59 protein-coding genes, 2 tRNA genes and 1 pseudogene (2 of these 62 running past the window's edge) are annotated in these 53,857 nt (G+C 63.4%); 37 read left to right on the plus strand and 25 right to left on the minus strand.

Annotated elements, in window-relative coordinates:
* Both V0R59_RS01550 and V0R59_RS01555 read right to left on the minus strand, forming a co-directional pair.
* A protein-coding gene (locus tag V0R59_RS01550; protein WP_330075362.1) for an endonuclease I family protein crosses the window boundary here: on the minus strand, positions 1–670 show its 5' portion. The gene continues 20 nt to the left of window position 1, outside the view; 670 of the gene's 690 nt are visible here — the first part of the coding sequence; it begins with the start codon at positions 668–670; its stop codon lies beyond the left edge, outside the window.
* A gap of 5 nt (positions 671–675) precedes the next feature.
* The gene (locus V0R59_RS01555; protein ID WP_330075363.1) at positions 676–954 is read right to left on the minus strand and encodes a DUF1654 domain-containing protein; all 279 of its coding nucleotides are present in this window, start codon (positions 952–954) and stop codon (positions 676–678) included.
* A gap of 361 nt (positions 955–1,315) precedes the next feature.
* On the opposite strand from V0R59_RS01555, the gene V0R59_RS01560 reads away from it, so the two are divergent.
* From V0R59_RS01560 to rbsK, 5 genes are read left to right on the plus strand one after another with little or no spacing between them, the layout of a single operon-like run.
* Positions 1,316–2,269 (plus strand): sugar ABC transporter substrate-binding protein, encoded by a 954-nt coding sequence (locus V0R59_RS01560; RefSeq protein ID WP_330075364.1) that lies wholly within the window; start codon positions 1,316–1,318, stop codon positions 2,267–2,269.
* Positions 2,266–3,810 carry a sugar ABC transporter ATP-binding protein gene (locus V0R59_RS01565; RefSeq protein WP_330075365.1) on the plus strand — a complete coding sequence of 515 codons (1,545 nt, stop codon included), beginning with the start codon at positions 2,266–2,268 and terminating at the stop codon, positions 3,808–3,810. The genes V0R59_RS01560 and V0R59_RS01565 overlap by 4 nt, the downstream gene beginning before the upstream one ends.
* Positions 3,807–4,796 (plus strand): ABC transporter permease, encoded by a 990-nt coding sequence (locus tag V0R59_RS01570; RefSeq protein WP_330075366.1) that lies wholly within the window; start codon positions 3,807–3,809, stop codon positions 4,794–4,796. The genes V0R59_RS01565 and V0R59_RS01570 overlap by 4 nt, the downstream gene beginning before the upstream one ends.
* A gap of 4 nt (positions 4,797–4,800) precedes the next feature.
* Positions 4,801–5,823 (plus strand): LacI family DNA-binding transcriptional regulator, encoded by a 1,023-nt coding sequence (locus V0R59_RS01575; RefSeq protein ID WP_330075367.1) that lies wholly within the window; start codon positions 4,801–4,803, stop codon positions 5,821–5,823.
* A 9-nt stretch (positions 5,824–5,832) separates the two neighbouring features.
* A complete protein-coding gene (gene rbsK, locus V0R59_RS01580; protein ID WP_330075368.1) occupies positions 5,833–6,741 on the plus strand; it encodes a ribokinase in 909 nt (302 codons plus the stop codon).
* Here rbsK and V0R59_RS01585 read toward each other — a convergent pair.
* Entirely contained in the window at positions 6,686–6,946 is a 261-nt protein-coding gene (locus tag V0R59_RS01585) for a hypothetical protein (RefSeq protein WP_330075369.1), read from the minus strand. The genes rbsK and V0R59_RS01585 overlap by 56 nt on opposite strands.
* Positions 6,947–7,133: 187 nt before the next feature.
* Here V0R59_RS01585 and V0R59_RS01590 point away from each other — a divergent pair, with 187 nt between their 5' ends.
* Together V0R59_RS01590 and V0R59_RS01595 are read left to right on the plus strand one after the other, a co-directional pair.
* A complete protein-coding gene (locus tag V0R59_RS01590; RefSeq protein WP_330075370.1) occupies positions 7,134–7,436 on the plus strand; it encodes a hypothetical protein in 303 nt (100 codons plus the stop codon).
* Between the two features lie 138 nt (positions 7,437–7,574).
* Positions 7,575–7,895, plus strand: coding sequence for an I78 family peptidase inhibitor (locus V0R59_RS01595; RefSeq protein WP_330075371.1), 321 nt, complete (start codon positions 7,575–7,577; stop codon positions 7,893–7,895).
* 60 nt (positions 7,896–7,955) lie between these two features.
* Here the strand turns inward: V0R59_RS01595 and V0R59_RS01600 are convergent, their stop codons facing one another.
* Both V0R59_RS01600 and V0R59_RS01605 read right to left on the minus strand, forming a co-directional pair.
* A complete protein-coding gene (locus V0R59_RS01600) occupies positions 7,956–8,168 on the minus strand; it encodes a cold-shock protein (protein WP_330075372.1) in 213 nt (70 codons plus the stop codon).
* Between the two features lie 152 nt (positions 8,169–8,320).
* A complete protein-coding gene (locus tag V0R59_RS01605; RefSeq protein WP_330075373.1) occupies positions 8,321–8,626 on the minus strand; it encodes a hypothetical protein in 306 nt (101 codons plus the stop codon).
* Between the two features lie 365 nt (positions 8,627–8,991).
* On the opposite strand from V0R59_RS01605, the gene thrS reads away from it, so the two are divergent.
* The 10 genes from thrS to V0R59_RS01655 all read left to right on the plus strand — a co-directional run bounded on the left by thrS (position 8,992) and on the right by V0R59_RS01655 (position 16,634).
* The gene (thrS, locus tag V0R59_RS01610) at positions 8,992–10,914 is read left to right on the plus strand and encodes a threonine--tRNA ligase (RefSeq protein ID WP_330075374.1); all 1,923 of its coding nucleotides are present in this window, start codon (positions 8,992–8,994) and stop codon (positions 10,912–10,914) included.
* Positions 10,914–11,465 carry a translation initiation factor IF-3 gene (gene infC / locus V0R59_RS01615; protein WP_330075444.1) on the plus strand — a complete coding sequence of 184 codons (552 nt, stop codon included), beginning with the start codon at positions 10,914–10,916 and terminating at the stop codon, positions 11,463–11,465. The genes thrS and infC overlap by 1 nt, the downstream gene beginning before the upstream one ends.
* A gap of 60 nt (positions 11,466–11,525) precedes the next feature.
* Positions 11,526–11,720, plus strand: coding sequence for a 50S ribosomal protein L35 (rpmI, locus tag V0R59_RS01620; protein WP_009394045.1), 195 nt, complete (start codon positions 11,526–11,528; stop codon positions 11,718–11,720).
* 28 nt (positions 11,721–11,748) lie between these two features.
* Positions 11,749–12,105, plus strand: coding sequence for a 50S ribosomal protein L20 (gene rplT / locus V0R59_RS01625; RefSeq protein ID WP_009394046.1), 357 nt, complete (start codon positions 11,749–11,751; stop codon positions 12,103–12,105).
* Between the two features lie 107 nt (positions 12,106–12,212).
* Positions 12,213–13,229, plus strand: coding sequence for a phenylalanine--tRNA ligase subunit alpha (pheS, locus tag V0R59_RS01630; protein ID WP_330075375.1), 1,017 nt, complete (start codon positions 12,213–12,215; stop codon positions 13,227–13,229).
* Between the two features lie 36 nt (positions 13,230–13,265).
* Positions 13,266–15,641, plus strand: a complete 2,376-nt coding sequence (gene pheT, locus V0R59_RS01635) for a phenylalanine--tRNA ligase subunit beta (RefSeq protein ID WP_330075376.1) — start codon at positions 13,266–13,268, stop codon at positions 15,639–15,641.
* Positions 15,642–15,644: 3 nt separating this feature from the next.
* Complete coding sequence (gene ihfA / locus V0R59_RS01640; RefSeq protein ID WP_009394049.1) at positions 15,645–15,947, plus strand: integration host factor subunit alpha; 303 nt, start codon at positions 15,645–15,647, stop codon at positions 15,945–15,947.
* Positions 15,928–16,284, plus strand: coding sequence for a MerR family transcriptional regulator (locus V0R59_RS01645; protein WP_009394050.1), 357 nt, complete (start codon positions 15,928–15,930; stop codon positions 16,282–16,284). The genes ihfA and V0R59_RS01645 overlap by 20 nt, the downstream gene beginning before the upstream one ends.
* Positions 16,285–16,383: 99 nt before the next feature.
* Positions 16,384–16,460, plus strand: a tRNA-Pro gene (locus V0R59_RS01650).
* Positions 16,461–16,558: 98 nt separating this feature from the next.
* A tRNA-Gly gene (locus V0R59_RS01655) sits at positions 16,559–16,634 on the plus strand.
* Between the two features lie 150 nt (positions 16,635–16,784).
* On the opposite strand, the pseudogene V0R59_RS01660 reads toward V0R59_RS01655, so the two are convergent.
* Positions 16,785–17,168: pseudogene (locus V0R59_RS01660) on the minus strand (LysR substrate-binding domain-containing protein); the annotation flags it as partial.
* A 295-nt stretch (positions 17,169–17,463) separates the two neighbouring features.
* Between V0R59_RS01660 and feaR the strand changes: the two are divergent.
* The 6 genes from feaR (at position 17,464) to V0R59_RS01690 (ending at position 25,352) form a co-directional block, all read left to right on the plus strand.
* On the plus strand, positions 17,464–18,396 hold the full coding sequence (feaR, locus tag V0R59_RS01665) for a transcriptional regulator FeaR (protein ID WP_330075378.1): 933 nt from the start codon (positions 17,464–17,466) through the stop codon (positions 18,394–18,396).
* A 159-nt stretch (positions 18,397–18,555) separates the two neighbouring features.
* On the plus strand, positions 18,556–20,667 hold the full coding sequence (locus V0R59_RS01670) for a PQQ-dependent dehydrogenase, methanol/ethanol family (protein WP_330075379.1): 2,112 nt from the start codon (positions 18,556–18,558) through the stop codon (positions 20,665–20,667).
* A gap of 91 nt (positions 20,668–20,758) precedes the next feature.
* Positions 20,759–21,619: a transporter gene (locus V0R59_RS01675; protein ID WP_330075380.1), complete on the plus strand. Its 861-nt coding sequence runs from the start codon at positions 20,759–20,761 to the stop codon at positions 21,617–21,619.
* Positions 21,620–21,783: 164 nt separating this feature from the next.
* Positions 21,784–23,841, plus strand: a complete 2,058-nt coding sequence (locus tag V0R59_RS01680) for a TonB-dependent receptor family protein (RefSeq protein ID WP_330075381.1) — start codon at positions 21,784–21,786, stop codon at positions 23,839–23,841.
* Between the two features lie 86 nt (positions 23,842–23,927).
* A complete protein-coding gene (locus V0R59_RS01685; RefSeq protein ID WP_330075382.1) occupies positions 23,928–24,368 on the plus strand; it encodes a lysozyme in 441 nt (146 codons plus the stop codon).
* A 108-nt stretch (positions 24,369–24,476) separates the two neighbouring features.
* Entirely contained in the window at positions 24,477–25,352 is an 876-nt protein-coding gene (locus V0R59_RS01690) for a LysR substrate-binding domain-containing protein (RefSeq protein WP_330075383.1), read from the plus strand.
* A 70-nt stretch (positions 25,353–25,422) separates the two neighbouring features.
* On the opposite strand, the gene V0R59_RS01695 is transcribed toward V0R59_RS01690, so the two are convergent.
* The 6 genes from V0R59_RS01695 to V0R59_RS01720 all read right to left on the minus strand — a co-directional run bounded on the left by V0R59_RS01695 (position 25,423) and on the right by V0R59_RS01720 (position 36,157).
* Positions 25,423–26,256, minus strand: coding sequence for a bifunctional allantoicase/(S)-ureidoglycine aminohydrolase (locus V0R59_RS01695; RefSeq protein WP_330075384.1), 834 nt, complete (start codon positions 26,254–26,256; stop codon positions 25,423–25,425).
* A gap of 134 nt (positions 26,257–26,390) precedes the next feature.
* Complete coding sequence (locus V0R59_RS01700) at positions 26,391–27,014, minus strand: START domain-containing protein (RefSeq protein WP_330075385.1); 624 nt, start codon at positions 27,012–27,014, stop codon at positions 26,391–26,393.
* 158 nt (positions 27,015–27,172) lie between these two features.
* Positions 27,173–29,116 carry an autotransporter outer membrane beta-barrel domain-containing protein gene (locus V0R59_RS01705; RefSeq protein WP_330075386.1) on the minus strand — a complete coding sequence of 648 codons (1,944 nt, stop codon included), beginning with the start codon at positions 29,114–29,116 and terminating at the stop codon, positions 27,173–27,175.
* Between the two features lie 217 nt (positions 29,117–29,333).
* Positions 29,334–33,686, minus strand: a complete 4,353-nt coding sequence (locus V0R59_RS01710; protein ID WP_330075387.1) for an AAA family ATPase — start codon at positions 33,684–33,686, stop codon at positions 29,334–29,336.
* Between the two features lie 6 nt (positions 33,687–33,692).
* A complete protein-coding gene (locus V0R59_RS01715) occupies positions 33,693–35,270 on the minus strand; it encodes a hypothetical protein (protein ID WP_330075388.1) in 1,578 nt (525 codons plus the stop codon).
* Positions 35,267–36,157 (minus strand): helix-turn-helix transcriptional regulator, encoded by an 891-nt coding sequence (locus V0R59_RS01720; RefSeq protein WP_330075389.1) that lies wholly within the window; start codon positions 36,155–36,157, stop codon positions 35,267–35,269. The genes V0R59_RS01715 and V0R59_RS01720 overlap by 4 nt, the downstream gene beginning before the upstream one ends.
* Positions 36,158–36,485: 328 nt before the next feature.
* On the opposite strand from V0R59_RS01720, the gene V0R59_RS01725 reads away from it, so the two are divergent.
* The 6 genes from V0R59_RS01725 to ku all read left to right on the plus strand — a co-directional run bounded on the left by V0R59_RS01725 (position 36,486) and on the right by ku (position 39,318).
* Positions 36,486–37,091, plus strand: a complete 606-nt coding sequence (locus V0R59_RS01725; protein ID WP_330075390.1) for an SCO family protein — start codon at positions 36,486–36,488, stop codon at positions 37,089–37,091.
* Positions 37,085–37,564, plus strand: coding sequence for a copper chaperone PCu(A)C (locus tag V0R59_RS01730; protein ID WP_330075445.1), 480 nt, complete (start codon positions 37,085–37,087; stop codon positions 37,562–37,564). The genes V0R59_RS01725 and V0R59_RS01730 overlap by 7 nt, the downstream gene beginning before the upstream one ends.
* A gap of 187 nt (positions 37,565–37,751) precedes the next feature.
* The gene (locus V0R59_RS01735; RefSeq protein WP_330075391.1) at positions 37,752–37,925 is read left to right on the plus strand and encodes a con-10 family general stress protein; all 174 of its coding nucleotides are present in this window, start codon (positions 37,752–37,754) and stop codon (positions 37,923–37,925) included.
* A gap of 104 nt (positions 37,926–38,029) precedes the next feature.
* Positions 38,030–38,209 carry a hypothetical protein gene (locus tag V0R59_RS01740; protein ID WP_330075392.1) on the plus strand — a complete coding sequence of 60 codons (180 nt, stop codon included), beginning with the start codon at positions 38,030–38,032 and terminating at the stop codon, positions 38,207–38,209.
* Between the two features lie 90 nt (positions 38,210–38,299).
* Complete coding sequence (locus tag V0R59_RS01745; protein ID WP_330075393.1) at positions 38,300–38,419, plus strand: PSPA7_2676 family Cys-rich small protein; 120 nt, start codon at positions 38,300–38,302, stop codon at positions 38,417–38,419.
* A gap of 29 nt (positions 38,420–38,448) precedes the next feature.
* Positions 38,449–39,318 carry a non-homologous end joining protein Ku gene (gene ku, locus V0R59_RS01750; RefSeq protein ID WP_330075394.1) on the plus strand — a complete coding sequence of 290 codons (870 nt, stop codon included), beginning with the start codon at positions 38,449–38,451 and terminating at the stop codon, positions 39,316–39,318.
* An 11-nt stretch (positions 39,319–39,329) separates the two neighbouring features.
* Here ku and V0R59_RS01755 read toward each other — a convergent pair whose 3' ends face one another.
* From V0R59_RS01755 to ligD, 6 genes are read right to left on the minus strand one after another with little or no spacing between them, the layout of a single operon-like run.
* Entirely contained in the window at positions 39,330–39,992 is a 663-nt protein-coding gene (locus V0R59_RS01755; protein ID WP_330075395.1) for a glycosyltransferase, read from the minus strand.
* On the minus strand, positions 39,989–40,588 hold the full coding sequence (locus V0R59_RS01760) for a class I SAM-dependent methyltransferase (protein ID WP_330075396.1): 600 nt from the start codon (positions 40,586–40,588) through the stop codon (positions 39,989–39,991). Before V0R59_RS01760 ends, V0R59_RS01755 begins: the two co-directional genes overlap by 4 nt.
* Entirely contained in the window at positions 40,585–41,337 is a 753-nt protein-coding gene (locus tag V0R59_RS01765; RefSeq protein ID WP_330075397.1) for a PIG-L deacetylase family protein, read from the minus strand. The genes V0R59_RS01760 and V0R59_RS01765 overlap by 4 nt, the downstream gene beginning before the upstream one ends.
* Complete coding sequence (locus V0R59_RS01770) at positions 41,334–42,377, minus strand: acyl-CoA dehydrogenase family protein (protein WP_330075398.1); 1,044 nt, start codon at positions 42,375–42,377, stop codon at positions 41,334–41,336. The genes V0R59_RS01765 and V0R59_RS01770 overlap by 4 nt, the downstream gene beginning before the upstream one ends.
* Positions 42,374–42,634, minus strand: a complete 261-nt coding sequence (locus V0R59_RS01775; RefSeq protein ID WP_330075399.1) for a hypothetical protein — start codon at positions 42,632–42,634, stop codon at positions 42,374–42,376. Before V0R59_RS01775 ends, V0R59_RS01770 begins: the two co-directional genes overlap by 4 nt.
* Positions 42,634–45,057, minus strand: coding sequence for a DNA ligase D (gene ligD, locus V0R59_RS01780; protein WP_330075400.1), 2,424 nt, complete (start codon positions 45,055–45,057; stop codon positions 42,634–42,636). Before ligD ends, V0R59_RS01775 begins: the two co-directional genes overlap by 1 nt.
* A gap of 163 nt (positions 45,058–45,220) precedes the next feature.
* Here ligD and V0R59_RS01785 point away from each other — a divergent pair, with 163 nt between their 5' ends.
* The 3 genes from V0R59_RS01785 to V0R59_RS01795 all read left to right on the plus strand — a co-directional run bounded on the left by V0R59_RS01785 (position 45,221) and on the right by V0R59_RS01795 (position 46,935).
* Positions 45,221–45,697, plus strand: coding sequence for a phosphotransferase system, HPr-related protein (locus tag V0R59_RS01785; RefSeq protein WP_330075401.1), 477 nt, complete (start codon positions 45,221–45,223; stop codon positions 45,695–45,697).
* A gap of 18 nt (positions 45,698–45,715) precedes the next feature.
* Positions 45,716–45,949 carry a metallothionein gene (locus V0R59_RS01790; protein WP_330075402.1) on the plus strand — a complete coding sequence of 78 codons (234 nt, stop codon included), beginning with the start codon at positions 45,716–45,718 and terminating at the stop codon, positions 45,947–45,949.
* A 188-nt stretch (positions 45,950–46,137) separates the two neighbouring features.
* Positions 46,138–46,935 (plus strand): glycine-rich domain-containing protein, encoded by a 798-nt coding sequence (locus V0R59_RS01795; protein WP_330075403.1) that lies wholly within the window; start codon positions 46,138–46,140, stop codon positions 46,933–46,935.
* A gap of 4 nt (positions 46,936–46,939) precedes the next feature.
* On the opposite strand, the gene V0R59_RS01800 is transcribed toward V0R59_RS01795, so the two are convergent.
* The 4 genes from V0R59_RS01800 to V0R59_RS01815 form a co-directional block, all read right to left on the minus strand.
* Complete coding sequence (locus V0R59_RS01800) at positions 46,940–47,311, minus strand: termination factor Rho (RefSeq protein ID WP_330075404.1); 372 nt, start codon at positions 47,309–47,311, stop codon at positions 46,940–46,942.
* 35 nt (positions 47,312–47,346) lie between these two features.
* Positions 47,347–47,775: a hypothetical protein gene (locus V0R59_RS01805; RefSeq protein ID WP_330075405.1), complete on the minus strand. Its 429-nt coding sequence runs from the start codon at positions 47,773–47,775 to the stop codon at positions 47,347–47,349.
* Positions 47,776–47,795: 20 nt separating this feature from the next.
* Positions 47,796–48,713: a DUF72 domain-containing protein gene (locus V0R59_RS01810; RefSeq protein WP_330075406.1), complete on the minus strand. Its 918-nt coding sequence runs from the start codon at positions 48,711–48,713 to the stop codon at positions 47,796–47,798.
* Between the two features lie 80 nt (positions 48,714–48,793).
* Complete coding sequence (locus V0R59_RS01815; protein ID WP_330075407.1) at positions 48,794–49,099, minus strand: HigA family addiction module antitoxin; 306 nt, start codon at positions 49,097–49,099, stop codon at positions 48,794–48,796.
* 164 nt (positions 49,100–49,263) lie between these two features.
* Here V0R59_RS01815 and V0R59_RS01820 point away from each other — a divergent pair, with 164 nt between their 5' ends.
* From V0R59_RS01820 to V0R59_RS01840, 5 genes are all read left to right on the plus strand, one after another.
* The gene (locus tag V0R59_RS01820) at positions 49,264–49,659 is read left to right on the plus strand and encodes a low affinity iron permease family protein (protein ID WP_330075408.1); all 396 of its coding nucleotides are present in this window, start codon (positions 49,264–49,266) and stop codon (positions 49,657–49,659) included.
* A 63-nt stretch (positions 49,660–49,722) separates the two neighbouring features.
* A complete protein-coding gene (locus V0R59_RS01825) occupies positions 49,723–50,274 on the plus strand; it encodes an ATP-dependent Clp protease proteolytic subunit (RefSeq protein WP_330075409.1) in 552 nt (183 codons plus the stop codon).
* A 165-nt stretch (positions 50,275–50,439) separates the two neighbouring features.
* Positions 50,440–51,324, plus strand: coding sequence for an EamA family transporter (locus V0R59_RS01830; RefSeq protein WP_330075410.1), 885 nt, complete (start codon positions 50,440–50,442; stop codon positions 51,322–51,324).
* 141 nt (positions 51,325–51,465) lie between these two features.
* Positions 51,466–51,657, plus strand: coding sequence for a hypothetical protein (locus V0R59_RS01835; protein ID WP_330075411.1), 192 nt, complete (start codon positions 51,466–51,468; stop codon positions 51,655–51,657).
* Between the two features lie 182 nt (positions 51,658–51,839).
* The gene (locus V0R59_RS01840; RefSeq protein ID WP_330075412.1) at positions 51,840–52,136 is read left to right on the plus strand and encodes a hypothetical protein; all 297 of its coding nucleotides are present in this window, start codon (positions 51,840–51,842) and stop codon (positions 52,134–52,136) included.
* 66 nt (positions 52,137–52,202) lie between these two features.
* Here the strand turns inward: V0R59_RS01840 and V0R59_RS01845 are convergent, their stop codons facing one another.
* The 3 genes from V0R59_RS01845 to V0R59_RS01855 all read right to left on the minus strand — a co-directional run.
* Entirely contained in the window at positions 52,203–52,622 is a 420-nt protein-coding gene (locus V0R59_RS01845) for a group II truncated hemoglobin (RefSeq protein WP_330075413.1), read from the minus strand.
* Between the two features lie 111 nt (positions 52,623–52,733).
* Positions 52,734–53,066: a hypothetical protein gene (locus tag V0R59_RS01850; RefSeq protein ID WP_330075414.1), complete on the minus strand. Its 333-nt coding sequence runs from the start codon at positions 53,064–53,066 to the stop codon at positions 52,734–52,736.
* Positions 53,067–53,486: 420 nt separating this feature from the next.
* On the minus strand, positions 53,487–53,857 hold the 3' portion of the coding sequence (locus V0R59_RS01855; protein ID WP_009408871.1) for a cupin domain-containing protein. Its footprint extends 178 nt past the window's final position; 371 of the gene's 549 nt are visible here — the last part of the coding sequence; its start codon lies off the right edge, out of view — the gene reads right to left on this strand; the stop codon is at positions 53,487–53,489.

Consider the following 53,857-nt stretch of genomic DNA (forward strand, 5'->3'; position numbering starts at 1 on the left):
CCACCGGGCCGACGAACTCGTTGCCGTGGCCCATCACGCAGGCCACGCGCTGGTTGCGCTGGCGCTCCCAGGCTTCGGCCGGATAGGTCTTGTTCCACGCTTCGTACAGCTGCCGGTCCTGCCTGGACAGGTTCAGCTTGTACTGCTTGCTCATGTAGAAATAGGTGCGTGCGATCATGCCGCGAATGGACGGCCGCGGCATCACTTTCTTCGCCTTGAAATCGACCTGGGTCAGGCACGAACCGTATTGCCCGTGCTGCTCGGGTAGCCAGCCATAGCTGAAGTTGCTGCGATCGCCGTTGACCTCGCCGATGCTCGGCACCAGGTTGTGCAGGTCGGCCTCTGCGCGTGCGTAGGCTGCGTCGTTGCGCGAGCAATTCTTGCGTCCACCGTTTTGCCAGCACTGGCGCTGATGACCGATCTGCCAGGCCGGGACGATATGTTCCCACTCGATCCGCGCGGCGCGGTTGGCATTCTTGCGCGGGACATACCCGCAACCGGCCAGGTCGACACGATTGCCGTTGTACTTGCAGCCGCAATAGAACTCCGTCGACTGCGGCGCGTAGAGGCGCCAGGCAATCTTCTTGGCTTCGGTGAAGGTACGGGGAGCGTCGGCGTGGGCGGTGAAACTGAACAACAGGCAGGTGGCTGCCAATACCTTGAATCTCATCCGCGTCAGTCTTCCTTCGGCACCGTCCAGAAAATCTGCACGCCACCATCGTCGCGATGGGCGAGGGTGACGTTGTCGTTCTCGGCAATTTCCTCAAGCAGGGTTTCCCAGTCATCCGGGGATTCGTGTTCGAGACGGAAGATCAGTGCCGCCCGGGAACGCTGGGCGGTCGGGGCGTTGATGATTTTCTGGATACGGATGCCCAGTTGCTCATAGCTGCTGGCGGGCGCGGATGCGGAGGAGGTGGCCACGAAAGTGTTCCCTTGTTTTTGCTGTATGCGCATACAGTATTTAACTGTAGGAATTTTCGCAACAGCTGGTCAGTTCTAAGAGCGAATGTGACCACTCGGCTGCGCTTTTGCTGCAAGCCGTCAAAAATAAATCCGCAAGGTTTTGGCAGGCGACCGTGACGCGGAACATAACGCTGGCCCATTGCCTAAACTCTGGAAGGCAACTTCATCGTCGGAAATTCGAATGATTTCCAACGAAAAGTTCGGTTTTCCGAGCGTTTGAGCGACAATCCCCCCGCTCCGGCGCCTGACCGGTCCGCTCGCGGACATTTGACAAAGCTCGGTTCCGTTCCCATAGTGGGGTTACGCAAACGTTTGCGATCCGATAAAAAGCATAAAATGCGGAGTAAACTTCATGCACTTGCCTTCCACCGGACGGGCTCTGGCTGCCTCCTTGCTCATCCTCTGCGTTGCTTTTCCCCTGTCAGCCATTCACGCCGAAGAGCGTCCCAAGGTCGCGCTGGTCATGAAATCCCTCGCCAACGAGTTCTTCCTCACCATGGAAGATGGCGCCAAGGCCTACCAGAAAGAACACGCCAGCGAATTCGACCTGGTGTCCAACGGCATCAAGGATGAATCCGATACCGGCAACCAGATTCGTATCGTCGAGCAGATGATCGTCTCCGGTGTCAACGCCCTGGTGATCGCCCCGGCAGATTCCAAAGCCCTGGTTCCGGTGATCAAGCGCGCCATGGACGCTGGCATCACGGTGGTCAACATCGACAATCGCCTCGACCCCGAGGTGCTGAAAAGCAAGCAGATGAGCGTGCCGTTCGTGGGCCCCGACAACCGCAAGGGCGCGCGCCTGGTGGGGGACTACCTGGCCGCGCGGCTGAAGGTGGGCGACGAGGTCGGTATCATCGAAGGCGTGCCGACGACCACCAACGCCCAGCAGCGCACCGCCGGTTTCAAGGATGCGATGGACGCGGCGCAGATGAAGATCGTCGCGGTGCAATCCGGCAACTGGGAAATCAACAAGGGCAACGCGGTGGCCTCGGCGATGCTCAACGAATACCCGAATCTCAAGGCGTTGCTCGCCGGCAACGACAGCATGGCCCTGGGTGCAGTGGCGGCGGTGCGTTCCGCCGGGCGTACCGGGCAGGTGCAGGTAGTGGGCTACGACAACCTCAAGGCGGTCGCGCCGATGCTGGCAGACGGTCGCCTGCTCGCCACTGCCGACCAGTACGCCGCGCGCCAGGCGGTGTTCGGTATCGAGGCCGCGCTGAAAATGCTCAAGGGCGAGAAGCCCGAGGTGGATGCCGACAACGTCATCCAGACCCCAGTCGACCTGATCACCCGCCAGCCATGAGCGGGCAAGCATTGCTGACCATCAGCGGGGTCGGCAAGACCTACGCCCAGCCGGTACTCGAAGGTATCGACCTGGCCTTGCACCGCGGCGAGGTGCTGGCGCTCACCGGCGAAAACGGCGCGGGCAAGAGCACCCTGTCGAAGATCATCGGCGGCCTGGAGCTTGCGACCGCCGGGCGGATGCATTTCCACGACGAGCCTTACCGCCCTGCCAGCCGCAGCGCCGCCGAGCGCCTCGGGGTGCGCATGGTCATGCAGGAGCTGAACCTGGTGCCAACCTTGAGCGTGGCGGAGAACCTGTTCCTGCACGACTTGCCTGGGCGTTTCGGCTGGATCGATCGCAAGCGCCTGCATGAGCAGGCGCTGGAGGCAATGGCGCGGATGGGCCTGGAAATGATCGACCCGCAGACTCCGGTTAGAGCGCTGGGCATCGGTCATCAGCAGATGGTGGAAATCGCCCGCAATCTGATTGGCGATTGCCATGTGCTGATCCTCGACGAACCTACCGCCATGCTCACCGAGCGTGAGGTCGAGTTGCTCTTCGCCAGAATCGAGACGCTGCGCCAGCAGGGTGTGGCGATCATCTACATTTCGCACCGACTCGAAGAGCTCAAGCGTGTCGCCCAGCGCGTTGCCGTGCTGCGCGATGGTCGCCTGGTCTGCATCGAGCCGATGCAGCGCTACAGCAGCGAGCAACTGGTAAGCCTGATGGTCGGGCGGGAGCTGGGTGAGCATGTCGAGGCGCGGGACCGTCACACCGGTGCGCCGTTGCTGCAAGTGAACGGCCTGGGGCGTGGGGACAAGGTCAACGATGTTTCGTTCGAGGTGCGTGCTGGCGAGGTCTTCGGGCTGTGTGGCCTGGTGGGCTCCGGACGAACGGAATTGTTGCGTTTGATCTACGGTGCAGACCGGGCTGATCGCGGGACGGTGGCATTGGGCGATCCCTTGCGCGTAAGGCGGATCGACTCGCCGATGGCGGCGGTGCGCCAGGGAATCGCCCTGGTCAGCGAGGATCGAAAGGGCGAGGGGCTGCTCCTTGGTGAATCGGTCAGTGCCAACCTGGTGCTGGGCAATTTGAAGGCGGTTTCCCGCGCTGGCGTGCTGGATAGCGAGGGTGAGCGCCAACTGGCCGGGCGCCTTGTCGAGGCCTTGCGTATTCGCAGTGACGGTGTGCAGCAGGCAGTGGGCGAGCTGTCTGGAGGTAACCAGCAGAAGGTGGTGATCGGGCGCTGGCTGGAGCGTGATTGCCAGGTGCTGTTGTTCGACGAGCCGACCCGAGGCATCGATATCGGCGCCAAGCTGGATATCTATGCCTTGCTCGCCAAACTGGCACGCAAGGGGAAGGCGCTGGTGGTGGTCTCCAGCGACCTGCGCGAACTGATGCTGATCTGCGATCGCATCGGCGTACTGTCCGCCGGGCATCTGGTGGGCACCTTCGAGCGTGCTGGATGGAGCCAGGATCAACTGCTGGCCGCGGCATTCTCCGGTTATCAGAAACGTGATGCGCTGCTGTCCGACGCGGCGCTCGGGGTGTCATCATGAAAAGCTCTTCCATTGCCACTTCCGCCAGTGGCAAGCGTTCCGGCAGCCGCCTGGCTCTGGATACCTACCTCGGCCTGGCGGGCGCCTTGCTCTGCCTTATGATCCTGTTTTCCCTGCTCAGCAGCCATTTCCTGTCGTACGCCACCTTCAGCACCCTGGCCAACCAGATCCCCGACCTGATGGTGCTGGCGGTGGGCATGACCTTCGTGCTGATCATCGGTGGCATCGACCTCTCGGTGGGCTCGGTGCTGGCCCTGGCCGCCTCGGTGGTCAGCGTGGCGATGCTCGGCTGGGGCTGGGGCGTGATGCCCGCCGCACTGCTGGGCATGGTCTGTGCCGCGCTGGTCGGTGCGCTGACCGGTTCGATCACCGTGGCCTGGCGGATTCCCTCGTTCATCGTCTCCCTCGGCGTGCTGGAAATCGCCCGTGGTGCTGCCTACCAGTTGACCGACTCGCGGACCGCCTATATCGGCGACGCTCTGGCCTGGTTGTCGGAGCCGATCGCCGTTGGCATTTCTCCGTCCTTCCTGATCGCCCTGGTGGTGATCGTGCTGGCGCAACTGGTGCTGACGCGCACGGTTTTCGGTCGCTACCTGATCGGCATCGGCACCAATGAAGAGGCGGTGCGCCTGGCCGGGGTCGATCCGCGCCCCTACAAGATCCTGGTCTTCGCCCTGATGGGATTGCTCGCCGGGCTGGCCGCGCTGTTCCAGATCTCGCGCCTCGAAGCGGCCGACCCCAATGCCGGCTCCGGACTGGAGCTGCAGGTCATCGCTGCGGTCGTCATCGGCGGGACCAGCCTGATGGGCGGGCGCGGCTCGGTCATCAGCACCTTCTTCGGCGTACTGATCATCTCGGTACTGGCGGCGGGGTTGGCACAGATCGGTGCCTCCGAACCGAGCAAACGCATCATCACCGGGGCGGTCATCGTGATCGCCGTGGTCCTCGACACCTACCGCAGTCGGCGTGCAGGCCGGCGGAACTGAAAGCATGGCAACCATAAAAGACGTCGCCGCACTGGCCGGCATTTCCTACACCACGGTGTCTCACGTGCTGAACAAGACTCGCCCTGTCAGTGAGCCTGTGCGGCTCAAGGTGGAGGCGGCCATTGCTGAACTCGACTACGTGCCCAGCGCCGTGGCGCGCTCGCTCAAGGCGCGCAGCACCGCGACCATCGGCCTGCTGGTGCCGAACAGCGTCAACCCGTATTTCGCCGAGCTGGCCAGGGGCATCGAGGACGCCTGCGAACGCAATGGCTACTGCGTGATCCTGTGCAACTCCGACGACAACCCGCAAAAGCAGCGCAGCTACCTGCGGGTGCTGCTGGAAAAGCGCATCGACGGCCTTATCGTCGCATCGGTGGGCGAGGACCGTGACCTGCTCGACAGCCTGTCCAGCGTGCGTACGCCCATGGTCATCCTCGACAGGGCGCTGGAAGGCGTGGATGCCGATCTGGTGCGAATCGATCATGAGCAGGGTGCCTATCTGGCGACCCGGCATCTGCTTGACCTTGGGCACACAGACATTGCCTGCATCAACGGGCCGGCCGACACCAGCGTGGCAACATTGCGCCTTGCGGGCTTCCATCGGGCCTTGAACGAGGCCGGGGTGAAACCGGAGGCGGGGCGGGTGGTGAACAGCGATTTCACCAGTCTCGGCGGCTACGGCGCGGCGGCGAACTTGTTGCGCGGCAGCCGGCCCACGGCGATTTTCGCCGGCAACGACATGATCGGCATGGGGGTGCTGCGCGCTGCGGCGGAACGTGACATCAGTGTGCCGGATGAGCTCTCGGTGATCGGTTTCGATGACATCCAGATGTGCCAGTACGTCTATCCGGCGCTGACCACCGTGGGGCAATCCATTCGCGATCTGGGGGAAATGGCCGCGTCGGTGCTGTTGCGGCGCATCAGCGGGCCAGGGCCTGTGGCGGTGGAGCAACGTATCGTCGCGCCGAAGATCGTCCTGCGCGAGTCCACCGGTCCGAGTCCGGATCTGTTCAGTGAGCAGCGTTGAAGGTATGTCATGCACGGCAGGGTAGTGGTGGTGGGCAGTCTCAACATGGACCTGGTGACCCGTGCCGAGCGCCTGCCGCGGGCAGGGGAAACCTTGGCCGGGGAATCGTTCACCACGGTTCCCGGTGGCAAGGGCGCCAACCAGGCTGTTGCTGCAGCGCGTCTCGGTGCATCGGTGGCGATGATCGGCTGTGTCGGCGACGACGCTTATGGTCGGCAATTGCGTGACGGATTGGTAGCCGAGGGCATCGATAGCCAGGCGGTGGAGGTGGTTGCCGGTGTATCCAGCGGTGTGGCGCTGATCGTGGTGGATGCTGCCAGCCAGAATGCCATTGTCATCGTCGCCGGCAGCAACGGCTGCTTGTTGCCAGACTCGATCGCGCGCTTCGACGCCTTGCTACAGGATGCCGATGCCATCGTCTGTCAGATGGAGGTTCCGCCACAGACGGTGGCCTACGCACTGGCACGAGGGCGGGCCCTGGGCAAGACGGTGATTCTCAATCCGGCGCCGGCTACCGGCCCGCTGCCGCTGGAGTGGCTGGCGAACATCGACTACCTGATCCCCAACGAAAGCGAGTCGTCGGCCCTGACGGGGCTGCCAGTGACGGACCTGTCATCGGCCGAGGCGGTGGCCCTGCATCTTCGTGATCTGGGTGTCGCTCGGGTGATCGTGACCCTGGGGGCAGAGGGGGCTTTGCTGGTCGGTGCGGAAGGTAGCGAGCACTTTGCTGCGCCCGTGGTACAGGCGGTGGACACCACGGCAGCAGGGGATACCTTCGTGGGTGGATTCGCCGCAGCGCTGGCACGGGGATGCAGCGAACGCGAGGCGATCCTGTTCGGTCAGCGAGCCGCGGCGATCTCGGTTACTCGCGCAGGGGCTCAGCCGTCGATTCCGGGGTTGGCTGAGCTCGGAGCGTGAGGTCATGGGAGGGAGCGGACACCGGCTCGTGCCGGTAGCGCTCGAAGACCTGGTCAATGAAGGTGCGCGCGGCATCGCTGCCCATTTCCTTGACTAGCAGGTCGATCGCGATAAGGGTCAGTTCTTCCGCTGTTCCCGGGCTGTAGGCGCTCTGGCCTTCGGGCCATTTCACCTTGATGTCGGCATCGATGCTGTGGCTGGTCATGGTGGTCTCGGAGCGGCCCATACGAGATAGGATGAAACGCCAGGCCAATGGCGTTTCGGCGGCTGTGGGCCAAGTAGCACCGCCATTACTCCAGTTTAACCAGCCTTGTCCGCTAGCCGCTCTGCGACTTAGGCATAAGGATGCCTGCGTGGCAAACTAAAGGTATTTCGCCCGGCAGGATGGCAGCATGAATATCGATCTCAATGATCCGCAGCAATTCACCCTTGAGCAAGTGCGCCAGTTGATCGCCAATGGCAATGGAGCAAGACACAACCAGTTGCGGGTCAACCGCGGTGGGCAGGCCTGGCTATCCGAGGTGGTCGGTGGTGCTCAGCTCGATGGGCTTCTGTTTCGCCTGGAAACCTGGGCGGCCGGCTCCGGCTGTGTCGGTCCCGCTGCCGCCGAGGATGAGCGCTGGGTCCAGCAGGTGTTCAAGGCCTTGCAGGACAACTGGCCAAAGCCTGCTAGCGACTATATTGACCTGTATTGACGCGGTGCGCTGACGCAAAATCCAGACACGATTGTCATTTCCTCTGGTCGGGGGAGTCAGGCAGACTGACTCGATTTTGCAACAACAGGCTTCAAATGCTGTCGGATAAGGCAGCATCCGTACCCCTAAGGAGAGTTCATGTTTCCCATGCGTGCATCACTGGTAACCCTGCTGGCCGCCGCGGTCCTGGCAGGTTGCAGTAGCGGCGGCAGCGCCTCGAAGGCGCCCGAGCCCGTAGTGGCCGCTACCACCGATGGCCGTTGCGACGCCAGCGGCGCGGGCTTCGCCGTGGGCAAGTCGGCTTCCGCCGATCTGCTGGAGCAGGCGCGCAAGGCAAGCGGCTCGCAATTGGCCCGTATCCTCAAGCCAACCGATGTGATCACCCTGGAGTACCGCTCCGAGCGTCTGAACATGCATGTCGACGACAAGGGCGTGGTCAGTCGGGTCAACTGCGGTTGACCGGCACGTAGGCATAAAAAAACCCGTCGCGAGCGACGGGTTTTTTATTCGGCAGAGAACTTACTCTGGGCGAACCTGTGCAGCCTGCATGCCCTTCTGGCCTTTTTCGGCCACGAAGGAAACGGACTGGCCTTCCTTCAGGGATTTGAAGCCGTCCGATTCGATGGCCTTGAAGTGTACGAACAAGTCGTCGCCGCCACCTTGAGGAGTGATGAAGCCGTAGCCTTTCTCATCGTTGAACCATTTGACGGTGCCGTTTTGGCGATTGGACATGGGGTGTATCTCCAGGAAAACTTGATTTTCGGTAGTGCGGTGTCGCCGAGAGCCAACAGGATGCACTCGGACATCATAGTCGAATTATTCGCGCGTGGTGGCTTTTCGCTTCAGCGAATGCTGATCTGGCGCAAGGGTGTGCCTGATCGCCTTCATTTTTTTGGCGGGCATGCCGTCTTCACTGCAGTCTGGGCGCGTTGCATGAGCGCGGCGTCAACGCCGGTGGTGCTGTCCAGGGCTGCAATTTCCTTGTCGGTGAAATTCTTTTCAATGGCTTCCTTGCCGCACTTGCAGTGACCGTTGGCGGTCTTGGCATCGACGCCTTGTCCGTTCGCGGCCTGAATGCATTGATCCATATAGGTGCCTTCCTTGCCGGGAGGAAACTTGCCGGCATTGGCGGCCAAAGGCATCAGCAGGGCTCCGGCGGCGGCCAGGGCGAGGAGGGAATGAAGGCGCATAACCAGGTACTCCTTGGTAGTCGGTCTCATGGAAGAGTAGGACGCTTCAGAAACTCTGAGCGGAAAAAATCCGTAGGAGTTCACCGACGTAGCCTTTTTCCAAATATTTCCACTTGTCGGCACTCCAGTCCCTCGCAGGTGCCGATCCGTGTGCTAGCATGCCCGGCTCGGGTTCAGCGAACCTCTGTTTCGCGCGTTCCCGGACCATTTCTGTTCCAGTCACTCTGGTTCGTTCCCTGGCAGGCATCCGACTTCTGCCACTGTGAGGCAGGCCTTCCGCAAGGAGGGACAGGGGCGAATCGCGTACTGGCTCATCCCAACCCACGTGACCTTTGGTAGGGGTCACCACTAGGAGAGGAGGCGCCATGCCCGTAATTACTCTTCCCGATGGCAGTCAACGCACGTTCGACAAGGCGGTTACCGTCGCCGAGGTCGCCGCATCCATTGGCGCAGGCCTGGCCAAGGCCACCCTGGCCGGCAAGGTCGATGGCAAGCTGGTCGACGCTTGCGACCTGATCGAACACGACGCCCGTCTGCAAATCATCACGCCCAAGGACGAAGAGGGGCTGGAAATCATTCGTCACTCCTGCGCGCACCTGGTCGGTCACGCGGTGAAACAGCTGTACCCGACCGCAAAGATGGTCATCGGTCCGGTCATCGACGAAGGCTTCTACTACGACATCGCCTACGAGCGTCCTTTCACGCCGGAAGACATGGCAGCGATCGAGCAGCGCATGCAACAGCTGATCGACAAGGACTACGACGTCATCAAGAAGGTCACCCCGCGCGCCGAGGTGATCGAGGTGTTCCAGGCCCGTGGCGAGGACTACAAGCTGCGTCTGGTCGAGGACATGCCGAATGAGCAGGCCATGGGCCTGTACTACCACGAAGAATACGTCGACATGTGCCGCGGTCCGCACGTGCCGAATACCCGTTTCCTCAAGTCGTTCAAACTGACCAAGCTGTCCGGTGCCTACTGGCGCGGCGATGCCAAGAACGAGCAGTTGCAGCGTGTCTACGGTACCGCCTGGGCCGACAAGAAGCAGCTGGCCGCCTATATCCAGCGCATCGAGGAAGCCGAGAAGCGCGATCACCGCAAGATCGGCAAGCGCCTGGGCCTGTTCCATCTCCAGGAAGAAGCGCCGGGCATGGTGTTCTGGCACCCCAATGGCTGGACCCTGTACCAGGTTCTCGAGCAGTACATGCGCCAGATCCAGCGCGAGAACGGCTACCTGGAGATCAAGACTCCGCAGGTCGTCGATCGCACCCTGTGGGAAAAGTCCGGTCACTGGGCCAACTACGCCGACAATATGTTCACCACCCAGTCGGAAAACCGCGACTACGCGGTCAAGCCGATGAACTGCCCATGCCACGTGCAGGTATTCAACCAGGGTCTGAAGAGCTACCGCGAGCTGCCGCTGCGTCTGGCCGAGTTCGGTGCCTGCCACCGCAACGAGGCGTCCGGTGCGCTGCACGGCATCATGCGCGTGCGTGGCTTCACCCAGGACGACGCGCACATCTTCTGCACCGAAGAGCAGATGCAGTCGGAATCGGCGGCTTTCATCAAGCTGACCATGGACGTCTACTCTGACTTCGGCTTCCAGGACATCCAGCTCAAGCTGTCCACTCGTCCGGAAAAACGTGTCGGCTCCGACGAGCTGTGGGATCGTGCCGAAGCCGCATTGGCAGCTGCTCTCGACAACGCCGGCCTGCCGTATGATCTGCAGCCGGGTGAGGGCGCCTTCTACGGTCCGAAGATCGAGTTCTCGCTCAAGGACTGCCTGGGCCGTGTCTGGCAGTGCGGTACCCTGCAGCTGGACTTCAACCTGCCGATCCGTCTTGGCGCCGAATACGTCTCTGAAGACAATGGCCGCAAGCATCCCGTGATGCTGCACCGGGCGATCCTCGGTTCGTTCGAGCGTTTCGTCGGAATCCTGATCGAGCACTACGAGGGCGCGTTCCCGGCCTGGCTGGCGCCAACCCAGGCGGTGATCATGAATATCACCGACAAACAGGCCGAATTTGCTCAGCAGGTGGAAAAAACCCTGTCCAATAGCGGATTCCGTGCCAAGTCCGACTTGAGAAATGAAAAGATCGGCTTTAAAATCCGCGAGCATACCTTGCTCAAGGTTCCCTATCTCTTGGTTATTGGAGATCGGGAAGTCGAAACGCAAACTGTCGCTGTGCGTACCCGTGAAGGTGCTGACCTGGGTTCCATGCCCGTCGCCCAGTTCGCGGACTTGCTTGCGCAAGCGGTTTCCCGGCGTGGTCGCCAAGATTCGGAGTAATTACCATTAAGCGTGATATGAGACAGGATAAACGAACTGCACCGAAGGCCCCGATCAACGAGAATATCTCGGCACGCGAGGTTCGGTTAATTGGCGCTGACGGCGAGCAGATTGGCATCGTCTCGATTGATGAAGCGCTTCGTATCGCTGATGAAGCGAAGCTGGATCTGGTAGAAATTTCTGCTGACGCTGTACCCCCTGTCTGCCGTGTCATGGACTACGGCAAGAGCCTCTTCGAGAAGAAGAAGCAGCAGGCTGCGGCGAAGAAGAACCAGAAGCAGATCCAGATCAAAGAAATCAAGTTTCGTCCAGGGACGGAGGAAGGGGATTACCAGGTAAAACTACGCAACCTGGTACGTTTCCTTAGTGATGGGGACAAGGCCAAGATCTCTCTGAGATTCCGTGGCCGTGAGATGGCTCACCAGGAGCTGGGCATGGAGCTGTTGAAGCGGGTCGAAGCCGACCTCGCCGAATACGGCACCGTTGAGCAGCATCCGAAGATGGAAGGACGCCAGCTTATGATGGTCATCGCCCCCAAGAAAAAGAAATAACCACCAGGGCACGGCAGGCCTTGCGGTTATGTTTATCCACTGAATGCGGAGTATCCGAACATGCCAAAAATGAAAACCAAGAGCGGTGCAGCGAAGCGTTTCCTGAAAACTGCTTCCGGCTTCAAGCACAAGCACGCTTTCAAGAGCCACATCCTGACCAAAATGTCGACCAAGCGTAAGCGTCAACTGCGTGGTAGCAGCCTGCTGCACCCGTCGGACGTTGCAAAAGTCGAGCGCATGCTGCGCGTACGTTAATTTCGGTCAAAGATAGAGGATATAACTCATGGCTCGTGTAAAGCGTGGCGTCATCGCTCGTAAGCGTCACAAGAAAATTCTGAAACTGGCTAAAGGCTACTACGGCGCGCGTTCCCGCGTATTCCGTGTTGCCAAGCAAGCGGTCATCAAGGCAGGCCAATACGCCTACCGCGACCGTCGTCAGAAAAAACGTCAGTTCCGCGCTCTGTGGATCGCCCGTATCAATGCTGGTGCTCGTAACAACGGTCTGTCCTACAGCCGTCTGATCGCCGGTCTGAAAAAGGCGTCCATCGAGATCGACCGTAAGGTTCTGGCTGATCTGGCAGTGAACGAAAAAGCGGCGTTTGCTGCGATTGTCGAGAAAGCTAAAGCCGTCCTGGCTTAAGTACCCACGACAATCATTCGCCGTCGAATCCGGCGGCGAATGTTAAACGTCATAAATAGGGGAAGAGCCTGTAAGCTCTTCCCCTATTTCGTATCTGGAGTCTGTACATGGAAAACCTGGATGCGCTGGTCTCCCAAGCCCTGGAGGCTGTGGAACGCGCTGAAGACATCAATGCCCTGGAGCAGATCCGGGTTCAATTCCTTGGCAAGAAAGGCGAACTGACCCAGGTGATGAAGACCCTGGGCAACCTGCCTGCCGATGAGCGTCCGAAAGTCGGCGCCCTGATCAACGACGCCAAGGAACGCGTCACCGAAGTGCTCAATGCGCGCAAGACTGCCTTCGAAGAAGCTGAGCTCAGTGCTCGCCTGGCGGCCGAATGCATTGACGTGACCTTGCCGGGCCGTGGCCAGACTTCCGGTGGTTTGCACCCGATCACCCGTACTCTCGAACGCATCGAGCAGTTCTTCACCCACATTGGCTACGGCATTGCCGAAGGCCCCGAGGTCGAAGACGACTACCACAACTTCGAAGCGCTCAACATTCCCGGCCACCACCCGGCTCGGGCAATGCACGACACCTTCTATTTCAATGCGAACATGCTGCTGCGCACCCACACCTCGCCGGTGCAGGTGCGGACCATGGAGTCCTCGCAGCCGCCGATCCGCATCGTCTGCCCGGGCCGCGTCTATCGCTGCGACTCGGACCTGACCCACTCGCCGATGTTCCACCAGGTCGAAGGCCTGCTGGTCGATCGCGACATCAATTTCGCCGACCTCAAGGGCACCATCGAGGAATTCCTGCGGGTGTTCTTCGAGAAAGAACTGGCGGTCCGCTTCCGTCCGTCCTTCTTCCCCTTCACCGAGCCTTCGGCTGAAGTCGATATCCAGTGTGTGATGTGCAGCGGCAAAGGCTGCCGCGTGTGCAAGCAGACCGGTTGGCTGGAAGTCATGGGCTGCGGCATGGTGCATCCGAACGTGCTGCGCATGTCCGGCATCGACCCCGAAGAGTTCTCTGGCTTCGCCTTCGGCATGGGTGCCGAGCGCCTGGCCATGCTGCGCTATGGCGTCAACGATTTGCGTCTGTTCTTCGACAACGACTTGCGGTTCCTTGCGCAATTTCGCTAGGTCGCGCACCCGTAACGAATCTTTCAGGAGAGCAGGATGAAATTCAGTGAAAAGTGGCTGCGCGGTTGGGTCAACCCGCAGGTTTCCCGTGACGAGCTGGTGGCTCGTCTGTCGATGGCAGGTCTTGAAGTCGACAGCGTGACCCCGGCCGCCGGCCAATTCAGCGGTATCGTGGTGGGCGAGGTGCTGAGCACCGAGCAACATCCCGACGCCGACAAGCTGCGCGTGTGCCAGGTGAGCAACGGCAGCGAGACCTTCCAGGTCGTCTGCGGTGCGCCGAATGTGCGCCCGGGCCTGAAGATCCCATTCGCCATGATTGGCGCCGAGCTGCCAGGCGACTTCAAGATCAAGAAGGCCAAGCTGCGCGGTGTCGAATCCAACGGCATGCTGTGCTCGGCTTCCGAACTGCAGATCAGTGACGACAACGACGGCCTGCTGGAACTGGCCGCCGATGCCCCGGTCGGCCAGGATATCCGTGAGTACTTGGATCTCGACGACGCCAGCATCGAGGTCGACCTGACCCCGAACCGCGGTGACTGCCTGTCCCTGGCCGGTCTGGCCCGTGAAGTCGGCGCCTTGTACGCCGCGCCGGTCACCCGTCCGGTAGTGCCTGCCGTCGCGCCGGCCCACGACGAAGTACGTCCGGTTGACGTCCTCGCGCCAGCCGCCTGCCCACGCTACCTGGGCCGGGTGATCCGCAATGTCGACCTGTCGCGTCCGACCCCGCTGTGGATGGTCGAGCGCTTGCGTCGTGCCGATGTGCGCAGCATCGACGCTGCAGTCGACATCACCAACTACGTGATGCTCGAACTGGGCCAGCCGCTGCACGCCTTCGACCTCGCCGAGATCAACGGCGGCATTCGCGTGCGCATGGCCGAAGAGGGCGAGAAGCTGGTCCTGCTGGACGGCCAGGAAGTGACCCTGCGTGCCGACACCCTGGTCATCGCCGACCACAGCCGTGCCCTGGCCATCGCTGGCGTGATGGGTGGCGAGCACAGCGGCGTGTCCGCGACCACCAAGGACATCTTCCTGGAAAGCGCGTTCTTCGAGCCGATTTCCGTTGCCGGCAAGGCCCGTTCTTATGGCCTGCACACCGATGCCTCGCACCGCTACGAGCGTGGCGTCGACTCGCAACTGGCCCGTGAAGCCATGGAACGCGCCACCGGCCTGATCCTGGAGATCGTCGGCGGCGAAGCCGGCCCGGTCATCGAGACCCTGAGTGCGCAGCACCTGCCACAAGTCGCTCCGATCACCCTGCGTGCCGAACGCATCAGCCAGATGCTGGGCATGGAAATGGCCAGCGCCGAAGTCGAGCAACTGCTCAACGCCCTGGGTCTGAAAACCAGCGCCGGGGAAGGGCAGTGGCAGGTCGAAGTGCCGAGCCATCGCTTCGACATCAGCCTGGAAGTCGACCTGATCGAAGAGCTGGGCCGTCTCTACGGCTACAACCGCCTGCCGGTCCGTTATCCGCAAGCGCGCCTGGCCCCGCAGGCTCGTGCCGAAGCCCGTGGCGAGCTGCCGGCCCTGCGTCGCCTTCTGGTTGCCCGTGGCTACCAGGAAGCGATCACCTACAGCTTCATCGACCCGAAACTGTTCGAACTGTTCACGCCTGGCGTCGAGCCGCTGCTGCTGGCCAACCCGATCTCCAGCGACATGGCCGCCATGCGTTCGTCCTTGTGGCCGGGCCTGGTCAAGGCGCTGCAGCACAACCTCAACCGCCAGCAGGATCGCGTACGCCTGTTCGAAAGCGGTCTGCGTTTCGTCGGTCAGCTCGACGGCCTGCAACAGCAGCCGATGCTCGCTGGCGTGGTCTGCGGCAGCCGCCTGCCGGAAGCCTGGGCCAACGGTCGTGACGGCATCGACTTCTTCGATGTGAAAGCAGATGTCGAAGCGTTGCTGAACGCTTCTGGCTCGCTGGGCGAATTCACCTTCGCTGCCGGCAAGCATCCGGCTCTGCACCCGGGGCAGACTGCACGTATCGAGCGTGATGGTCGTGAAGTCGGTTACCTGGGCGCGCTGCACCCGGAGCTGGCCAAGACCCTGGGGCTGGAGCGGAGTGTGTTCCTCTTCGAGCTGGTGTTGGGCGAAGTGGTGGAAGGGCGCCTGCCGAAGTTCCACGAGCTGTCGAAGTTCCCGGAAGTTCGTCGTGACCTGGCACTGATTGCCGGTCGTGATGTTGCCGCGAGCGCAGTGCTCGAAGTAATTCGTGACAATGCAGGTGAATGGCTCACGGACCTCAGGCTGTTTGACGTCTACCAGGGTAAAGGCATTGATCCTGATAGAAAAAGCCTGGCGGTCGGCTTGACCTGGCAACATCCATCGCGCACTCTTAACGACGATGAGGTGAACGCCACGACCCAAAACATCCTCACCTCGCTCGAACAAAGGTTGAACACCACGTTAAGGAAATAGCGTATGGGTGCTCTGACGAAAGCTGAGATGGCAGAACGGCTGTACGAGGAGCTGGGCCTGAACAAGCGTGAGGCCAAGGAATTGGTCGAACTGTTCTTTGAGGAAATCAGGCACGCTCTTGAAGACAACGAGCAGGTCAAATTGTCCGGATTCGGCAATTTCGACCTGCGCGACAAGCGCCAGCGTCCGGGACGCAACCCGAAAACCGGGGAAGAAATCCCGATCACGGCACGCCGCGTCGTCACCTTTCGTCCAGGGCAGAAACTGAAGGCCCGGGTTGAGGCTTATGCTGGAACCAAGCCATAACGACGAACTCCCGCCTATCCCGGGAAAACGCTACTTCACCATTGGTGAAGTGAGTGAGCTTTGTGCGGTGAAGCCGCACGTGCTGCGTTACTGGGAGCAGGAGTTTCCCCAGCTCAACCCGGTCAAGCGCCGCGGAAACCGCCGTTATTATCAGCGCCAGGACGTGCTGATGATCCGCCAGATCCGCGCCTTGCTGTACGACCAGGGCTTCACCATCGGCGGTGCGCGTCTGCGCCTTTCCAGTGATGAAGCCAAGGACGACACCACCCAGTACAAACAACTGATTCGACAGATGATTGTCGAACTGGAGGATGTGCTGGTGGTCCTGAAGAAGTGACCCAAGGTGGGTTTTGATGGGGTTATGAAAATAATCCTTCCAAAATTCAAAAGCTTAAGGTAGATTCTTCAACGCTCTCAGCAACATCGAGAGCAGTGTCGGGGCGTAGCGCAGCCCGGTAGCGCACTTGCATGGGGTGCAAGGGGTCGAGTGTTCGAATCACTCCGTCCCGACCAAAAAATCCCTAGAGATCCAGTTACTTATCGGTGACTGGATTTTTTAATCCGATGGTGAATAGAGATTCAGTCCACCTCGGTAGTGATGTTGTAGTTTTGCGGGAATAGCTCAGTTGGTAGAGCACGACCTTGCCAAGGTCGGGGTCGCGAGTTCGAGTCTCGTTTCCCGCTCCAAATATCGATCTACAGGTTTCCATTGGAGTCTGTAAAGTCGTTGAAAAAAGCACCGAAACAGATGTGCGAAACACACTCATAGGTGCTAGATCAAACGCCCCGACTTGTTCGGGGCGTTTGTTTTTGTACTGGAGAAGGCTCTTCAGCCCATCAATGCCCAGTTACCGGTGCGTGGCGTGCCATCAACTCCACCATGCAGTCGATGAATACCCGCAGCTTCGCGCTGACATGACGATTGGGTGGAAAGGCCAGGTAGATCGGCATGCTCTCGAGAGCCCAGTCTGTGAACAATTCCACCAGTTCCCTGCGCGTCACGGCATCCTCCGCCATGTATCGGGGAGCCACGGTCCCCATGCCAGTAATCCCGGCAGCCAGGTAGGCGTTGCCGTCATCCACCGTGAGTACAGGGCGGCCACGGACCTGCTGTGTTTCTTCTCCCTTCTTCATTACATGGGAAAGCGGCTTTCCGGTGCGCACCCAGAAGTAGCCGACGGTGCGGTGCTGGCTGTCTTCAAGGTCACGAGGGTGGGCCGGTACGCAATCGCTCATGTGCAGTGTGCCGGCGGCCTTGCTGAAGCTACCGGTCTCCACCACGCGAACGAAAGTTTGCATTGCGTCGAAACGGTCCATGACATCTCCTGGGTTACCAGACGTTTTTCAGCGCGTGGCAGCGCCAGCGGTGCTTCGGCGTGTTGAGGAGGTTGCGCAAGAGGGGGTGGTCTTCTCGATACTTTAATTTTATAGCGTTGTATTTTTGTGTATCGTTAAACGGCTTGCTCTCCTCGAATTTAGATAATATGTTAACTAAAACAAGAATCCCGGAGGCGCCATGTTCCTGTCAGCGAACGAGCAGGTTGGATTCGAACGCTGGTGTCAGTCATTGCGCAGCATCTGTGGCAATTTCAGCACCCTGCCTTCCAGCCTGACCCGCCATTTCATCGGCGAGATCCACAGCCAGACCATAGGCGCACTGGACACCGCCCATATCCGTACCAACGCACGCTTGATCAGCCGCGAGCTGATCGGCGTCGACAGTGACGACAGCCATTGCTTCCTCATCTACCAGCGCAGCGGCCGCCAACGCATTCGCCAGGCCGGCATGGAAGTGGAACTGGGCCCTGAAGACATCGCCCTGGTCGACTCGGCGCGGCTGTTCGAGATCGAGCCCCTGGGCCTGGTGGAAAACGTTTCGGTGCACCTGTCGCGGGATATCGTCACCCGCCAGTTCAAGGGCGATAACCTGTTCGGCAAGCTGTCGCGCAACAACGTGTCCAGCCGCATGGTGCGCTCGCTGGTGCAGTCCATCGGCATGCTCGGCGATGGCGCGGCCAACGGCGACGACGGCCAGGCGATCCAGAGCGCGCTGGTGTCCCTGGTGCTGCCGGCGATGTCCGGGCAGGTGCAGGGCGAGGGGCACCTGCTGGAAAGCAACAGTCTGTTCGCCACCGCGCTGCATCTGATCGAAGAATCCCTGCAGGATATCGACCTCGGTCCTGCGTACCTGGCGGACCAGTTGCACACCTCGGTGCGCAGCCTCTACCGCTTGTTCGAGGAACACGGCGAGAGTGTCTCGCGCTATATCCTGCGCACTCGCCTGACGAAGGTGGCCCATGACCTGTGCAGCCACACCCTGCGCAGCCAGTCGATCACCCAGATCGCCTTCAAGTGGGGCTTCGTCGATGTCGCCCATTTCAGCCGGGCGTTCAAGCGCCAGTTCGAGGTTTCTCCCCGCGATTACCGGGCTCACGCCTTCCAGGTGTGAGCCTTGGCAAAAAATGCCAACTGCGTTGGCGGTCACAGTCAAGCGCAGCCCCGCGGCAGATTTTCTAATACCCCTACAAAGCCTAGTGCGAGACCCACGGCCTCAGCCTGTGCCGTGGGCGCATAACAACAATAAATGTGTCGCTGGAGTCCGAAACACATGAAAACCCTCTTTCTGCTGGCGGGTCTCCCGTTGTTGCTGTCCACCCTGCCTGCCGCGGCCGCAGACAGCAGCCACCCCGCCCAGGTCGACGCGAAACGCCTGACCAACGCCAACCTCGAACCCGGCAACTGGATGAGCCACGGTCGTACCTACGACGAGCAGCGCTACAGCCCGCTGGACGCCGTGAACGACAAGAACGTCGGCCAGCTCGGCATGGCCTGGACCACCCGCCTGGATATCGACAGCGGTACCGAAGCCACGCCCATCGTGGTCGACGGGGTGATGTACACCACCGGTGCCTTCAGCATCGTCTATGCGATGAACGCGGCGACCGGCGAGATGCTGTGGAAGTACGATCCCCATGTGCCACCAGAAAATCTCAGCCAGGGCTGTTGCGGCCCGGTCAACCGCGGTGTCGCGGTGTGGGAGGGCAAGGTCTATGTCGGCAGCTTCGACGGTCGCCTGATCGCCCTCGATGCGGCCACCGGCAAGGAAGTCTGGTCGGTGGACACGGTGATCGACCGCAAGAAGAGCTACTCCATCACCGGTGCGCCGCGCATCGTCAAGGGCAAGGTGCTGATCGGCAACGGCGGCGCCGAGTTCGGCGTGCGCGGCTATGTCACCGCCTACGATGCCGAGACCGGCAAGCAGGCCTGGCGCTTCTACACCGTGCCGGGCGATCCGAAGCTGCCGCCGGAAAACCCGGCGATGGCCATGGCCCTGAAGACCTGGACCGGCGACGGCTGGGTGAAGTGGGGCGGTGGTGGCACGGCCTGGGACTCCATGGCCTACGACCCGGACCTGGACCTGCTGTACATCGGCACCGGCAACGGTTCGCCGTGGAACTACCAGTTCCGCAGCCAGGGCAAGGGCGACAACCTGTTCGTGTCGTCGATCCTGGCCCTGCGCCCGGACACCGGCGAGTACGTCTGGCACTACCAGGTCACGCCGCAGGACCGCTGGGACTACACCGCGACCCAGCACATCATCCTTGCCGACATCAAGGTCGATGGCCAGGTGCGCAAGGTGCTGATGCAGGCGCCGAAGAACGGCTTCTTCTACGTGCTCGACCGCACCAACGGCAAGCTGTTGTCGGCGAAGAACTACGTGCCGGTGAACTGGGCCAGCGAGATCGACCTGAAGACCGGCCGCCCGGTGCTGACCGGCGCTGCGGACTACTCCAAGGAACCCAAGGTCGTACAGCCCAGCTTCCTCGGTGGCCATAACTGGCACCCGATGTCCTACAGCCCGAACACCGGCTACGTCTACATCCCGGCCCAGCACACCCTGGCCGAGCTGAAGGCAGCGAAGGAGCCGATGTTCTTCCCCAACAAGTCGGTGCTCAACTTCGGCCTGGATGTACCGGATCTTCCGGAAGATCCGAAGGCCTTCAAGCAGATCCGCGACGCCTGGACCGGCGAGCTGATCGCCTGGGACCCGGTCAAGCAGGCGCCGGCCTGGAAACAGGAATACGCCAGCGCCGGCAACGGCGGCACCCTGGCCACTGCGGGCAACCTGGTGTTCCAGGGCACCGCGGACGGTCGTGTGGTGGCCTACAGCGCCGACAAGGGCGAGAAGCTCTGGGAGCACCGCGCCAACTCCGGCGTGATGGCCGGGCCGATCACCTACACCGTCGGTAACGACCAGTACGTGGCCTTTTCCGTAGGCTGGGGCGGGATCCTGCCGTTGCTCACCGGCTCGCTGACCAACAAGGCCAAGGTCCAGTCCGAGTCGCGGATCATCGCCTTCAAGCTCGGCGCCAAGGGTGAACTGCCGCCGCCACGCCAGGCGCCGGTGTTCCCCAACGTCGACCTGCCGCTGAGCGCGAGCGCTGAACAGCTGGGCCAGGCCCGCAACCTGTTCAACGGCCTCTGCGCGGGCTGCCATGGCCTGAACGCGGTCGCCGGGGGCGTGGTCCCCGACCTGCGCTACCTGACCAAGGAGAAGCACGAGGCCTTCCCGGCCTTCGTCAGCGGTGCGTTGATCTACCGCGGCATGCCGAACTTCTCCGACATCCTCAAGCCCGAGGACATGGAGCTGATCCGCCAGTACCTGGTCAAGCGCACCCATGACCTTCAGGCCGAGCTGAAGGCCAACGCCGCGAACTGACTCCGACCTGTCCGAAATCGCCCAGGCGACCCCTGAAATGGGGGCGTCCGGGGCTCTGCATGCCAACAAAAACAACAACGAGAGCTCACTCATGAAGATCATCCGCCCTTCGACCCTCGCCACCGGCCTGGCCCTGTTCGGCGTTTCCCTCGCGGCGCTGGCCGACGTCAAGCCCGATCCCGGCGACTACACCGCGTTGCCCAAGGGCACTGACGTGGTCGTGCTCTACCAGCAGAACCCGCGGGGCGACAAGGTCTACTCGGGGGGCAAGAAGGTCGCCGACGACCTCGACCTGGACATGACCGTCGGCGTGCTGCGCCTGATCCACTTCACCGACTTCTTCGGCACCGGCTACACCTGGGACCCGCAGATCGTGATTCCCTTCGGCCAGCAGGACATCGGCGCGAGCCACACGAAAAACGCAGGGCTAGGCGACATCACCTTCGGCGGCACCTTGTGGACCATCGCCGACCTTGAGCGCAACGAGCACCTGGGCTGGTCGGTGTTCTTCACCGCGCCCACCGGCAGCGACAAGAACGAAGGTTTTGCCCTCAGCAACAACCGCTGGGCGGTGGACCTGCAGGCGGGCTACATCAAGGGCCTGACCGACAAGATCACCTGGGACGTGATCGCCGAGGCCGAGTTCTACCAGGACCAGCGTTCCACCGATGCGAAAAAGGACACGCTGTTCCAGTTGCACAACCACCTGCGCTACAACTTCACCCCCGAGACCTACGCGGCGATCAGCTACCGCCACAACTGGGGCGCACGCGAGACGCTCGATGGCCAGACCCTGGCAACCAGCCGCAACAACGGCACCGTCGGTTTCACCGTGGCGACCATGGTCAGCAAGCAGTTGCAGGTGCTGGGGCAGGTGATGCACGACACCTCGGTGCGCGAGGGGGTGAAGATCGACAATTCGCTGCAGTTCAGGCTGGCGTACTTCTATTGAGGTGGTGCCATGGGGACTGCATGGCGGTCCCCGAATCCACCGGACTGCTACCAAAGAGTGACCCACCTAAGTACCGAGTGCCTCTAACTACCGCTTACTAGCTTTATGCCCACCCTCTTGCGTATGGTCCGAGCAATCCCCCGGGACCTGATGGAACACCCCCAATGAAAAACAACCAGCGGCAACGCGCCGCACACCGCCGCGCAGCCCTCGGCGCATTGCTGCTGACCTCCACCGGCGCACTGGCCGACAGCCTTGTCGAAGTCGAGCCCGTGGTGGTCAGCGCTACCCGCACCGGCGACTCGTGGGCCCAGGCTGCACTGTCCGCCAGCGTCGTCGACGCTGCCGACAGTCGCGGCGAACAGGCGCTGACCCTTGGCAACCTGCTGTCCAGCGTACCGGGAGTGGTGGTGCAGAGCCGCTACAACGCCGCCCAGGGACTGCGCCCGGCGATTCGCGGGTTCGGCTCGCGCTCAAGCTTCGGGGTGCGCGGCATCCGCGTGCTGGTGGACGGCGTGCCGCTGACCATGCCTGATGGCCAGACCGAACTGGATGGTTTCGACCTCGGGCTGGTAGAGCGTATGGAGGTGCTACGCGGCCCGGCGGCGGTGCTCTATGGCAATGGCGCGGGTGGCGTCCTGGCGATCAATACCCGTGAGCCCAGCGAGCAGCCGAGCGTTGCCGGTGATGTCAGTTTCGGCAGCTACGGCTTTCGCCGGCAGAGCGTCGAGGCCAGTGGCACGCAAGGCGATGTCGGGGCATTGGTGGCGCTGAGTTCGACCCAGTCGCAAGGGTATCGCCAGCACGCCACCAGCGAAGCCAACAACCTCACCGGCAAGCTGCGCTGGTGGGGCGAGACGGGTCACCTGGGGTTGACCCTGCATGCGTTGGATAACCGTTCGGAGGATGCGGGGGGGCTGACGCTCGAACAAGTGCGCGCTGACCGTAATCAGGCTCGGCCCGATAGCCTGGCTTACGATTCCGACGAGCGCATCAGGCAGCAGCGCCTTTCGTTAGTGTGGGATGGTCAAGGCGTGGGCGAGGATAGCTACCAATTGCGTAGTTACGTGGGTCAGCGCGACTTCGAAAATCGCCTGCCCATCAAAGCAAATGGCCAGACCAGCTACGAGCGCCTCTTTTCTGGCATTGGGGCGAATTACAGCCATGTCGCCAACTGGTTTGGTCTGAATCACAAACTGACCGTCGGGGGGGATCTGGAATCCCTGAGTGATGATCGTGATCGCAATAACAATCTTGAGGGTGGAGAAAAGGACCTCCTGACCACTCGGCAACGGGAGGAGGCACGTAGCCTGGGGTTGTTCATCGAAAACCAGACCCAGCTAAGTGAAAACTGGATGCTTAGCCTCGGATTGCGTCATGACGCAGTACGCTTGAGTATCGACGATCACTTTCTCAGTGATGGCCGCGACGACTCCGGTGAGCGAACGTTGCGCGATCTCAACTACAGTGCCGGGCTGAGCTATAGCCTGGATTCGCAACACACGATTTATGCCCGTGTTGCCACTTCTTTCGAGACACCTACCGTCAGCGAGATGGCTAACCCGTCTGGAGCAGGTTTCAACAGCGGTCTGGAGCCAAGTCATGCGCTCAACCGGGAAATCGGCTTCAAGGGCGAGACTGAGCATTGGCGCTATGAGGCGGTTCTTTACCGTATCGATACCCGTGACGAACTGGTGCCGTATTACCTCGGCAGCCGCAGTTTCAGCCGCAACGCTGGTTCAACCCGTCGCGATGGCCTGGAACTGAGTGCACGTTGGCAACCGGATGAGCAATGGCAACTGACCACGTCGTACAGCCTGAATGACTACAGCTACCGCAGCTTCAGCTACCAAGACACCACCCGCAAGCTTGTGGTCGCCGATGGCAACCGACTACCAGGCATTCCGGTGCAGAGCCTGTTTGGTGAGGTCAGTTACAGTCGTGACAACTGGTACGCGCGTATCAATGCCTCGGTTTACGATCGCCAGTACGCTGACAGCGCCAATGACGCTCGTGTCGGTGGGTACGCTGTGGTGAACTTGCGCCTTGGCCTGCGGTTGAAGGGATGGGCGCAAGAGATCGAACCGTATGTGGGGCTGGATAACCTGACTGACCGTCACTATTACGACAACCTGCGCATCAACGACAGCGCCAATGGCGGCCGCTACTACGAACCCGCTCCCGGCCGCACCGGCTACGTCGGGATGAAGATCCGCTTCTGAATCAAGGCACAGTGCTATCGCGCGCCACGGTGTCTGGGTTAGCCTCAGGCACCGTTGTTCCTTTTTCTCATGCAAGGAGCTGGATCATGCGCTTGTCCCCGTCTTCGCTGGACCTGATCAAACAACGCACCGGACTGACCCTCAAGGCCCACCAGGATCCCGCGGGAACCTGGTTCATCGGTTACCAGCATTACGGCGATGTCCATGAGGGCATGGAGATCACCCAGGAAGAGGCGCAGGCCAAGCTGGAGCAGGAAATCCAGCGCATCGAGCAACTCCTTGCCGGCCTGCTCCAGGTGCAGGTGAACGCGGGGCAATGGGATGCCCTGGTCATGCTGGTGTTCGACTTCGGCTTCGCACGTTTCCGCAGCTCGATGCTGCTGCGTCATGTGAACAACGGTGATTTCGAGCGAGCCGCCAGCGAGTTCTCGAAATGGAATCAGGTGAGTGGACGGCCGAGCATGACCATGGTCCGGCGTCGGGAGATCGACCAGCGGATCTTCCAGTTCGGTACCCAGCCCGCCTGACGGCGAAGGGCAAGCGCCGTGGGGCGGTATCTCTACCCACGGCCGGTTGTCCTGGCGTGAAATCCCATGCTAAAAGCGCTGTACCGCATTCAGATTTCAAATCCTCCCATGTCTTCCATTCCCAAGCCCACTAGAACGCTGTTCGACCTCGACCTGCTCCGCGCCATCGTCGTCGTCGCCGACTGCGGCAGCTTCACCACTGCCGCCTCGCGCCTGCATTCCACCCAGTCCACCATCAGCCAGAAGGTCCGCCGCCTGGAAGACATGGTCGGTCATCGCCTGCTGGAGCGCGGCAACCGCGAGGTCCTGCCCACCGACGCCGGTCAGACCCTGCTGGGCTACGCCCGGCATATGCTGGCGCTGAACGACCAGATGCTCGAAGCGCTGGCCGGAGCGACCGTGGGCGTGACCGTACGCCTGGGCGTGCCAGAGGATTTCGTCGGTGGTCGCACCACCAACGCGCTGTCGGCGTTCAACCGCAAGCACCCGCAGGTCAAGCTGGAAGTCACCAGCGGCCTGTGCCGCGATATCGCCCAGAGCTACGACAATGGTGAGCTGGACCTGGTCCTGCTCAAGCAGCGGCGCAATGGCCGGGAAGGCGTGGCCAGCTGGTCGGAGGAACTGGCCTGGATCGACAGTGCGAAGAATCCCGCGCTTGAGCAGGATCCGATCCCGCTGGTGACCTTCCCGCCCCGTGGCCTGTACCGCGACGAGATCATCAGTGCCGTGGAGGCACTGGGGCGCCGCTGGCGGATCGCGTTCACCAGTTCGAGCCTGAGCGGGATCCAGGCGGCGGTGGCCGATGGCATGGGCATCAGCCTGCTGCCGCCGCGGGCGGTGACCGCGGATCACCGGGTGCTGGGGGAGGGCGATGGACTGCCGGTGGTGGACAGCTACGAAATCGTGGTGGTGCACCGGGGGACGGCGGAGCCGATGGTGAAGGAGCTGGGGGCGGTGCTGGCGAAGGTGCTGGATCAGGAGTGAAGCGCCGTAAAAGCAAAAAGCCCGCCTTCGACAGGCGGGCTTTTCGTTCAGGCTGCTGACGCAGTCGGCATCAACGCTTCGGATTCAGCGTCAGGTGCACGTTGCGGTTCACATCCTTGTACAGCAGGTAGCGGAACGGGCCAGGGCCACCGGAGTAGCAGGCCTGCGGGCAGAAGGCGCGCAGCCACATGAAGTCGCCGGCTTCCACTTCGACCCAGTCCTGGTTCAGGCGATACACCGCCTTGCCTTCCAGCACGTACAGGCCGTGTTCCATGACGTGGGTTTCGGCGAACGGAATCACGCCGCCCGGCTGGAAGGTTACGATGTTGACGTGCATGTCGTGGCGCATGTCGGCCATGTCGACGAAGCGGGTGGTGACCCAGGCGCCATCGGTGCCCGGCATCGGGATCGGGGTGATGTCCTGTTCGTTGGTGACGAACGCTTCCGGATGCGGCAGGCCTTCGACAGCTTCGTAGTGCTTGCGGATCCAGTGGAAGGTGACGTTGGCGTTGCTGTTGTTGCGCAGGCTCCACTCGGCAGCCGGCGGGATGAAGGCGTAGCCACCAGGCTTGAGGGTGTGGTTCTTGCCCTGCAGGGTGATGTCGACTTCACCTTCGACGACGAACAGTACCGCTTCGGCGTTCTTGTCCAGCTCAGGACGCTCGCTGCCGCCTTCCGGCGCCACTTCGACGATGTACTGGGAGAAGGTTTCGGCGAAACCGGACAGCGGGCGGGCGATGACCCACATGCGCATCTTGTCCCAGAAGGGCAGGTGGCTGGTGACGATGTCGCGCATCACGCCTTTCGGGATGACGGCATAGGCTTCGGTGAACATCGCACGGTCTGTCAGCAGCTCGGTCTGAGCCGGGTGCCCGCCGTGGGGGGCGAAGTAGGATTTCGACATGGACAGTCTCGAAGGGTGTTTGTTGTTGTGTCCCCGGGACTGCCTGTAGCGGCCGTTCTACCGGGGCTTGCCGCTCTACAGTATGAGCATCGTGGTGCATCCACAAATTAAATGTTGGAATTCGTGGTATTCGATTACTGAATGGGATCGTCGGCATGGATTCCCTGGCGCTCGGCCACGGCCCGCAAGGTCTTCAGGGTGATCATCGGGGCGTCGATGACGAACTGGTTGGCCAGCCAGGCGGGGATGTCTCCGGCAGGGTCGGCCTGCATTTCGTAGGTCACCTCGGTTTGCCGCTGGCCCTTGGGGATCATCGTCCACAGCCCTTGCAAGCGGGTGACGCGAGTCTGGCCCGGTTCCCGCGGGACCATGCCGGGAACCGCCGTCAGATGGCGGACCAGGCTGCCATCATCGGTGCGCTCGGTGTGGACCTTCAGCACCATGTCGCGGGTGGCGGCGGGCCAGGGCAGGGCGGTGGTGAGGTAGACCCAGGTATCGTCGCCCTCGACCTTGAGCAGGCGCATGTCGGCGCAGGCGTACAGCCATTTGCAGGCGACCCGGAGGTTTTCCTGGAGGTCGCTCAGGGTACGCACGTCGGCCTTGATCGTGGTGACGCCGCGGAAACTCTGGTACTTCGATCCGGGGACGTCGCGCAGGTAGACCTGGATGCCGGCTTCCTCATGGGCCAGGTGCCAGGTTTCGGCGGCCTGGGCGATGTTCAGGCACAGGGCCAGGACCAGGAGCAGCAGGGGACGCATGGTAGGTGGCCTGGCTTGGGTGGGTTGTTTCAGGATAGATGGGATTTGTGTCGGTGCTGGCTAGTCCCACAGGGTCCGCGCTTTATTGACTGATATGTGTAGATGCCCCATGCAGCGATGAGGCCCTGAAGCTCGGTACAGGGCCTGCATCCTCGCCGTCAGAACATCCACTGCACCCCAAGCGAATACCCCGCCTGGTTGCCCTCGTCATGGGCAAACCGGCTGTTGGCTTCGGCGAACACGCCCAACTGCTCGGTCACCATCAACTGCGCACCCAGCTGTGCCCGCCCGAAGCTTTTGTCCACCTCGCCCATCCCGGCCACCCGCACCCGGCCATCGGCGCGGCTGGTCAGGTCGATGTCATCCAGGCGTCCGTCCGCCAGCTCGCGCACCCAGCGCACGCTGGCATAGGGCTTGACCGCCATGCCGCCACCCAGCGCGAACAGGCCATGCAGGCGCCAGCCCAGGTTGGCTTCCAGCGCGTCATAGTCCTGCTTCTCGAAGCCGAGGGCGGTGCGCAGGTCCTGGTCCTCGCTGAAATCGTCGATGCGGTAGTGGACATGGTCCAGCCCGGCCACCGGCCCGGTCTTCAGCCCGCCGAACTCGAAGTCATAGCCACCGTCCACCCGCGCACCCCAGAACAGCGCCGAGGTATCGCCATCCAGGCGCTGGTCCAGCAGCACCGGCCCGCCATTGGCCTGGATGAACACCGAACGGTGGGTATCGAAGCGGGTGTGCCCGGCACTCAGTTCGCCTGCCAGCCAGGCCGGACCGCCATCGTTCAACAGAGCGAAGACCCCGACCTGCCAGGTATCGCCTTCGACGCGGCCGCCGTGGTCGAGCTTGTCGCGGCTGCGCTCGAAACTGAGGCTGGCACCCACGCTGGCCCTCTCGTTCAGGCGATAGTCACCAAGCAGGTGCACGCCAACGCGCTTCGACTCCGGATTGTCCGGCGCCTCGAAGCCGCTGTCCGGCGACACCTCGCCCTCGACCCCCACCTCACCGTCGAAGCTGCCCACCGCACGCTCGCTGCCGAGCAGGCCCAGCCAGCGCCGGTCATGCAGGCGGGTCATGGCCTGGTGCTGGCGTTGCAACTGGTCTTCCATCTGCCGCGCCAGGGCGCCGCCGGAGGCGGTGGCGGCGAGCAGGTCGGCATTGGTCAGCTCCAGCACCAGGCGCGTCAGCAGCCGCGAGAAATCCCGCAGGCGCTGGTCGATGCGTTCCTGGCCGAAGGCATTGGTCAACACCGTCTCGTTGTCTTCCGCCGGGTCGTGCCAGGTAGAGCCGCCGGGAATCGCCGGGTTGTCGGTCTGCTCGTAGCCATCGAGGTCGCCCAGTTCCCAGTTGGTGGCCTCGATGAACAGCACCGGCACGCCAAGCCCGTTGAAGCTTTCGCCATCGCTGCAGCAACCGGTACCGGCAGGGTAGTCGGCGTTGAGCCCCGGGTTGGTGAACAGATCGATCTTCAGTTCGCTGGCGATGCGCAGCAACTGGTCGCGATAAGCGCCGAGGGCTGGGTTGGCGACGGCGTTGCTGCCGGCATGGGCGTACATCTTGTCGCCGGTGATCAGGCTGTCGAGGTTGATCATGCCCAGCAGGTTGGCACGCTGGCTGTCGCTGAGGGCCGCGACGTAGGCTCGCGAGCCGCGCAGGCCTTCTTCCTCGGCACCGAAACCGACCACCTCCAGGCCGTTCTCCAGTTGCACGCCACCGAGGTTGCGGGCGATCTCGGTGAGCACGGCGGCGCCGGAGGCGTTGTCGTCCAGGCCCTGGAGGGTGGGGCGGCCGAAGTAGGTGTCGAAGTGGGCGCCCAGCACCACGTAGTTGCTGCTGGTGCCGGCGGCGGACGCGATGACGTTCTGCGAGCTGCGGTTGCCGGCCCAGGTGAAGTCCTGGCGGCGGGTCTGGTAGCCGAAGTCCAGGCGCGACTGCATCCAGTCGGCGGCGCCGGCAAAGTTGGCGGTGCCGCGGTAGCGGCCGGGGTAGTCGTGGATCAGCCGGTCGAGGGTCTGTCCGGCATAGTCGCCGTATTCGTAGGCATCTGCCTCGGCGGACAGCAGGGAAGATCCGAGGGCTACAGCGATGGCAAGGGGTTTCAGCACGGCACGTATCCTTATGTGTCGGTAGGCGTGGGCATCTTGGCGATGCGTCGGCGAGGCGACAGCAGGAAATGGGCCGGTTTGTGAACAACTATTGAGAAATGTCGGGTTTGACTATGGAATTTGTCGGATTCATCGCTGATCCGCCTTCTTCTCAGAGGGAAAATGTACCCGCAAGTTACCAAGGCAACTTGCGGGTACATCCCTTGCTAATTGCTTGTCAGGCCGACTCGCTCCGCTCGGCCTGGCGTGCGCGTTCTGCTTCCTCCAGTTGTGCGCGCACGCTGCCATCATCGTCTTCGAGCAACCGCTCCTTCACCGCGTCGCTGCATTGGCAACGGCTATAGGGCCAGAGAAGGTTGGCAATGATGCGCTTGCGAACCGAGGCGTCGGCGTCGCTGGCCAGTTTCATGTGGATTTCATCGCTGCTGGCCAGTGCCCAGATACCGAACAGCTTGTCCACAAGTTCCTTGCGGATTTCGCTGTCTGGATCGCAGACCAGGACTTCCTGGGCCAGCAGTGACAACGGGCTCAACATCCCGCATTCCTCCAGCAGCTTGCGTTTGACGCTGTCGCTGCCATCTGCCGCGAGACGCGTCTGTGCCGCTGGAGACAGCCGCTTGTTTTCCGCCAGCGCGAGGCGCACGTTGACGTCAGCGTCCCTGGCAAGGCGCAGTTGTGCCTCTTCGCTCAGGCGCACGCCGTACCAGTCCTCGCCGCCCTTGGCCAGGGCCTTGCGCACGCTTACCGCCGCGTCTTCGGCAAGAATCAGTTGCACGGCAGGCAGCAGCTTTTCATACCCGGCCAGTTGCTGGCGGATTTCCAGCTCGCTGTCCCGGGCCAGCAGTTGCTGGGCCATGCGCTTGAGTCCCCTGACGTAACCCTGGTCGCGCTTCAGCAGCCGAACCTTCACCTTGTTTTCCGGATCCTGCGCCAGCATCACCTGGGTGGGTTTGCGCAGCCAGTCGTTGCCGGCAAGGGCGAGTCGCACGGAGACTGACTTGTCCTGCGCCAGTTGCAGTTCCATGTCGTAGTCCAGCCAGCCGGTTTCGCGGATCAGCGCCGCCCGTACCGAAGCTTGCGCGTCCTTGATCAGCAAGCGCTCCACTGTCTCGCTTCGGTTGTCGTTGCCAGCGAGCTTTTCCCGGACCTTGGTGTCCTTGTGGGCCGCCAGCGCCTGTTGCAGTTCCTCGGTCAGGGCCGGGTTGCCGGCCAGCGCCTGCAGTACTTCTGTTTCGTCCTGGGCCAGCAGGAGGGATTGCAGGGCGGCGGGAAGCTTACGATTACCCGCAAGGCGAGACTTGATCTTCGTCGCCGGTGCTGAAACGGCCTTGGCTGCGGCGGAGGCCGCCGCACTCGCGGCACGGTACTGGGCATTGATCAGGCCACCGATGACACCGCCGGTGAACGCATTGCCAGCGATCGTGTCGGGCGCCGAGTCCAGCTGGCAGATCTGGGCCATCAGGTTTTCCGCGATCGCGGAGTTGCCCGCTACCGCCAGGCGCACATCCTCCGAGCCTGTTCGGAACAACCGGGCGTATTGTGCTTCGCCCAGCTTGCTGTGTTTCGCCAGTCGTACCTGCACTTCCTCCACGTCTGCGATCAGCTTGTCGGCCACCTCCAGCGCGAGGCTGGCGTTACGGGCGAGGGTGAGCCGGACATCGAGTGTATCGTCCTCGGCCAGGCGTGCCTGGACAGGGCCGCTCAGTGCCTCGTTACCGGCCAGGGCCTCGCGGGTCTCGGCGTCGCCGAGCAACAGCAACTGCTGCTGGGTAGCGGGGAGGATGCTGGCGTTGCCCGCGAGTTGCTTCTGTACCTCCGGCAGGTCATCGGCAAGCTGCAGTTGCACGTCTTCCGGCAGCTCGCCGGACCAAGCCAGGTAGCGGCGAACGCCAGGGTTGAGGTCGCCCGCCAGATGCCGCTGAACGCTCTCCGGCACCTCCTGGCGCCAGCGCACCAGACGTTCGCGAACATCGCCTTCGGCGTCGCGCATCAGTACTTCACTGGTTTGCAGGCTGATCGTCTCGTTGCCGGCGAGGGCTTCGCGGACGCCGGCACTGGTGTCGAGGAGCAGTCGAGCCTGCACCTCGACATTGAGCTGGCGATTACCAGCCAGGGCCTTGCGGACTTCTTCCGATTGGCTATGGCTCAGGCTCATCTGGACCAGTGCCGAACCGAGTTGGCGGTTACCGGCCAGTTCCACCTGCACCTCTTCGACGTCTTTGAGCAGGCATTGCAAGGTGGCGCTGGCCAGGGCCGGGTGCGCGGCCAGTTGCTTGCGCACTTCGAGGTGCGGGTCCTGGGCCAGCAGCAGTTGCGCGGCAGCGCCCAGGTTCTCGTTGCCAGCCAGGGCCAGGCGGACTTCCAGGCAGTCCTTGACCAGCGTCAGTTGCACCGTCTCCGGCAGCTCGGCGTCTCGCGTGCGCTCGGCCAGTTCGACACGCACGTCGATCTCGTCATCGCGGCTCAGGAGCAGTTGCACCGCCTCGCTCAGGGGCGCCAGGCCGGCGAGGTCTTCGCGCACTTCGAAGGACTCGTCGCGGGCCAGCAAGGTCTGGATATCGGTTGGCAGGATGTCGTTTCGGGCCAGGCTGCAGCGCACCTCGACCACCGGGTCCTTGGCCAGCAATTGCTGAAGCTCGCCGTTCAGGCGCTCGTTGCGCGCCAGGGTACGGCGGATCGCCGGATCCGCGTCCTCCAGCAAGCGTCGATGCAGGGCCTCGTGGTTGCTCTTGCTGGCCAGCTGGCGGCGTTGCGCGGCGTTGAGTTGCAACCGCTCGAATTGCGACGCCAGCAGGTCATGGGGCGCGTTGGGATGCATGCAGGCCAGGTGCAGGAGTCCAAGGTCATAGCCTGGCTGGCCTTCGCCGATATTGATGCGCAGGGTCAGCAGGCTTTCCGGACATTTCGGATTGCCGTAGACGGCTGTGCGCACGTCCAGGTCGTTGTCCTCGGCGAGTTTTTCCAGGAGGTCGTCCGGGCAGTCCTCGTTGGTGGCGACTTCCTTGCGTCGCAAGGCATTGTGGCTGTCCGCCAGCTTGATCATCTCGGCGACACTGAGGCCGTCGCAGTTCGAGGCAGGCTTGAGCTTCAGTTTCTCGAACAATTCCTCGTACTTGCCCACCTGCTCGCGCAGCGTTTCCCGCAGCGGCACAGTGAGCTCGATGGCCGCTTCGAGGTCTTCGAACTTCAGCTTGCGGTTGTCGAGGAACGCCGCTTCCCGCGCTTCGTTGATCGCGTTCTGGATGTCCGCGCCGGCGTAGTCGCGGCATTGGCGGACCAGCTTGTGGCGCTCCTCCGGTTTGAGTTCGAGGGCATCGCCCTTGAGGTGGATGTCGAGTATCGCCCCGCGCTCGCTGCCATTGGGAAACCCGACATAGAACACCTCGTCGAAGCGCCCTTTGCGCAGCAGCTCCGGCGGCAGCGCGGTGATGTTGTTGGCGGTGGCGATGACGAACACCGCGCCGGTCTTTTCCTGCATCCAGGTCAGGAAATAACCGAACAGCCGCGAGGACACCTCCGAACCGCTGCCGCTGCTCATGCCGACGAAGGCCTTTTCCAGTTCGTCGATCCACAGGATGCACGGGCTGACCGACTCGGCCATGGTCAGGGCGCGGCGCATGTTGTGCTCGCTTTCGCCGACGTACTTGCCCAGCAGCGCACCGATGTCCAGGCGCAGCAGCGGCAGCTGGAACAGGCCGGCGGCGGCCTTGGCGGTGAGCGACTTGCCGCAGCCGGGCATGCCGGCGATCAGCACGCCCTTGGGCGCCTGCACCCGTGCCGTGCGCGCCTCGCCGAGGCGGCGGAAGATCTGCGCGCGGCGGCCGAGCCACTGCTTGAGGTTTTCCAGGCCGCCGATGTCCGTGGCGTTCTCGTTGACCCGCAGCATTTCCAGGACACCGCTCTTGGCGATGATCTGTTCCTTTTCATGCTGGATCAGCGCCAGTGCGGCGTCGTTGATCTGTTCGTGCTGCTGGCGCACCATCGCCAGCGCCGAACGGATCTCTTCCTGGCTCAGCCCGCTGCAGGCCGCGTGCAGGCGCTGGCGCAGGTTTTCCGGCACGGTCAGTTCGAAGCGCTGGCAGAGGTCGTCGAGCTGTTCGCTGATTTCCTCGCCACGGGGCAAGGGCAGCGGCAGCAGGGTGATCTGTGCCTCGATCGGCGCCGGGATATGCAGGGTCTCGGAGACCAGCACCACGGCGGCCTTGCCGCTGTGATGGCGCTGGATGCGATTGAGCAGCTGTTTCAGCCGCGCCACCGCCAGGGGCTGGTTTTCCAGGGCGCTGCGGGCGTCCTTGATGATGAACAGCTTTTTGTCCAGGTCATCGTCGAGCAGCGCCGGCAGGCTGCTGGCCAGCTCGGTCTCTGCGCCCTGGCTGCCCCGTGGCTGCTTGTTGAAGAAGTCCACCCAGCCGTAGCCAAGGTTCCATTCCTTGGGATGCAGGTCCAGTTGCACGGCGACGTCCTGGAGCATGGCATCGACCCGGGCTTCTTCCCCGGACTGGATGAACAGCCCCGGGTAACCAGCGAGCAGGTGGGATTTGATCTTGTCCTTGAGTTCGAGCAGGTTCATCGGCAGTCACCAGGAGAGAAGGCTGGAAGCGAAGTTGCGGAGGCCGTTGCCGACGGACTCCAGCACCCTGCCGGTGCCTTCGAGGACCGACGCGGCGACCTTGACCGCCGTCTTCGCCACCGCCTTGCCGGCCTCATAGACCGCTTCGCCGATCGAGCTGCCGGCGATGCCGCCCGCCACACCACCGACGAAGCCGCCCACGGCGGTGCCGATCGGCCCGAACACGGTACCGATCGCCGCGCCGAGCGTAGCGCCCTTGGTCGCACCGGCAATGGCCATAGTGGTGGTCACGGTAGTGTTGCCGATGGCGTCCATTGCTTCTTCGCCGGTCAGCTCGCCCTTGCCCAGCTTGAAGAGGATCTTGGCGTTCTGCAGGCCGACGCAGGCGATGTTGGTGATCAGCCCGGCCGGGGTGTTGCGCAGGGCCGCGCCGAGCCAGCCGTTCTTCACCGCCACCACCACCGCGCCGGACACCGCCACCTGGGCCGCAGTGTGGGCCGAGGTGCGCAGGGAGCTTTCGAAGAATTCCTTCAGGTCATCCTGGCCGCTGGGGTTTTCCCGTCCGTTGAGACTGTTCCAGGCGCGCCGGGCGAGGATACGCACGCCCTGCAGGCCCACCGAAATGCACGCGCCGACCAATGCCTGCTTGCCAATCTGCTTGGCGATGTCGATGCGGTTGGTGTCCTTCCACTCGTACTGGCGCGCCTCGGCCTCGGCCTGGGCTTTCTCCTGCAGGGTCTTGGCTTCTTCCTTGGACAGCGGCCGGGATTTCACCCCGTCGACCTCGATCACCTCGGTGCTGTCGGCGACATCGGCGCCATGGCCTTCCGGGACCAGGCGTTGCTGGCCCTCGTAGTCGCCGTTTTCGAACTGGCGGTTGGTGGCGTTGGCGTCCGAGCCGTACTTGGACTGGTACTTGCCGACCACCTTGCCATTGCCGTCGACGATCTCGATGTCCACCGAGTTGAGGTCGCGGGAGTTGACCATGCGTGCCCGGTACGGGCTGCCCTTGGTGGTGGCATCGATGTTGAAGGTGTCGACGTGGTGCTGTTCGGCGATGAAGCCATCCAGGTTGGGATTGAGGCTGATGGCGCCGCCCTGGGTGGTGACGATCTTGCGCGCGTTCTCGGTGGCTTCTGCCAGCGCATGATCGATGCGCCCGGCGTACTGGCCGACGTGCACGGTGCCGGACACCCCGGCGTTGCGCTCGATCTCCGCGGCCAGCCAGGAGGCCTTGCTGCGGCCCATGTCCTGGTGGCGTTGCAGCGAGTCGCGGGCGTCGTTGAACGCGGTGGTCGAGCGCATCACCTCGCGGCTGGTGTGCAGCAGGTCTTCTTCGTTCTTCCACAGGTCGGGGTACTTGCGGAATTCGTCGCTCAGCCACTGCTCCAGCGGCTTCTCGCCGCGGGCGTTGGCGGAGGCGACGAAGGAGGCGATGACCTCGGTGGTCTTGGCGGCGTTCGCTTCATTGTCGAACAGCGCGCCCTCGATGCGCCCGGCCTGGGCCTCGGCGACCTGGTCGAGGTCGAGGCTGTTGTCCTTGTCGTAGTCGTTGCCCAGGGGCTTTTCCATGTCGGAAGTCATTGGCGTGGTCCTGCGTCGTTCAGGTAGTCGGTGAGTTCGTCCCGCAGTTGCTGCTGCAACCAGGCGGGTTCGAGGATGCGTACGTGGGGAAGCCAGTAGCGGATGATCGGCAGCAACTGGTTCGGGTGGTTGACCTGGCAGCGCAGGCGCAACTCGCCGTCGGCCTGCTGCTCGATCAGTTGCTGGTGCGGCAGCACGTTGCGCCGCAGGAAGTAGTAAGCGTTGCTGGCCGCCACCTGCACGGTGACCGTGAGCTGGTCCTGGCCGAACCAGATGTCGTCGTCGCCGTCGATCTGGCGGCGGGTATCCGGGTCTGGCTCGAAGGTGTCGTCCAGGACCCGCAGGTCTTCGATACGGCCAAGGGAGAAGCTCTTCAGCTGGCCGTCTTCGGTGGCGGCGAGGTACCAGATGCCTTTGTTGTGCACCAGGCGGTAGGGTTCGACCTGCCGTGGCTTGCCGGTGTAGACCAGCCGGCAGCGGCGCTGGCGCTCGATGGCCAGGCTCAGGGCGCGGAAATCCTGGGTGTCCGGGCGCTGCTGGGCGAAATGGCCATCGCGGACCAGGAAGCTGGCCTGGCCGGGCTTGAGCAACTCCAGCCAGGAGCGCCGGTCGCTGGTGGGGAACAACTGCTCGACGCCGCTGACGCGGGCGAAGGTCTGCAGGTCGGCCGGGGACAGATGGCTGCGGTACTGGCTGGCCAGTTGGTAGACGCCATCGGCAGCGGGTTCGACCACGTCGCCGAGACGGTTGAGGTCACGGTAGATGGTGCGCTCGCTGACCCCGAAGCGTTCGGCCAGTTGCAGGCGGGTAGGGCGCTCGCCACCTTGCAGCAGGCGCAGGATGTCGGCGAGGCGCAGGGCCAGGGTGTCGTGGTCGGTGGCCGCCATGGCGGGTCCTTGTCGATGGGCTTGGCGGCGACTCTAGCGAGGGCCACTGACAGGTGGTGTCAGTGGCGCTGACAGCGGTTCGAGCTTCCCTGCCGGAAAAATGGCGACAATAACCCGGATGGTGGCGCGTGGCCACTTTCCGTGCTCGCTTCGGGGGCTATTCACGGCTTGTTACGCTTTCACGACAGCCTCTGCGACACCACGCCGCACCCTTACGGCGCCCTGCGCTGGCACCCCCATCCCCCGCATGACAAAATGCCGCCCCACAAAAAACCTAGAAATGAACAGCTTCACAGCGAAGCGTGCACCTTCCCGAAAGGATGGTTACATGAACGATCTGATGACCCGGCGCACGGTTATCGCCGGGCTCGGCCTGGCGGGGCTGGCGGCCCTGACCGGCTGCGACACGACGCCCAAGCTCGATTTCAAATACGGCAAGGACCTGAGCAACAAGATCCTCGGCCGCTCCTTCAAGCTCCAGGATGTCCATGGCGACACCTACGCGCTGTCGAGCTTCTACGGCTCGATGCCGATGGTGTTCTTCGGCTTCACCCAGTGCCCGGCCATCTGCCCGACCACCCTGGCGCGGGCGGTGCAGATCAAGAAGCTGATGGGCCGCGACGGCGACTTCCTGAAAGTGGTGTTCATCACCCTCGACCCCGAGCGCGACACCCCGCAGGTGCTGGAAGACTACGTGAAGGCCTTCGACCCGACCTTCACCGCGCTGTCCGGCACACCGGAGCAGATCGCCGCCACCGCCAAGGAGTTCGGCGTGTTCTACGAGAAGGTGCCGCTGGGTGACAGCTACACTGTCTCGCACTCGTCCACCAGTTTCGTCTTCGACTCCCGCGGCCGCCTGCACCTGGGCCTGTCCCACTCGCTCACGGCCAAAGAATGCGCCGAAGACCTGTTGACCCTCATGGAGATCTGCTGATGCCAATCCTGCGCAAATCCCTGGCCATCCTGGCCCTGTGCGGCGCGGCCCTGCCGGCCCTGGCGCAAACCACCGTAGGCGAGCCCTGGGTCCGTGCCACCGTGGCCAACCAGCAGGCCTCCGGTGCCTTCATGACCCTCACCGCCGACAGCGACAGCAAGCTGGTCGCCGTGCAATCGCCGGTGGCCAAGGACGTGCAGATCCACGAGATGAGCATGAACGGCGACGTGATGAAGATGGGCCCGGTGCAGAGCCTCGACCTGCCTGCCGGCAAGCCCGTGGTCCTCGATGCCAACGGCTACCACGTGATGCTGATGGGCCTGAACCAGCAGCTCAAGGAAGGCCAGCAGGTGCCGCTGACCCTGGTGATCGAAGACGCCCAGGGCAACAAGGAAAACCTCGAGATCCAGGCACCGGTGCGCTCGCTGACCAGCGGCGGGCATGAAATGCATCACGGCAAGGGCCATATGTAAGCCTTTTGCGGGGTACTTCCGGTGCCCCGCAGCTCCTTCCGTTTGCGCGCCAAACACCCCCTCGCGGGTATTTCCCGCCACCCGTCCGGCCACGCCGAATCCAGGCGAATCCTTCACTTCATACGCACTCCCAAGTCATGTACGGCACAACGTCGTGCATCCTTCGTTTTCTATGAGGTGAAAGATCATGGCTAACAATGAAAACCGCACTGGCTCCAAGCAAGGTGGCAACCCGGGCAACTTTGCCAACGATCGGGAAAAAGCCTCCGAAGCCGGTCGCAAGGGCGGGCAACATTCGGGTGGCATGAATCAGGACCGGCAGAAAACCCAGGACACCGGCCGCAAAGGCGGTCGCTCCTGATACGCAGTAACGCTGTAACCGGCGGGGCATGATCGATGCCCCGTCCGCCTGGCGCATCGCGGTCCGTCCTCGATGCGCCGTTTGCTTTTGTGGAGGTCATCGCCATGAACAAAGGCACAACCCTGATCCTGCTGGCTGGCCTGCTTGCCCTGGGCGGCTGCTTTGACAACTCCAACCATCCCGGCAAGGACAGCGACCCGAGCAAGCCGTCGCTGCAGATGCAGCAGCCCCAGTCCGAGAGCCCGGCCTCGCAACTGGCGCCGAGCAAGGACAGCGACAACTGATCGGTCCTGTCGGCACTCCGAGTAAACCTTCTGTGTTTCCCGTTGGTCACTAATACATGAGCCCGATCGACGGGTTACAGGAGGTGGCCAATGACCTTTTTCTGTCTGCTGCGTGGTTGCCAGTGGCGAGCGATGCCGCTGAGTGAGGGCTATGGCCTGGACTGCCAGTGCTGTGCCCGCTGTGGCGCCTTGCGCTATCACATTTCCTGACTCACATATCCTGAATCCGGGAGTTCGCCATGGCACGAGCCATCTGGAAAGGCGCCATCAGTTTCGGCCTGGTACACATTCCCGTGGCGCTGGCCTCGGCGGTGCGCAGCCAGCGCATCGATTTCGACTGGCTGGACCAGCGCAGCATGGACCCGGTGGGCTACAAGCGGATCAATAAGGTCACCGGCAAGGACGTCACCAAGGAAGACATCGTCAAGGGCGTGGAGTACGAGAAGGGCCGCTACGTGGTGATAAGCGAGGAAGAGATCCGCAAGGCGCGGCCCGAGGCGACCCAGACCATCGATATCTTCTCCTTCGTCGCCGCCGACGAGATTCCCCTCCAGCACTTCGATACCCCCTACTACCTGGCGCCGGATAAGCGCGGTGGCAAGGTCTATGCCTTGCTCCGCGAGACCCTGGAAAGCACCGGCAAGGTGGCCCTGGCCACGGTGGTGCTGCACACCCAGCAGCACCTGGCCCTGTTGCGCCCGCTGGAGGATGCGCTGGTGCTGATCACCTTGCGCTGGCCGGACGAGGTGCGCGGTATCGACAGCCTGGAGCTGGACAGCAGCGTGACCCAGGCCAAGGTCGCCAAGGGCGAACTGGAGATGGCCAGGCGACTGGTGGACGACATGAGCGGCAAGTGGACGCCGGACAAGTACCAGAACGTGTTTCGCCAGACCATCATGGACCTGGTGGAAGAGAAGGCCAGCAAGGGCAAGATCAGCGTGGTGGAGCAGGGCGAGGAATCCTCTGGCAAGGGCGCTGACATCATCGACCTGACCGAGCTGCTCAAGCGCAGCCTGGGTGGCAAGGCTGCCAAGTCTGCCACCAAGAAGGAGGCAGCGCCGGCCAAGAAAAAGGCTCCGGCCAGGAAGACACCGCGCAAGGCGTCCTGATCGCCCGGCCCTTAACCGGCCACCTGCGTCAGCGACTTCAGATAGTCCCCAAACCCTCCCCGCGCCCGCGGATCCAGGCGCGGGCTAGTGGACACGCTGTTGCGCGCCGTCCACACGATATTCGCGCCGCACGCCTGCAGGTCCTCGATCAAGCGCACGTCCTCGTTCAACGCCAGCGGCTGGAAGCCGCCGACCCGCTGGTACGCCCGCGCGCACACCCCGAGGTTGGCGCCATGGATATGCCGATGCCCCTCGCGCATCTGGTAGCCACCCAGGTAGCGCGCCTGCAAGGCCTCGTCCTGCTCCGGCAACCACTGTTCCACATGCACCGTGCCGCACACCGCGTCGGCAGCGAAGCCCAGCTGGCAGAGCAGCCAGTCCGCGGGCACGCTGCTGTCGGCGTCGGTGCAGGCGAGCCACCGGGCGCCACGCTCCAGCATCAGGGCGGCCCCGGCGCGACGGGCCTGGCCGACGTTGCGCACATCCACTTCAAGGGTCTGCACGCCGAATCCCCTGGCAATCCCGGCACTGCCGTCGCTGCAGCGATCCAGCACCACGAGGATCTCCACCCGGTACCCGGCCGCCTCGGCGGCGCTGGCGGCCAGGCCCATGGCGGTCAGGCAGCGCGGCAGGGTCTCGGCTTCGTCATGCGCGGGAATGATCACGGCAATCATGGGCAGGTCTCGTCCAGGTCGATCACGCTGGGCTGGCAACTCCAGTACTCCAGCAGGAAGTCGGCTTCCTCGTGGCGCAGCATGCGGTACAGCGGCAGGTGCTGTTGCAACAGGGCATGCACCTGGCGCCCGTCTTGCGGACAGCCGTCGATGGGGTGCAGCCAGTGGCAGGCGAGCAGGCCGCCGTTGTCGGTCAGGCTGGCCACCGCTTGTTCGATCACCTGCAGCCAGGCCTCGGGGTCGAGGTAGTAACCGATCTCGCCAAGAACGATCAGGTCGAAACTTCCGCCCGGCCAGTCACCCGGCAGGCGTCCCTGCTCGACCCGGACCCCGGGCAGATGGGCCAGCCGTTGCCGGGCCAGGTTCACCGCCGTGGCGTCGAGGTCATGGCAGACCAGCTCGTTGCAGCGCTCGGCCAGGGCCGCGCTCAGCTCGCCGTTGGCGCATGCCGGCTCGAACACCCGCTCATGAAACTGCCGCGGCAGGCTGGCCATGATCAGGTCGCGCTTGCGCTTCTCGTACCAGCGCGTGCGAAAGGCCCAAGGGTCGTCGCTGACGGCGAACAGGTTGGCGAAATACTTCGCGTCGACACTCATCGGAACACCAGTTCGAAAGGTTGCAGAAGACATTCCAGGGTCTGCGACGGCAGTACCGGCGGCCGCTCGCCGTCCGGCTCCATCTGGCTGGCATGGGCGGCGATGGCCTGCTGCTTGCGTTGCAGGGCGTCGGCGTCCAGGCGCACCTTGTGCGCCCGCGGCCAGGGCAGGCGGGCGTCCTCGGGGTCGGCCCAGTACCAGGCCCATACCGGCACTTCCAGCAGGGTGATGCCCTTGGCGTGCGCGGCCTGGGCACAGGCCCGGCCGACCGCCTCGTGATCGCCATGGCCGTCGCCGCGCCAGGTGCAGAGCAACTGGTCGCCGGGCTGCAACAGCTGGCTCAGGTGATTGACCAGGAAGGCTTCGTCCCGTGCCACGGCAGTGTCCTTGAGCGACAGGCGCTGCCAGTCCAGTGCCTGCACATCGAGGCCGAGACGGTGCAAGGCATGGCGGCTTTCCAGCGGCCGCTGTCGGCGCAGGCGGTGCTCGGTCCAGTGCTGCGAACCGGGATGGCTGGCCTCGCCATCGGTGACCGAGATCAGCAACAGCTCGTGCTCGCGTCCGCGGAAGCTGGCAAGCAGGCCGCCGCAGGCGAGGATCTCGTCATCCGGGTGCGGGGCCACCACCACCAGGCGTTGGCCCGGCGGACACAGCTGCTCGGGTTCGATCCAGGTCGCACGGGCCAGATGGGCTGAGTGCTGCCATTGTTCGGGCCGGGTCGCCGGTCCTTTGAACAGGTCGTCGCTCATAGCTGCCAGGCTCCCGCCGGCACACGGGCCAGCTGTTGGCCCAGGGCGGCCAGGTCGCGTTCGGCATGGCTCTGGCGCAGGTACACCGGCAGGTCCGCGGCAAGGCGGGCGAAATGGCTGTTGTGGCAATAGGGCGTGGCCCCAAGGGCACGGCCGACATGTTCGATCACCTGGTTGACCGCCTGCTCTACCTGCGCCCGGGTACGCCGCACCAGCAGCTCGGCGTCGCCGCCGGGGTTGGTATCGATCCACGCGGCGCACTCGCGTAAGGTCGCGCGGGCGCCGCACAGTGCCGCGTCCACGGCGCCCAGATGGGCATCGGCATGGGGATCGGGACGCGGCTTGCGGCAGTGCTCGCGCAGGTAGTCCGCCAGTGCCTCGGCGGCGCCATACCAGCAGGCAGCGATGCCGCCGCCGCCATGCCAGAAGCCTGGGCGCGCCAGGTATTGTCCCGGTGCGCCAATGGCCCGGGCCGGCGAGCGGTCGAACTCGATCACCACGCTGGTGGTGGCGGCCATGCCCACCGCCTGCCAGTCCTCGGCAAGGATGCGCTGGCTCGGATGGGACAGTTCGATCGCCACCAGTTGCGGCTGCTCGTCCCGGTCCCAGGCGGTGACCAGGGCGTTGTCGATCTGCAGTGCACCGGAGCACCAGGCCTTGCGTCCTTCGAGGATCACCTGGTCGCCGTCGCGCTCGACGATCCGCGTGCGCGCGTCGGGTGGCTCGGCGGCCCACACGCCCCAGATGCCCTGGCCGACACGATGGCTGGCGCCGCACTCGGAGAGGATCGCCAGGGCGTCGGTGTGCCCCTCGTAGAGCTTGGCCAGGCTCAGGTCGCAGCCGGCCACCCGGGCCAGGGTCTGCCAGCGTTGCAGGGTATGGCCCTGGCCCGGCAGGGGCAGCAGGTCGAGGTGGTCCTGTTGCAGCGACTGCAGGATCGACGGCAACTGCGTGTCCAGGTGCAGTGCCTGTGGACGCTGGGTGAAGCTGCGCAGCAGGGTATCCAGGCTGCCCAGGTCGAAATCCTGGATGATGCTCATGAAGGCGACTCCTCGGGTCTTGTAGCGGCCGGTGCGTTTTTGCGCAGGCCGCGCAAATTCATCAGGAACAGGCAGACCTGCAGCACGATCAGCGCCCAGGCCTGGGTATGCCAGCCCCAGATGCCCCATAGCAGGTTGCTGGTGATGAAGCAGATGAAGCCGATGCAGCGCCGGTGCGCGCGCTGCGAACCTATCCACCAGGCCGCCAGCAGCGTGGCCAGCATCGCCGGCCATTGCAGCAGGTCGATCCCGTCCATCACGCCTTGCCCAATCGCTTGCGCATGCTTGCGCTGATCGACTGGCGGGTGCTGGCGTAGTCCTGCCAGGGGTCATTGCCCTCGGCCAGGCGCTCGTCGATGTTGGCCAGGGTCCACTGGTTGGCGCCCTTGAGTTCGGCCAGTTCCTGCGGCCGGATCGGCACCGACACCGGCAGCCCCTCGCGGGCCCGCAGCGACCAGGCACACACGGTGGTGGCGCCCTTGCCGTTGCGCAGGTAGTCGATGAAGATCCGCCCGACCCGGTTCTTCGGTCCGGACACCGCCGACAGCCGCTCGGGGAACAATCCAGCCAGATGCTTGACGATGGCGTGGCTGAAGTCCTTGACCTCGTCCCAGCCGGCCTTGCGCTGCAACGGCACCACCACATGGATGCCCTTGCCGCCGCTGGTCTTCAGGAAGTAGCGCAGGCCGATTTCGTCGAGCAGGGTCATGGTCAGCTGGGTGGCCTCGACCATCGCCTTCCACGGCAGCGCCGGGTCCGGGTCGAGGTCGAGGACGAAGCGGTCGGGGCGTTCGAACTGTTTGTCGGTGGCGTTCCAGGTATGCAGCTCCAGGGTGTTCATCTGCACGGCGGCGAGCAGCGTGTCTTCGCGGTTGATCACCATCGCCGCCTGGCCGGCCTGCTCCTTGTCGTAGGTCTTCACGTTCGGCAGGTCGAGGTGTGCGGCGTTTTTCTGGAAGAACAGCTCGCCAGCGAGACCGTCGGGCGCACGCACCAGGGCCACCGGGCGGTCCTTGAGGTGAGGCAGGATGAGCTGGCCGACCCTGGCGTAGTACTCGGCAATGTCCAGCTTGGTGGTGCCGCTGCCGGCGTCGATGACTCGCTCGGGATGGGTCAGGTGCATGCCGGTTTTCTTCATGGACAGGGGGCGCTCCAGGTTGATGGCGCTGGCGGGCTTGTCGTTGCGCAGACCGTGGAACACCGCATGGCGGACGCTGCCGTCGCGGGTCATCTGGGCGAAGCTGACTTCCGCCAGCAGGCGCGGTTCGAGCCAGTGCACGCCGCGGGCTTCGACGCCGGTGGGCGGTTTGTCCAGGGCCGGGCGGGATATTTCCAGGGGCTTGAGCTGCTTGAGCAGGGTGTCGAGGGTATCGGTGCTGAACCCGGTTCCAACCTTGCCCGCGTAGCGCAACTGTTCTCCGTCATGCAGGCCCAGCAGCAGGGCGCCGAAGGCGCTGCGGCTGCCCTTGGGGTCGGTGTAGCCGACGATCACGAATTCCTGGCGCTTCTTGCACTTGAGCTTGATCCAGTCGCTGCTGCGCCGTTGCACGTAGACGCTGTCCTGGCGCTTGCCGATCAGGCCTTCGAGGTCGAGGCGGCAGGCGCTGTCCAGCAGCGACTGCACCGGTTCGGCGAAGGTGGCGGAGTAGCGCAGCGCCGGTGGCGGATTGGCGAGGATCTGCTCCAGGGCGGCCCGGCGGTCCTGCAAGGGCCGCTGGCGCAGGTCATGGCCGTCGAGCCAGGGCAGGTCGAACAGGTAGTAGACGATCTTCTCGTCGTGCTCGGTATCGAAGGCGTTCTGCAAGGCCTGGAAGTCGGCGACACCGTTTTCGTCGGCCACCACCATCTCGCCGTCGAGCCACGCGGATTTCAGCTTGAGCTTCTTCAACGCGGCGACCTGGCGCGGCATCTTCGCCGTCCAGTCGTGGCCATTGCGGGTGAACAGGCGCACCTCACCGTCTTCGATGCGGGCGAGGATGCGGTAGCCATCGAACTTGATCTCGTACTGCCAGTCGCCTTCCGGTGGCGTGTCGACCAGGGTCGCCAGTTGTGGCTTGAGGCTCGCTGGCAAGTCGGCTTTTGGCGCCTTCCTGCTGGTCTTTTTCTTCGCTACCGCTGGTGACGAGGGCAGGCTGCGGTCGCTGAGCACGCTGTCCGGCTCGGCTTCGAGGATGTCGTAGTCGCTTTCGTCGCGAGCCTGGGCATCTGCCGACTTCACCAGCATCCATTGCTCTTTCTTGCCCGCCAGGCGGGTACGGAACAGGTTCCAGCGTCCGCCGAGCTTTTCCCCCTGGAGTTCGAAACGCAGATGGCCCTTGGCGTAGCCCTGGTCGGCATCGCCCTCGGGAATCCACACGCCGCGATCCCAGACGATCACGTCGCCCGAACCATAGTGTCCTTCGGGGATATGACCTTCGAAACCGGCGTAGTCCAGCGGGTGATCCTCGACGTGCACCGCAAGGCGTTTCACCTTCGGGTCCAGCGACGGCCCCTTGGGAATCGCCCAGCTTTTCAGGGTGCCATCCAGCTCCAGGCGGAAGTCGTAGTGCAGGTGGCTGGCGTCGTGTTTCTGGATGCAGAACTGCAGGGCATGGGCCTTGCCACGACTGCGCTTGCCACTGGGTTCGGGGGTGGCGGCGAAGTCGCGCTTGCGTTGGTATTCCTGCAGGGGCTTGGCCATGGCGGGTGCTCTGTCGTCGGCGTCTTATCAAGTGGGAGAGGACGTGGGGGACGGGAGTTCAATCGGCATGCGCGGTGTGCCGCGACCGCGTGGCAGAAAGACTGAATCATTGCGCGCAGGGCGAAGTCGACTCAGGAAGAGCTCACCTGAAAGAGAGGCTGCCATGATCGACAAGACCGACAAGCCGGGCGCCAATGCGCCCTATGTTCCCCAGGAAATCGACGATATCCAGGACCGCATGGGCGAGGTCCATGAGCTGGATTTCAGCGAACGCCACGACGAGCGCCAGGGCCGCGCCGGCGATGCCCGGCCGGAGCAGGAAGTGAACCGCGAGTTTCCTCCGGAGCGGGTCGAGCGCGGCGGCATGAGCGGCGGCGAGGCGCTTACGGAAAGCCTCCACGAGGACAACGTCACCTATGACGACCTCAGCCCCGACACCCTGTTCGACCAGAGCGGCGCCCGCGATCCGTCCGAGGAGGGCGGCAACGGCCCAGTGGACCAGCAACTGCGCCGCGTCGACGAGGACGAGATCGGTGGCGGCATAGGCCTCGACGAAGCCGAACTGGCCCGCTCCGCACCGCTGGATGGCAAGCCCTGGACCGACCGTGTCTCGCCGCCGGAAGGCGACGAGGAACCTTGAACGAGAAAGGAGAAGATCATGACCGACCATTGCGCCTGTCCCGGCTGCACCTGTGAAGTCGACGCCAACGCGCTGACCAATAACGGTGAAGCCTACTGCTGCGAAGCCTGCGCCAGCGGCCACGAGAACGGCGAGCCGTGCCGCATGAGCGATTGCCATTGCGGCGATGACAAGGGCAAGCAGCCCGATGAATCCAACGTGGATAACGCCCTGGAAGAGACGTTCCCGGCGAGCGATCCGATTTCGCCGTGAAATACCGGGTTTACCCAGGCGTGCCTGCCAAAGGCATGCCTTTTCTTTCTGAAAGGAAATAACCCCTATCACGAAGCGTTCTTGGTACCTGGCTGTTTTGTCAGGTGAGCCTGCCGTGCTGCCACACTATGGTCTGGGAGAACCTGCCGCTCGGTTGCGCGGGTGTGCCCTCAAGCCAGGTGGTCACCATGAATGCCAGTACCGTTTTAAGCGCGTGCACGGCCACTTTGCTGCTGGCGGGCGGCGGCTTCGCCGGGGCGGTGAACCAGACCTTCACCCGTCCTGTCGAAGCGCAGGTGCTGCAACTGCCGGACAGCGTCGCGCAGGTCACTTTCACCCTGACCGGAGCGGGGGGTGGTGGCGGAGTGGGCGGCTCGGGTGTCGTCGTTGCACTTTACGGGGATACCGATGCGGGTGGCGGTGGCGGAGGAAGCGGAGCCACGCTGATCTGTACGCTCTCGGTAATCCCGGGTTCCGCGCTGCTGGTGACGGTGGGCGCGGCTGGCACCGCTGGCACCTCCGGGGCGGGGCATGCGGGAGGTGCCAGTGGCATTCGTATTCGGGAGCCGGGCGGCACCCTCTCGGCGTTTCGTTTCTTTGCCACGGGCGGCGAGGGTGGCGGCACAAGCATTGCCCATGTGTTCAGCCGCGATCCTGGCCGCGGCGGCAGTGGTGGCCGCGGCTCCAGCACGCCGGATTGTGCGCTCGCCGAGGGCTATACAGGCAGCAACGGCACGCTTGGCAATGCGGTGCAGACGGCTGGCAAAGGCGCTGCCAGCAGCCTGGATGAAGCGGTACGCCTGATCGATCTGCTGCGCGGTTTCAAGAAACCGGGCAGCGATCTGGCGCCCGCCCGTGCCGCTGATGCCGCACGCGCGCGCCGCTGCGTCGAGGCCGGAGCGGATGGCCGTGGTGGTTTCGGCGGTGTCGCTGCATTGGGCGTTGCACGCCCCGGGGGCAGCGGCTGCGTATCCATCGACTATTGACCGCTCAGTGGCTCAACGCCGCGATCAGCTCGGCCTTGTGCATGGTCGAGCGCCCGGCGATGTTCTGCTTGCGTGCCTTGTCCAGCAGTTCGGCCTTGGTCAGCGCTTCCATGGGCTGGTCCGGGCGCGGCTCGCCGTGCCGGGTCTTGGCGGCCCGCCGTGCCGAAGACTGTCGCGACTTGTGCTTGGCGCTTTCACTTTTCTCGCGCCCGAAACCACCAGCCTTCTCCCCGCCACCGGACTGCTTGTTGACCGTGGCCCAGGCGCGGGCCTCGGCCTCGCTCTCGGGAACGCCCTTGGCCTCGTAGCTTTCCTCGATGTGTCCGGCCTTGCGTTTCTGTTCGGCGGTGTACTTGGCTTTGCTTCCCCGTGGCATGGGTCGATCCTCCTGCGGTGATTTCGATGGCGTTGTTACGGCATCCGCCAGGTGCCGCCTGACTTCTCGCAATCGATGCGTGCCTGGCCCTGGTTGCGGGTGTCGTAGTAGTAGGTCACGACCTGCGCATCGTCTGGAATCGCCGGGCGAGCGCCGTCCGGGTCATTGCTGGTGGCGCGCGGATTGGCCAGGCTTTCCTGGGTCAGCGGCGCGCTGCACTGGCCGATCTCCTTGTCCGGGCAACGGGCTACCCGGCGTTTTTCGGTGTTCAGCATTTCCTTGTTCTCATTGCTGCACGACCAGCTTATGGCCTCGGCGGGCATGCCCTTGAGCGTGTAGCAGGTCTCCACGTCCACCGCTGGCACCGATGGGCTGGAGGAGCGCGTGGTGACCTGACAGGCATCGGCCAGGGCATTGGCGCTGGCAAGGCTGGCGAGTATCAACAGCAGGGCTGGGGTTCGCATGGTCGTCTCCCGTGGCAGGGTCATAACGCAATCGCCGGGGCCTTCCCCGGCTCGGTCTGCAGGTGTGCATCCAGCTTGAGGCGGTGCAACAGGTCACGGGCGTCGAAGGGCGCGCGGACCTTCAGGTCGTTGTCGAAGTAGCAGTAGATCGCTTTCTCGCCCCGGGTCGCCCCATTCCGCGAAGCCGCGAGATGCGCGTCGCCGGGCTGCTGGCCGCGGCTCCAGGTGCGGATGCGGCGGGCCCAATGCTGCAAGGCCGCGTCGGTGTAGCCACTGGAATACAGCTCGGCGTCGCCGTGCAGGCGCAGGTAGACGAAGTCGGCGGTGAGGTCTTCCAGGCAGGGCCATTTGCCGGCGGTGTCGGCGACCACCAGGGCCACCTGGTGCTTGCGCAGCAGGTCGATGAAGGCCGGATCCTTGAAGCTGTCGTTGCGAATCTCCACGGCGTGTCGCATTACGCCTCTGCCCAGGGGCTCGAAGGCGCCGTCGTGCTTCAGGCGCGCGGCGCAGTGTCGCGCGCACTGACTGGCTGCGTGGCGGTCATGGGGCAGTTTTTCGAGGAAGTCGGCGAAGCGCTGCGGGTCGAACTTCAGGCTCGGTGGAAACTGCCAGAGGATCGGCCCCAGCTTGTCACCGAGCTGCAGCGGTCCGGAGGCGAAGAAGTTGGCCAGCGGCTCGTCGATGTCCTTCAGGCGTCGGACATGGGTGATATAGCGCGGCGCCTTGACCGCGAAGACGAAGTCGTCCGGCGTATCGTCGCGCCATTCGGCATAGCGTTGCGGGGTTTGCAGGGCATAGAACGAGCCATTGATCTCGATACTGTTCACCGCCCGCGAGGCGAATGCCAGCTCCCGTTTCTGCGTCAGGCCTTCGGGGTAGAACACCTTGCGCCAGGGGGCGTAGCGCCAGCCGGAAATGCCGATGCGGATCTCGCTCACGGTGCGGTCCTGAGTCGTGGCTCCTGATGAGTGCGACCGGACCGCTGCAACACGGGTTCAGGGCGATGGACGAATGGCGCTCAGGTATGAAAGTCGATGGGATGGACCTGCTTGCGGATGCTGTCGCCATTTTCGATTTCGGCCACGCGCAACTCGTACTGGTTGTGAAGGTTGAGCCAGAAAAGTGCACTGGTGCCCAGGGCTGTCGCCAGGCGTATCGCCAGCTCGGCGCTGATCCCGTGGCGCTCGTCGATGAGCGCGTGGATGTTCGAGGGGGGAACGTGGAGTGCGCGGGCCAGTTCGCCTGGCGTGACGGCCAGTGGCTCCAGGTACTCCTTGTTCAGCACCTCTCCCGGATGGACCGGGCGCATACCGTTGTTGTGCATGTTAGTCACCTCGACAGTTGCGAAAGCTGCAAGACATCCTGGATGCAAGTCTGCGGCCAGTTTCGACGAGTTGAACTTTGCCCGCCCCGGCACCTCCACCGAATGTCGGGCCAGGCACCCTCGGCCCGTATCGTGTCACTGGCATCTGGAAGGAAATCGCCACCATGAAGTTTTCGCGCTTCGCCCAGAAGCTGGCCAACTGGACCGGTCGCCCCATGACCTTCGCCATCGCCTTCGGGCTGGTGCTGGCCTGGGGCATCAGCGGGCCGCTGTTCCACTTCAGCGACACCTGGCAACTGGTGATCAATACCTCGACCACCATCGTCACCTTCCTCATGGTGTTCCTGATCCAGAACACCCAGAACCGCGACACCGACGAGCTGCACATCAAGGTCGACGAGCTGCTGCGGGCCACGCGGCGTGCGCACAATGCCTTGCTGGGCCTCGATGACCTGGACGAAAAGCAGCTGCATGAACTGCGCAAGCGCTACCAGCACCTGGGCGAACTCGCCGACGACAAGGGCGCGGACAACACCCCACGACACGACCGCAACGCCTGACTCACGGAAAGACGCCGGCGTGCATGACGCCACCGGCAACCGACCTGACCGCACGAGGTGACCATGGCCAGTCATATCATTCATTTCACCGGACCGATCAACGCATCCACCTGCGGCAACCTCATCAGCACCTGCTCCAAGGCCTTGCAACAGGGCGCCGAGCGCCTGCAGGTCAATCTCGCGACCATGGGCGGGGAGTGCAGCTACGGCTTCAGCCTGTACAACTTCCTGCGCTCGCTGCCGGTGCCGGTGGATACCCACAACCTCGGCACGGTGGAGTCGATGGGCAACATCATCTTCCTCGCCGGCGAGCATCGTACGGCCTGTGCCCTGAGCAAGTTCCTGTTCCATCCGTTCCACTGGACCCTGCATGGTTCGGTGGACCATGCACGGATGGCCGAGTATGCGATGAGCCTGGACTACGACCTGCAGCTGTATGCGCAGATCGTTGCCGAGCGTACCCAGGGGGCTGAGGAGGTGCTGGATATTCCACGCTACCTGATGGCCTATCCACGCATCGTGACGCCGGAGGAGGCGATCCGTTGCGGGTTGATCCAGGCGGTGGACGATGCCCGGATCGAGCCGGAGGTGGTGCAATGGAGCGTGCATGCCTGAGGGCATGGCGATTGGCCCCTGAGGTTTGCATCATCCTGGGGCCGGTTGCTGCATCAAGGTGCAACCGCACGACCCATCCATAGTCCAACCCGCCACCCGCCATGGCAGCCCCGACGCCAATGAAGATATGATGTTTCAAATTATTACGCGTGCGATGGGGGAAAAATGCCGCTCAAGGATCTGTTGCTGGCGCTGGTGGTGATCGTTGCCTGGGGCCTGAACTTCGTGGTGATCAAGGTCGGTCTCGACGGCCTGCCGCCGATGCTGCTGGGGGCCCTGCGCTTCATCCTGGTGGCGATCCCGGCGGTGTTCTTCATCCGCCGTCCGCAATTGCCTTGGCGCTGGCTGATCGCCTACGGTTCGACCATCTCCCTCGGCCAGTTCGCCTTTCTCTTCGAGGCCATGCACAACGGCATGCCGCCGGGCCTGGCGTCGCTAGTGCTGCAGTCGCAGGCATTCTTCACCATGATCTTCGCCGCGGTGTTCCTCGGTGAACGCCTGCGCGCGGCCAGCGTCCTCGGCCTGCTGGTGGCGGCCGGCGGGCTGGCACTGATCGGCAGCGAGAACGACAGCCACGTACCGCTGTTCGCCTTGCTCCTGACCCTGTGCGGTGGGGCCTGCTGGGCCATGGGCAACATCATCACCCGGCGCTTCGGCAAGATCGACCTGGTCGCCCTGGTGATCTGGGGCGCGCTGATTCCGCCGCTGCCGTTCCTGGCGCTGTCCTGGTACCTGGAGGGGCCGGAGTTGATCGAGTCGTCGCTGCGCAACATCGGCCTGAACTCGATCCTGTCGCTGATCTACCTGGCGGCGATCGCCACCATGCTCGGCTACGGCCTGTGGAGTCGCCTGCTGTCGCGCTACCCGGCAGGCAAGGTGGCACCGTTTTCGCTTCTGGTTCCGGTGGTGGGCCTGACCTCGTCGGCCTGGCTGCTGGATGAGCGCCTGAGCGCGATCCAGTGCTGGGGCGGCTTGCTCGTGATGGTCGGGTTGCTGATCAATGTCTTCGGTCCGCGCTTGCGCGACGCATTGCGACCCGCGCAGGCCTGAGCAACGTGCCATTGGTCGGGGATCGCGCCGATGACCGGTCGGTCTGCAAATGTCCGGCTAGTCTCTGAAACATCGAGATCGCTATTTTCAGGTCCTCCGCTGGAGGATCGGTAGCGGTCGCTTTCAGAGGGGAGCAGGAACATGAAGGATCAATTTCTCGAAGACCTCGGCGATGAGTTCCCGATCAATTCCGTGGTGCGTTGCGGCCAGTCCGCCTTCCGCCTCGGTTTCATCCACATGACCCTGGACGATGCCCAGGGCACCTTCAAGGCCCGCATGCCGGCCCGCGCCGAAAGCCGCCGCTTCCTGCCAGCCGCCCTGCCGAAACGCTGAAACCGATGCCCTTCGGGGCATTCGCGGGTGCTTGCCCAAAGCGTCGACGGGTACGCGATTTGCGCCAATTGATGCCGTTTTGCTTGACCTCGCTCATTGCGCCGCCCGGCGGCGCTGGAGAGGAACGGCATTCTGTGCCTTACTACGCCCCGCCAACGCGCAAATTCCAGTGGAGGACAGCAATGCGTATCAGGGAAGAAAAGTACTGGGAATGGGCGGATGCCATGCTGCACAGCCGCAGCCATGATGAAGTCCTCAGCGACGGTACCAGCATCGATGTCCAGGTCAGGCTCTCGCGTACCGGCGCGACCCAACTGTTCCTCGGTGTCTATGCCCGCCAGGGCAAGGCGCTGCTGGAGGAGTACTATCCGACCCGGCCCAGCGAAAGCATGAGCCGGGCGCTGGTCTGGGGTGTCGATCGGGCCAGGGCGCTGGTCGCCGGGCTGCAGCCGGAGGAGCCGATGGCGCTGCGGGCGTAGCCGGATCGCGGACGACAAGGCCGGTGGGGCAATGAATGCCCCACCGGCTTTTTCTTTGCCTGTCGATCAGTGTCCGTGACGGGCGCGGCTGGCCTGGACGATACGCTGGGCCGGCACCCGCAACTGGGTCAGCAGGTACTCGGCGAAGTCCGCCGCGTAGGCCTGGCGGGCGATGGCCTGGGCCATGCAGTCGAGCCAGATACGTGCATGCGCTTCGTTCATCGGCCATTGCGCATGGAACGACGGGATGCCGATCGGACCGTAGCGTTCGGCGAACAGCGCCGGTCCGCCGAGCCAGCCACTGAGGAAGCAGGTCAGCTTGTCCCGCGACAGGGCCAGGTCGGCGGCGTGCATGCGCCGCACCGGTTCGGCGGCGGGGTCCTGGTCCATGATGCTGTAGAAGTCGTCCACCAGGCGGCGCAGGCCATCGAGGCCGCCGGCGGCTTGATAGGACGCATCGGCGGTGCCGTAGGCGGGCTGGTTCATGGCGAAAGGGCTCCGGGGAAAAAGCCGTATCTTAGCCGCAAGGCGTCGGCAGGGCTTGATGCCGGACATGAAAAAGCCCGGCCATAGGGCCGGGCTGAAGGAAAGTCGGATTCAGCAGAGACGGTCGATGACCTGGATGCCCCGGCCTTCACGCAGCGTTGGCCACTCCTGTTCGAGGGTCGCCAGCACGCGGCCGATGTACTGGGTGTCGGCGGCAGCCTTCTTGCCGACGTAGCCCTGGCCACGGCGGTACATCTTCAGGCGGGCACGCATGTTCGGCTTGCGCTGTTCGAACTCGCTTTCCGCAGTGCAGGCACCCATGCCTTCGATATGCACTTCACCTGCGTTGCAGATCCACAGAATGTGGCTGTCGAGGCTGTCCTTGCGTGCGGCGAACAGCTTGGCCAGTTCCTGGATGGTCGGTTTTTCGTTCAGGTTCATCATCAAAGCCCCCATGACGCTTCAGTATTGATTTCTCTTCCGGCGCTACGACGTGTAGCGCACTACCAAGGCTGCTACAGCAGCATCGCAACAGGGGCTTTCTTCACTCTGCCTTTTGGACAGTCCCACTCCACGGACAACCCGAAAACCACTCGAGCCGTCTGGAACACCCTTGCCAGCGCTCCCGATCAGGGAGACGGCCTCATCATGCAAGAGGGCGACGAATGGCGTCAACAGGTTTTGTAGTGATTTTTTCTTATCACTACAAAATTCTTTTCCTACAAGCTTTCCGCGTTATTCAGTGACTTACGGGTCACTCGGATGACCCTGTGGTCGACGCGCAGGCGCCCGCCGCGTCGGCTGGCGAGGCAGGGAATCGGGAGAGGGGGCAGCGGCCTCGCCGGAAGCGGGCCGCCGGGGCAATCAGAAGTTGGCGGGGGTGTTGGCGCTGATGATCTCGGCCTCGTCCTGGCCGATGTTCTTGAAGCTGTGGGGCAGGGTGGTGGGGAAGTAGTAGCCGTCGCCCGAGTTGAGGATGCTCACCTGGCCATCGACACGCAACTCGATGGTGCCACGGGTGACCAGGCCGCATTCCTCGCCTTCGGCGTGGACGATCGGCTCTTCGCCGGAGTCGGCACCGGGGGCGTAGAGTTCGCGCAGCATGCGCATCTGCCGGCCTTCGACGCTGGCGCCGACCAGCAGCATGCGCATGCCGCTGCGGCCCAGGTCGGGCTGTTCGGCGGCGCGGAAGACGAAGCGTTCTTCCCGGGGCGGTTCGTCGAAGCTGAAGAACT

The organism is Pseudomonas ulcerans (assembly GCF_036324125.1).
Classification (GTDB): Bacteria; Pseudomonadota; Gammaproteobacteria; order Pseudomonadales; family Pseudomonadaceae; genus Aquipseudomonas; species Aquipseudomonas ulcerans.

What these genes read in the sequence shown, in the direction of transcription:
- ihfA (WP_009394049.1), top strand. Translation starts at nt 15,645, where the DNA reads ATGGGTGCTCTGACGAAAGCTGAGATGGCAGAACGGCTGTACGAGGAG.
- V0R59_RS01555 (WP_330075363.1), bottom strand. Translation starts at nt 954, where the DNA reads ATGCGCATACAGCAAAAACAAGGGAACACTTTCGTGGCCACCTCCTCC.
- V0R59_RS01675 (WP_330075380.1), top strand. Translation starts at nt 20,759, where the DNA reads ATGAAGATCATCCGCCCTTCGACCCTCGCCACCGGCCTGGCCCTGTTC.
- V0R59_RS01845 (WP_330075413.1), bottom strand. Translation starts at nt 52,622, where the DNA reads ATGAACCAGCCCGCCTACGGCACCGCCGATGCGTCCTATCAAGCCGCC.
- V0R59_RS01600 (WP_330075372.1), bottom strand. Translation starts at nt 8,168, where the DNA reads ATGTCCAATCGCCAAAACGGCACCGTCAAATGGTTCAACGATGAGAAA.
- V0R59_RS01795 (WP_330075403.1), top strand. Translation starts at nt 46,138, where the DNA reads ATGAATGCCAGTACCGTTTTAAGCGCGTGCACGGCCACTTTGCTGCTG.
- V0R59_RS01685 (WP_330075382.1), top strand. Translation starts at nt 23,928, where the DNA reads ATGCGCTTGTCCCCGTCTTCGCTGGACCTGATCAAACAACGCACCGGA.
- V0R59_RS01755 (WP_330075395.1), bottom strand. Translation starts at nt 39,992, where the DNA reads ATGATTGCCGTGATCATTCCCGCGCATGACGAAGCCGAGACCCTGCCG.
- V0R59_RS01740 (WP_330075392.1), top strand. Translation starts at nt 38,030, where the DNA reads ATGAACAAAGGCACAACCCTGATCCTGCTGGCTGGCCTGCTTGCCCTG.
- V0R59_RS01595 (WP_330075371.1), top strand. Translation starts at nt 7,575, where the DNA reads ATGTTTCCCATGCGTGCATCACTGGTAACCCTGCTGGCCGCCGCGGTC.
- V0R59_RS01825 (WP_330075409.1), top strand. Translation starts at nt 49,723, where the DNA reads ATGGCCAGTCATATCATTCATTTCACCGGACCGATCAACGCATCCACC.
- V0R59_RS01765 (WP_330075397.1), bottom strand. Translation starts at nt 41,337, where the DNA reads ATGAGCGACGACCTGTTCAAAGGACCGGCGACCCGGCCCGAACAATGG.
- pheT (WP_330075376.1), top strand. Translation starts at nt 13,266, where the DNA reads ATGAAATTCAGTGAAAAGTGGCTGCGCGGTTGGGTCAACCCGCAGGTT.
- V0R59_RS01815 (WP_330075407.1), bottom strand. Translation starts at nt 49,099, where the DNA reads ATGCACAACAACGGTATGCGCCCGGTCCATCCGGGAGAGGTGCTGAAC.
- V0R59_RS01850 (WP_330075414.1), bottom strand. Translation starts at nt 53,066, where the DNA reads ATGATGAACCTGAACGAAAAACCGACCATCCAGGAACTGGCCAAGCTG.
- V0R59_RS01760 (WP_330075396.1), bottom strand. Translation starts at nt 40,588, where the DNA reads ATGAGTGTCGACGCGAAGTATTTCGCCAACCTGTTCGCCGTCAGCGAC.
- V0R59_RS01725 (WP_330075390.1), top strand. Translation starts at nt 36,486, where the DNA reads ATGAACGATCTGATGACCCGGCGCACGGTTATCGCCGGGCTCGGCCTG.
- rplT (WP_009394046.1), top strand. Translation starts at nt 11,749, where the DNA reads ATGGCTCGTGTAAAGCGTGGCGTCATCGCTCGTAAGCGTCACAAGAAA.
- V0R59_RS01745 (WP_330075393.1), top strand. Translation starts at nt 38,300, where the DNA reads ATGACCTTTTTCTGTCTGCTGCGTGGTTGCCAGTGGCGAGCGATGCCG.
- V0R59_RS01735 (WP_330075391.1), top strand. Translation starts at nt 37,752, where the DNA reads ATGGCTAACAATGAAAACCGCACTGGCTCCAAGCAAGGTGGCAACCCG.
- V0R59_RS01590 (WP_330075370.1), top strand. Translation starts at nt 7,134, where the DNA reads ATGAATATCGATCTCAATGATCCGCAGCAATTCACCCTTGAGCAAGTG.
- rbsK (WP_330075368.1), top strand. Translation starts at nt 5,833, where the DNA reads ATGCACGGCAGGGTAGTGGTGGTGGGCAGTCTCAACATGGACCTGGTG.
- V0R59_RS01690 (WP_330075383.1), top strand. Translation starts at nt 24,477, where the DNA reads ATGTCTTCCATTCCCAAGCCCACTAGAACGCTGTTCGACCTCGACCTG.
- thrS (WP_330075374.1), top strand. Translation starts at nt 8,992, where the DNA reads ATGCCCGTAATTACTCTTCCCGATGGCAGTCAACGCACGTTCGACAAG.
- V0R59_RS01645 (WP_009394050.1), top strand. Translation starts at nt 15,928, where the DNA reads ATGCTGGAACCAAGCCATAACGACGAACTCCCGCCTATCCCGGGAAAA.
- V0R59_RS01700 (WP_330075385.1), bottom strand. Translation starts at nt 27,014, where the DNA reads ATGCGTCCCCTGCTGCTCCTGGTCCTGGCCCTGTGCCTGAACATCGCC.
- V0R59_RS01770 (WP_330075398.1), bottom strand. Translation starts at nt 42,377, where the DNA reads ATGAGCATCATCCAGGATTTCGACCTGGGCAGCCTGGATACCCTGCTG.
- V0R59_RS01670 (WP_330075379.1), top strand. Translation starts at nt 18,556, where the DNA reads ATGAAAACCCTCTTTCTGCTGGCGGGTCTCCCGTTGTTGCTGTCCACC.
- V0R59_RS01820 (WP_330075408.1), top strand. Translation starts at nt 49,264, where the DNA reads ATGAAGTTTTCGCGCTTCGCCCAGAAGCTGGCCAACTGGACCGGTCGC.
- V0R59_RS01715 (WP_330075388.1), bottom strand. Translation starts at nt 35,270, where the DNA reads ATGACTTCCGACATGGAAAAGCCCCTGGGCAACGACTACGACAAGGAC.
- V0R59_RS01805 (WP_330075405.1), bottom strand. Translation starts at nt 47,775, where the DNA reads ATGCGAACCCCAGCCCTGCTGTTGATACTCGCCAGCCTTGCCAGCGCC.
- V0R59_RS01710 (WP_330075387.1), bottom strand. Translation starts at nt 33,686, where the DNA reads ATGAACCTGCTCGAACTCAAGGACAAGATCAAATCCCACCTGCTCGCT.
- pheS (WP_330075375.1), top strand. Translation starts at nt 12,213, where the DNA reads ATGGAAAACCTGGATGCGCTGGTCTCCCAAGCCCTGGAGGCTGTGGAA.
- V0R59_RS01560 (WP_330075364.1), top strand. Translation starts at nt 1,316, where the DNA reads ATGCACTTGCCTTCCACCGGACGGGCTCTGGCTGCCTCCTTGCTCATC.
- V0R59_RS01680 (WP_330075381.1), top strand. Translation starts at nt 21,784, where the DNA reads ATGAAAAACAACCAGCGGCAACGCGCCGCACACCGCCGCGCAGCCCTC.
- V0R59_RS01575 (WP_330075367.1), top strand. Translation starts at nt 4,801, where the DNA reads ATGGCAACCATAAAAGACGTCGCCGCACTGGCCGGCATTTCCTACACC.
- V0R59_RS01785 (WP_330075401.1), top strand. Translation starts at nt 45,221, where the DNA reads ATGATCGACAAGACCGACAAGCCGGGCGCCAATGCGCCCTATGTTCCC.
- V0R59_RS01835 (WP_330075411.1), top strand. Translation starts at nt 51,466, where the DNA reads ATGAAGGATCAATTTCTCGAAGACCTCGGCGATGAGTTCCCGATCAAT.
- rpmI (WP_009394045.1), top strand. Translation starts at nt 11,526, where the DNA reads ATGCCAAAAATGAAAACCAAGAGCGGTGCAGCGAAGCGTTTCCTGAAA.
- V0R59_RS01840 (WP_330075412.1), top strand. Translation starts at nt 51,840, where the DNA reads ATGCGTATCAGGGAAGAAAAGTACTGGGAATGGGCGGATGCCATGCTG.
- feaR (WP_330075378.1), top strand. Translation starts at nt 17,464, where the DNA reads ATGTTCCTGTCAGCGAACGAGCAGGTTGGATTCGAACGCTGGTGTCAG.
- V0R59_RS01585 (WP_330075369.1), bottom strand. Translation starts at nt 6,946, where the DNA reads ATGACCAGCCACAGCATCGATGCCGACATCAAGGTGAAATGGCCCGAA.
- V0R59_RS01695 (WP_330075384.1), bottom strand. Translation starts at nt 26,256, where the DNA reads ATGTCGAAATCCTACTTCGCCCCCCACGGCGGGCACCCGGCTCAGACC.
- V0R59_RS01605 (WP_330075373.1), bottom strand. Translation starts at nt 8,626, where the DNA reads ATGCGCCTTCATTCCCTCCTCGCCCTGGCCGCCGCCGGAGCCCTGCTG.
- V0R59_RS01720 (WP_330075389.1), bottom strand. Translation starts at nt 36,157, where the DNA reads ATGGCGGCCACCGACCACGACACCCTGGCCCTGCGCCTCGCCGACATC.
- V0R59_RS01570 (WP_330075366.1), top strand. Translation starts at nt 3,807, where the DNA reads ATGAAAAGCTCTTCCATTGCCACTTCCGCCAGTGGCAAGCGTTCCGGC.
- ligD (WP_330075400.1), bottom strand. Translation starts at nt 45,057, where the DNA reads ATGGCCAAGCCCCTGCAGGAATACCAACGCAAGCGCGACTTCGCCGCC.
- V0R59_RS01800 (WP_330075404.1), bottom strand. Translation starts at nt 47,311, where the DNA reads ATGCCACGGGGAAGCAAAGCCAAGTACACCGCCGAACAGAAACGCAAG.
- V0R59_RS01830 (WP_330075410.1), top strand. Translation starts at nt 50,440, where the DNA reads ATGCCGCTCAAGGATCTGTTGCTGGCGCTGGTGGTGATCGTTGCCTGG.
- V0R59_RS01775 (WP_330075399.1), bottom strand. Translation starts at nt 42,634, where the DNA reads ATGGACGGGATCGACCTGCTGCAATGGCCGGCGATGCTGGCCACGCTG.
- ku (WP_330075394.1), top strand. Translation starts at nt 38,449, where the DNA reads ATGGCACGAGCCATCTGGAAAGGCGCCATCAGTTTCGGCCTGGTACAC.
- V0R59_RS01790 (WP_330075402.1), top strand. Translation starts at nt 45,716, where the DNA reads ATGACCGACCATTGCGCCTGTCCCGGCTGCACCTGTGAAGTCGACGCC.
- V0R59_RS01565 (WP_330075365.1), top strand. Translation starts at nt 2,266, where the DNA reads ATGAGCGGGCAAGCATTGCTGACCATCAGCGGGGTCGGCAAGACCTAC.